This is a genomic window from Streptomyces sp. NPDC050759, assembly GCF_044456945.1.
GTDB lineage: Bacteria > Actinomycetota > Actinomycetes > Streptomycetales > Streptomycetaceae > Streptomyces.
This window is the reverse complement of the sequence record NZ_JBITGI010000001.1, coordinates 57,672-114,275: the sequence shown is the minus strand read 5'-3', so window position 1 is coordinate 114,275 and position 56,604 is coordinate 57,672. Positions and strand designations below refer to the sequence as shown.

Genomic DNA, 56,604 nt, shown 5'->3' with positions numbered 1-56,604 from the left:
CGGCTGGAAGCCGGACAAGCCGCTGTTCGCGGCGGCCCGTGAGGCCGGCCTGGAGATCTGGGGCGATGTCGAACTCGCCTGGCGGCTCAGGGGTCCCGACGCGGCTCCCTGGCTCGCGATCACCGGCACCAACGGCAAGACGACCACCACCCAGATGCTGGCGTCGATCCTGAAGGCCGCGGGGCTGCGCACCGCCGCCGTCGGCAACATCGGCGTCTCCCTGCTGGACGCGGTGCTCGGCGACGAGCAGTACGACGTCCTCGCCGTGGAGTTGTCGAGCTATCAGCTCCACTGGGCGCCCTCCCTGCGCGCCCACTCCGCCGCCGTGCTGAACCTGGCGCCGGACCACCTGGACTGGCACGGCTCCATGGAGGCGTACGCCGCCGACAAGGGCCGTATCTACGAGGGCAATCGGGTCGCCTGCGTCTACAACGTCGCCGACAAGGCCACCGAGGACCTGGTGCGCGAGGCGGACGTCGAGGAGGGCTGCCGGGCCGTCGGTTTCACCCTCGGCACTCCCGGACCGTCCCAACTCGGCGTCGTCGAGGGCATTCTGGTCGACCGCGCCTTCGTCGAGGACCGGCACAAGAACGCCCAGGAACTCGCCGAGATCTCCGACGTCAATCCGCCCGCCCCGCACAACATCGCCAACGCCCTTGCGGCGGCGGCCCTCGCACGCGCATTCGGGGTGCCCGCAAGGGCCGTACGGGACGGGCTGCGGGACTTCACCCCGGACGCCCACCGCATCGCCCACGTGGCCGACGTGGACGCGGTCGCGTACGTCGACGACTCCAAGGCCACCAACACCCACGCCGCGGAAGCCTCGTTGGCGGCCTACGAGTCGATCGTGTGGATCGCGGGCGGGCTCGCCAAGGGCGCGACCTTCGACGAGCTGGTCGCCAAGTCGGCGAAGCGACTTCGCGGTGTCGTGCTGATCGGCCAGGACCGCGCCCTGATCCGTGAAGCCCTCGCGCGACACGCCCCGGAAGTACCCGTGGTGGACCTCGACCGGACCGACACTGGGGCGATGCTCGCGGCTGTCCGGGAGGCTTCGCGCCTCGCCGTCGCTGGTGACACGGTGCTGCTGGCCCCGGCCTGCGCCTCAATGGACATGTTCGCCAACTACAACAAGCGCGGTGACGCGTTCGCGGAGGCGGTTCGCGAACTCGGCTCCTGACCGACGTAGCGGAGGCGTTGATGCCCAGTAGCCGTACCGGCAGGCCGCCCGTGCAGCGGGCGTCCCGGCGCCCCGCCGTCTCCCGGCCCCCGCGCGAGAACCCCGTACAACGGCTCTACACGCGCGCGCGCAAGGCCTGGGACCGGCCACTGACGGCCTACTACCTGATCCTCGGCGGCAGCCTGCTGATCACCGTGCTCGGTCTGGTGATGGTCTACTCGGCCTCCCAGATCACGGCTCTGCAGATGTCCTTGCCGGGATCCTTCTTCTTCCGCAAACAGTTCCTGGCCGCCGTCATCGGCACCGTGCTGCTGCTGATCGCCTCCCGGATGCCGGTCAAGCTGCACCGGGCGCTCGCCTATCCGATCCTGGCGGGCGCGGTCTTCCTGATGGCCCTGGTGCAGGTGCCGGGGATAGGGATGTCGGTCAACGGCAACCAGAACTGGATCTCGCTCGGCGGCTCCTTCCAGATCCAGCCCAGCGAGTTCGGCAAACTGGCCCTCGTGCTGTGGGCGGCCGACCTGCTCGCCCGCAAACAGGACAAGAAGCTGCTGACCCAGTGGAAGCACATGCTGGTGCCGCTCGTCCCGGTCGCCTTCCTGCTGCTCGGGCTGATCATGCTCGGCGGCGACATGGGTACGGCGATCATCCTGACGGCGATCCTGTTCGGCCTGCTGTGGCTCGCGGGGGCGCCGACCCGGCTGTTCGTCGGGGTGCTGTCGGTCGCCGCGTTCATCGGGTTCGTCCTCATCAAGACCAGCCCCAACCGCATGGCCCGGCTCGCCTGCATCGGCGCCACCGAGCCCAAGTCCGGCGCCGCCGACTGCTGGCAGGCCGTGCACGGCATCTACGCCCTCGCCTCCGGCGGAATCTTCGGTTCCGGGCTGGGTGCGAGTGTGGAGAAATGGGGCCAACTCCCCGAAGCCCACACCGACTTCATCTTCGCCGTCACCGGTGAGGAACTGGGCCTCGCGGGGACGCTGTCGGTACTCGCCCTCTTCGCGGCTCTAGGCTATGCGGGTATCCGCGTGGCCGGACGCACGGAGGACCCCTTCGTGAGGTATGCCGCGGGAGGCGTGACCACCTGGATCACCGCTCAGGCTGTGATCAACATCGGTGCGGTGCTCGGTCTGCTGCCGATCGCCGGCGTCCCGCTCCCGCTGTTCTCCTACGGAGGTTCCGCCCTGCTGCCGACCATGTTCGCCGTCGGGCTGCTGATCGCGTTCGCGCGTGACGACCCCGCCGCGCGGGCGGCGCTTTCGATGCGGCAACCCCGCTTTGGTAGAAAGCGGGCGGGAGGCGCCGTGCCGGCACGGGGGCCTCGGAGATGGAACACGATGCGACGGCGCGCCCCATCGGCGCGTTCGTCCGGAGAGCGGTGAATTTCGGTGCATGTCGTACTCGCCGGTGGGGGGACCGCCGGCCACATCGAGCCCGCGCTCGCCCTCGCGGACGCCCTGCGCAGGCAGGACCCGAGCGTGGGGATCACGGCTCTGGGCACGGAACGGGGGCTGGAGACCAAACTCGTCCCACAGCGCGGCTACGAGCTCGCGCTGATCCCGGCCGTCCCGCTGCCCCGTAGGCCCACGCCTGAACTGATCACCGTGCCGGGCCGGCTGCGCGGCACGATCAAGGCCACCGAGCAGATCCTGGAGCGCACCAAGGCCGACGCCGTCGTCGGCTTCGGCGGCTATGTGGCGCTGCCCGGCTACCTCGCCGCCAAGCGGCTCGGGGTGCCGATCGTGATCCACGAGGCCAACGCCCGCCCCGGCCTCGCCAACAAGATCGGCTCCCGGTACGCCGCCCAGGTCGCCGTGGCCACGCCGGACAGCAAGCTGCGCAACTCCCGCTACATCGGCATCCCGCTGCGCCACACCATCGCCACCCTGGACCGGGCCGCCGCCCGCCCCGAGGCCCGGCACATGTTCGGCCTCGACCCGAACCTGCCGACGCTGCTGGTCTCCGGAGGCTCGCAGGGTGCCCGGCGCCTCAACGAGGTCGTCCAGCAGGTCGCGCCCTGGCTCCAGCAGGCCGGGATCCAGATCCTGCACGCGGTCGGCCCGAAGAACGAACTGCCGCACGTACAGCAGATGCCGGGAATGCCCCCCTACATCCCGGTAAGTTACCTGGACCGGATGGACCTCGCGTACGCCGCGGCCGACATGATGCTCTGCCGCGCGGGCGCGATGACCGTCGCCGAACTCTCCGCCGTCGGGCTCCCGGCCGCCTACGTCCCGCTGCCCATCGGCAACGGAGAACAGCGGCTGAACGCCCAGCCGGTGGTCAAGGCCGGCGGCGGACTGCTGGTCGACGACGCGGAACTGACGCCGGACTGGGTCCGGGCCAACGTCCTGCCCGTGCTCGCCGACCCGCACCGGCTGTACGAGATGTCCCGCGCCGCCGCCGAGTTCGGCCGCCGGGACGCCGACGAGCTGCTCGTCGGCATGGTGTACGAGGCGATCGCCTCCCACCGACGCCAGTAGCCAGGAAAAGGGAGTGGGCGTGGCCGGATCGACGACCGCCGAGCGCGGTGAACGCCAGCAGGAGTCGTCCGGCCCGCCTCCGGCCCGGCGGTTGAGGGTGCGTCGGCTTCGTACGATCATCATTCTTGCCGTGGCACTCGTGCTCCTTTCCGCGGGCACCGTCTGGCTGTTGTACGGCTCCCAGTGGCTGCGTGTCGACAGTGTGTCGGTCTCGGGAACCAGGGTGCTGACTCCGGAGCAGGTCCGCGAGGCCGCCGACGTCCCCGTCGGATCACCGCTGATTTCCGTCGACACCGATGCGATTGAGGCGCGACTGCTCCGGAAATTGCCCCGAATTGACTCGGTTGATGTCACTCGTTCCTGGCCCGACGGAATCGGGCTGAAAGTGACCGAGCGTACTCCGGTTCTGCTTGTCCAAAAGGGCGGAAACTTCGTCGAAGTGGACGACGAAGGCGTCCGATTCGCCACGGTTTCTGAGGCCCCCAAAGGCGTCCCCGCCCTGGAATTGACGCTCTCCCCGCGGGACTCCCGTGCCGCGAGCCTGCGCCGCTTCGGCGAGGGGCGGCTCGTGCGCGAAGCGGTGCGCGTGGCGGGTGACATTCCGGCCGCCGTCGCGCACGCGACCCGTTCCGTCAAGGTGCGTTCGTACGACGACATCTGGCTGGAGTTGGGGGGCGGTCGTACCGTCGCCTGGGGAAGCAGCGAGAAAGGCGCCGCGAAGGCCCGTACGCTCGCTGCTCTCATGAAAGCCACTCCCGATGCGCGGCACTTCGATGTCAGCGTCCCCACCGCCCCCGCGTCATCAGGGAGTTGACGCACATCAGCGCAGGCCAGCACCCTGGTTGGGCACTGCTACGGCTGATCACATAGGGTGAAAAGAAAAACGGGAGGTTCGGCGTGTTCGTTGAACGTGCGCCACTTGTCGACTTAGTGTCCTGTTCAGAAGACTCCAGAGAACAGACACACTGGTAACCCTAAACTTCAGCGTTAGGGTTCGGGTCGGCGCTACGGACCGTCCCATTCGGCATCAGTCGGCGGATCGCGAGGCAGCAGTGCCCCGTTGGTTCGGCGACACGTAACTCGAGGCGAGAGGCCTTCGACGTGGCAGCACCGCAGAACTACCTCGCAGTCATCAAAGTCATCGGTGTCGGCGGCGGTGGTGTCAATGCCATCAACCGGATGATCGAGGTCGGTCTCAAGGGCGTCGAGTTCATCGCCATCAACACCGACGCGCAGGCGCTGTTGATGAGCGACGCCGACGTCAAGCTCGACGTCGGCCGCGAACTCACCCGCGGACTCGGCGCCGGAGCCAACCCGGCCGTGGGCCGCAAGGCCGCCGAGGACCACCGCGAGGAGATCGAGGAGGTCCTCAAGGGGGCCGACATGGTCTTCGTGACGGCCGGTGAAGGCGGCGGCACCGGCACCGGCGGCGCACCCGTCGTGGCCAACATCGCACGCACCCTGGGCGCCCTCACCATCGGCGTGGTCACGCGCCCGTTCACCTTCGAGGGACGGCGCCGCGCCAACCAGGCCGAGGACGGCATCGCCGAACTCCGCGAAGAGGTCGACACCCTCATCGTCATCCCCAACGACCGGCTGCTGTCCATCTCGGACCGCCAGGTCTCGGTCCTCGACGCCTTCAAGTCGGCCGACCAGGTCCTGCTCTCCGGTGTCCAGGGCATCACCGACCTCATCACCACGCCCGGTCTGATCAACCTCGACTTCGCCGACGTCAAGTCGGTCATGTCCGAGGCCGGTTCGGCGCTCATGGGCATCGGCTCGGCCCGCGGCGACGACCGCGCGGTGGCCGCCGCAGAGATGGCGATCTCCTCGCCGCTCCTGGAGGCGTCCATCGACGGCGCCCGCGGTGTGCTGCTCTCCATCTCCGGCGGCTCCGACCTCGGTCTGTTCGAGATCAACGAAGCGGCCCAGCTGGTCAGCGAGGCCGCCCACCCCGAGGCCAACATCATCTTCGGTGCGGTCATCGACGACGCCCTCGGCGACGAGGTCCGCGTCACCGTGATCGCCGCCGGCTTCGACGGGGGGCAGCCGCCGACCCGCCGGGAGACGGTCATGGGATCGTCCTCGACCCCGGCCCGCCGCGAGGAGCCCACTCCGGTACGGCAGACCGAGAGCCGCCCGTCCTTCGGCTCGCTCGGCAGCGTCACGCCGAAGGAGGACCCGGAGCCCGCGCCCGAGCCGGTCGCCGACCTCCCGGCCGCCCCGCCGGTCCCGCCGTCGCGGCACTACACCGACAGCGCGGCCGAGGAGCTGGACGTGCCGGACTTCCTGAAGTGACAGGACGGCGCGAGAGCGTGAGCGGCGCGCACTTCGCCTTCACCGACCGGTGGGGCGGGGTGAGCGCCGCTCCGTATGAGGAGCTCAACCTCGGCGGGGCGGTCGGCGACGACCCCGAGGCCGTGGGGACCAATCGCGAACTGGCCGCCAAGTCGCTCGGTCTCGATCCCGACCGGGTGGTCTGGATGAACCAGGTGCACGGAGCGGACGCCGTGGTGGTCTCCGCGCCGTGGGGCGAACGCCCGGTGCCTCGGGTCGACGCGGTCGTCACCGCCGAACGCGGTCTCGCCCTCGCCGTCCTCACCGCGGACTGCACCCCGGTGCTGCTCGCCGACCCGATCGCCGGGATCGCCGCGGCGGTTCACGCGGGCCGGCCCGGCATGGTCGCCGGAGTCGTCCCCGCCGCGCTACGCGCGATGACGGAACTCGGCGCCGATCCCGCACGGATCGTCGCCCGCACCGGACCCGCCGTCTGCGGCAAGTGCTACGAAGTGCCCGAGGAGATGCGCGCCGACGTCGCCGCCGTCGAACCCGCGGCGCACGCCGAGACGAGTTGGGGCACGCCCTCGGTCGACGTGACCGCCGGAGTGCACGCGCAACTCGACCGGCTCGGGGTGCGCGACCGGCAGCAGTCGCCGGTGTGCACGCTGGAGTCGGGCGACCACTTCTCGTATCGCCGCGATCGCACCACGGGGCGACTCGCGGGATATGTCTGGCTGGACTGATGGGGCATGACGGACCGTAAGGGCGAACTCGCCGCAAATCTGGCGAAGGTGGAGCAGCGCATCGCCGCCGCGTGTGCGGCCGCCGGGCGAGCGCGGGATGAAGTGACCCTCATCGTGGTCACCAAGACCTATCCCGCGAGCGATGTGCGGATGCTGTCTGAGCTCGGCGTGCGCCATGTCGCCGAGAACAAGGACCAGGACGCGGCGCCCAAGGCTGCCGAATGTTCGGATTTGCCGCTTACTTGGCATTTTGTGGGTCAGTTGCAGACCAACAAGGTGCGATCTGTGGTCGGTTACGCGGATCTCGTGCAGTCCGTCGATCGTTCCAAGCTGGTGACGGCTCTTTCGAAGGAGGCCGTGAAGGCCGGGCGCGAAGTGGGATGCCTCATCCAGGTCGCGCTCGACGCCGGGGCGAGCGAGCGAGGGGAGCGGGGCGGCGTGGCGCCAGGCGGAATCGCGGAGTTGGCCGATCTCGTGGCCGGGGCTCCGGGGTTGCGGCTCGACGGGCTGATGACCGTCGCTCCGCTCACCGGGGAGTACGCGGGACGCGAACAGGCGGCGTTCGAGCGGTTGATGGATTTGTCGACCGACCTGCGCAGAGTCCATCAGGCTGCGAACATGGTCTCGGCAGGGATGAGTGCGGACCTCGAACAGGCCGTGGCGGCAGGGGCGACACATGTGCGCGTCGGCACCGCGGTACTCGGAGTCCGCCCCAGGCTCGGGTAACGTCGCCAAGAAGTCGGACCACAGCAGAAAATATGGTCATTACCGCCGAAAGGCGGTCATAACGACCTCGTGGATCGCGGGCACTTGGCAGTCGTCAGCCGATCCACCACAGAGCGGAGGACTCAGAGAATGGCCGGCGCGATGCGCAAGATGGCGGTCTACCTCGGCCTCGTGGAGGACGATGGGTACGACGGCCGCGGTTTCGACCCCGACGACGACTTCGAACCGGAACTCGACCCGGAGCCCGAGCGGGACCGTCGACGGCATGAGCCGTCTCACCAGTCACATCAGGCACTTCAGCCCGAAAGGGATGAATCGGTCAGAGTCGTGCAGTCCTCGGTGCCGCGCGACTCGGTGCCCCGATCCACTTCGCTGGCCGCGGAATCGGTGCGTCCCGCGCGCATCGCGCCCGTGGCATCCATCACACAAGAACGTGCAAGCCTGGAGAAGAACGCACCGGTGATCATGCCCAAGGTCGTGTCGGAACGAGAGCCTTACCGGATCACCACGCTTCACCCCCGGACCTACAACGAGGCCCGTACCATCGGGGAACACTTCCGTGAGGGCACCCCGGTGATCATGAATCTGACTGAGATGGATGACACAGACGCCAAGCGACTTGTCGACTTTGCGGCCGGTTTGGTGTTTGGTCTTCACGGCAGCATCGAGCGGGTGACGCAGAAGGTGTTCCTGTTGTCGCCTGCTAACGTCGATGTCACGGCGGAGGACAAGGCCCGCATCGCAGAGGGCGGATTCTTCAACCAGAGCTGAGAAGCACAACCGGAACGAAGTACGGAACAGGGGAGAGGGAAAGACAGACCATGAGCGTGTTCGCGCAGGTGATCTACATCGCGCTGATGGTGTTCCTCATCGTGCTCATCTTCCGGTTGGTCATGGACTACGTCTTCCAGTTCGCCCGCTCGTGGCAACCCGGCAAGGCGATGGTGGTCGTTCTGGAGGCCACCTACACTGTCACCGATCCACCGTTGAAGCTTCTGCGGCGGTTCATCCCGCCGCTGCGTCTCGGGGGCGTGGCGCTCGACCTGTCCTTCTTCGTGCTGATGATCATCGTCTACATCCTCATCTCCATCACGGGAAACCTGGCGAGGTGACTGTGGACGATACGGTCTTGCCGACTGCCGATGACTACGTTGAGGTGAAGAGATGCCGTTGACCCCCGAGGACGTGCGGAACAAGCAGTTCACGACCGTCCGCCTCCGAGAAGGCTATGACGAGGACGAGGTCGATGCCTTCCTCGACGAGGTCGAAGCCGAACTGACGCGCCTGCTGCGCGAGAACGAGGACCTGCGCGCCAAGCTGGCCGCGGCTACGCGTGCTGCTGCCCAGAACCAGCAGAACATGCGCAAGCCCCCCGAGCAGCAGGACCAGCAGCAGGGTGGCATGCCCGGACAGGGAATGCCGCAGCAGGGCATGCGTGGGCCAGGTCCCGGCAATCCCGTGCCGGCCGGCATATCCGGTCCGCCGCAGCAGCAGATGGGTGGCCCCATGGGTGGCCCGCCCCAGCTGCCTAGCGGTGCCCCGCAGCTGCCCGCCGGTCCCGGCGGTGGCCAGGGCGGCCCGCAGGGTCAGATGGGCCAGGGGCAGATGGGCCAGGGCCCCATGGGTCAGGGACAGATGGGCCAGGGCCAGATGGGCCAGGGTCCGATGGGTCAGGGCCCCATGGGCGGTCAGCCGCCCATGCAGCAGCAGATGGGTGGCCCGATGGGCGGCCCCATGGGCGGTCCGATGGGCGGCCCCGGCCAGGGCCCCGGTGGCGACAGCGCCGCCCGTGTCCTCTCGCTGGCCCAGCAGACCGCCGACCAGGCGATCGCCGAGGCTCGTTCCGAGGCCAACAAGATCGTCGGCGAGGCCCGTTCGCGCGCCGAGGGTCTTGAGCGTGACGCCCGTGCCAAGGCGGACGCGCTGGAGCGGGACGCGCAGGAGAAGCACCGCGTCGCGATGGGCTCCCTCGAGTCCGCCCGCGCCACGCTGGAGCGCAAGGTCGAGGACCTGCGCGGCTTCGAGCGCGAGTACCGCACGCGTCTGAAGTCGTACCTCGAGTCGCAGCTGCGTCAGCTGGAGACCCAGGCCGACGACTCGCTGGCTCCGCCGCGTGCCCCGGCGACCGCGTCGCTGCCGCCGTCCCCGGCGCCTTCCATGGCTCCGGCCGGTGCGAGCGCGCCGTCGTACGGTGGCAACCAGGGCATGGGCGGCGGTCCTTCGCCGGCCGGCCCGTCCTACGGCGGCCAGCAGCAGATGTCGCCCGCGATGACCCAGCCGATGGCGCCGGTACGGCCGCAGGGTCCCGGTCCGATGGGACAGGCTCCCTCGCCGATGCGTGGCTTCCTCATCGACGAGGACGACAACTGACGGCCTCTAGTACGCCTTAGGCGTCGGCAGCGTTCAGGGCGAGGCCCCGGATTTCGATCCGGGGCCTCGCCCTTTTACGCGGGTTGATCACGGTGACGTGGATATGCGGAAGGCCCGGCCCCTCCTGGGGACCGGGCCTTCGCTCGCGCGGTTACGTCTTGCGCAGGCGGAACGTCAGGGACAGGCCCTCGTCGGTGAACGGGGTGCCGTAGGTGTCGTCCGCCTCACCCTGGGCGAAGTCCGTGGCGAGGACCTCGTCGGCGATCAGGGGCGTGTGCTCGGACAGGGCCGCGATCACGGCCGGGTCCGTGGCCGTCCAGCGGAGCGCGATGCGGTCGGCCACGTCGAGGCCGCTGTTCTTGCGGGCCTCCTGGATCAGCCGGATCGCGTCACGGGCCAGGCCCGCCTGGCGGAGTTCCTCCGTGATCTCCAGGTCCAGCGCCACCGTCGCACCGGAGTCGGACGCCACCGACCAGCCCTCCCGCGGGGTCTCCGTGATGATCACCTCATCGGGGGCGAGCGTGATCGTCTCGCCGTCGACCTCGACCGACGCCGTGCCCTCGCGCAGGGCGAGGGAGAGCGCGGCCGCGTCGGCGTTGGCGACGGCCTTGGCGACGTCCTGGACGCGCTTGCCGAAACGCTTGCCGAGGGCGCGGAAGTTGGCCTTGGCCGTGGTGTCGACCAGGCTGCCGCCGACCTCGCTGAGGGAGGCGAGCGCGCTCACGTTCAGCTCCTCGGTGATCTGCGCGTGCAGTTCAGGGTCGAGGGAGCCGAAGCCGGTCGCGGCGATGAGCGCGCGGGACAGCGGCTGACGGGTCTTCACACCCGACTCCGCGCGCGTGGCACGGCCCAGCTCGACGAGCCGGCGCACCAGGACCATCTGTTTCGACAGCTCCGGGTCGATGGCGGAGAGGTCCGCCTTTGGCCAGGAGGCCAGGTGCACGGACTCCGGGACGCCGGGGGTGACCGGCACGATGAGGTCCTGCCAGACCCGCTCGGTGATGAAGGGGGTCAGCGGGGCCATCAGCTTGGTGACCGTCTCGACGACCTCGTGCAGCGTGCGCAGCGCGGCCTTGTCGCCCTGCCAGAAGCGGCGCCGGGACCGGCGTACGTACCAGTTGGACAGGTCGTCGACGAACGCCGACAGGAGCTTGCCGGCGCGCTGGGTGTCGTACGACTCCAGGGACTGGGTCACCTGGTCGGTCAGCGCGTGCAGTTCGGACAGCAGCCAGCGGTCCAGGACCGGGCGGTCGGCCGGAGCCGGGTCCGCCTCGCTGGGCGCCCAGCCGGACGTGCGGGCGTACAGGGCCTGGAAGGCGACCGTGTTCCAGTACGTCAGGAGCGTCTTGCGGACGACCTCCTGGATCGTGCCGTGGCCCACGCGACGCGCCGCCCACGGGGAGCCGCCGGCCGCCATGAACCAGCGCACCGCGTCCGCGCCGTGCCGGTCCATCAGGGGGATCGGCTCGAGGGTGTTGCCCAGGTGCTTGGACATCTTGCGGCCGTCCTCGGCGAGGATGTGACCGAGACAGACGACGTTCTCGTACGACGACTTGTCGAAGACCAGGGTGCCGACGGCCATCAGCGTGTAGAACCAGCCTCGGGTCTGGTCGATGGCCTCGCTGATGAACTGCGCCGGGTAGCGGGACTCGAACAGCTCCTTGTTCTTGTACGGGTAGCCCCACTGCGCGAACGGCATCGAACCCGAGTCGTACCAGGCGTCGATGACCTCCGGCACGCGCGTGGCCGTCTTCTGGCACTGAGGGCACGCGAAGGTGACCTCGTCGATGAACGGGCGGTGCGGGTCAAGGCCGGAGTGGTCCGTGCCGGTCAGCTCGGTGAGCTCCGCGCGGGAGCCCACGACGGTGAGGTGGTCGTCCTCGCAGCGCCAGATCGGCAGCGGGGTGCCCCAGTAGCGGTTGCGGGACAGCGCCCAGTCGATGTTGTTGTCCAGCCAGTCGCCGTACCGGCCGTGCTTGACGGTGTCCGGGAACCAGTTGGTGTTCTCGTTCTCCTGGAGGAGGCGGTCCTTGACGGCCGTGGTGCGGATGTACCAGGACGGCTGCGCGTAGTAGAGGAGCGCGGTGTGGCAGCGCCAGCAGTGCGGGTAGCTGTGCTCGTACGGGACGTGCCGGAAGAGGAGGCCGCGCTGCTGGAGATCCTCGGTGAGCTTTTCGTCCGCCTTCTTGAAGAAGACGCCGCCGACCAGGGGGACGTCCTCCTCGAACGTGCCGTCCCGGCGGACCGGGTTCACGACGGGCAGGCCGTAGGCGCGGCAGACCTTGAGGTCGTCCTCACCGAACGCGGGGGACTGGTGGACCAGGCCCGTACCGTCCTCGGTCGTGACGTACTCGGCGTTGACCACGTAGTGGGCCGGCTCCGGGAACTCCACGAGCTCGAACGGACGTTGATAGGTCCAGCGCTCCATCTCGGTGCCCGTGAAGGTCTGGCCGGTGGTCTCCCAGCCCTCGCCGAGCGCCTTGGCGACGAGCGGTTCGGCGACGACGAGCTTCTCCTCGCCGTTGGTCGCGACGACGTAGGTGACCTCGGGATGCGCGGCCACGGCCGTGTTGGAGACCAGCGTCCAGGGGGTCGTCGTCCAGACCAGGAGCGCGGCCTCACCGGCGAGCGGACCGGAGGTGAGCGGGAAACGGACGTACACGGAAGGGTCGACGATCGTCTCGTAGCCCTGCGCCAGCTCGTGGTCCGACAGGCCCGTCTCGTCGCGGGGGCACCAGGGGGCCACGCGGTAGTCCTGGACCAGCAGGCCCTTGTTGAAGATCTCCTTCAGCGACCACCAGACGGACTCGATGTACTCCGGGTCCATGGTGCGGTAGGGGTCGTGGAGGTCGGTCCAGTAGCCCATGCGGGTCGTGAGCGCCTCGAAGGCGTCGGTGTGCCGGGTGACGGACTCGCGGCACTTGGCGTTGAACTCGGCGATGCCGTACGCCTCGATGTCCTTCTTGCCGGTGAAGCCGAGCTCCTTCTCGACCGCCAGCTCCACCGGCAGGCCGTGACAGTCCCAGCCGGCCTTGCGGGCCACGTGGTAGCCGCGCATGGTGCGGAAGCGGGGGAAGACGTCCTTGAAGACGCGCGCCTCGATGTGGTGGGCGCCGGGCATGCCGTTGGCGGTGGGCGGGCCCTCGTAGAACACCCACTCGGGGCGGCCCTCGGACTGCTCCAGGCTCTTGGCGAAGATCTTCTGTTCGCGCCAGAAGTCGAGCACCGCGTGCTCGAGCGCGGGCAGGTCGACCTGGGCGGGCACCTGGCGGTACGTCGGCGTTGTCATCAGCGAGCTTCCTCCGGCGGACTTGCTGCCTTCCGTCCGGAGGGACGAGAGCCGATGCGCCGGTTTCGGCGCGCTCCCGCGGTACCACCCTCCTTGGCCCGCCGACGCCTGGTGTGCGCCGGTGAGCCCCCTCATTGGGGTCGCGATGCCGGGTCTAACGGCCCCTGGAGGCTTTCTTCCGGCGGCTCCGGGGTGATCTTCACGTCGCGCTCGCCCCCGGGCTTCCACCGTCCCCGGGTCGCTCTGGGCTGCGTACGCCGCTACTCGTCCCCATCCACGCTTTTCGCTCCGCCCAGTGTACGGCGCCCCGGGGACAGCGGCCGACCGGTTTTCCGGAGCCGGATGCGGAGGCCGCCGTAGGGCTCGGAGTGACCCGAATGGAGCGGCACGACTGTTCGGATTCCGGGACGGACGGTCCGGCGGATTACCTGGCGGGGAGCTGGGCACAACGCATGCATGCTTCCCGCCTCGCGCGCGCGGGGCGGGCGAATCGGGCGGCGTGCCCCGTTGCCGCGGGACTCAAGTCGATTTATCGTCCCAGCACGATTCGCGAGCAAGATCACAATATGTGAAGGGGCCGCGGCATGGTGGCGAAGAAGACGGCCGTACAGCAGTCGGCGTCGGGCCGGTCCACCCATGCCCGTGCCTCCGGCGGCGAGGCCAAGGGTGCGGCTGCCAAGGCCGTGAAGGCGGTCGGAGCGGCGGCGAAGGGCGTCGCCAAGAAGGCTGCCGTCAAGAGCACGCGCGCGCGTGGCGAGACGGCCGTAGGGAAGAAGGCGGCGCCCCGGAAGGCGAGCGGCGCCAAGAAGGCCACGGCGGCTCCCGGCGGGCGGACAGCCGCGGTGGAGGTCTCGGCCGGGAGACCGGCGGCCGAGGCGCCTGTCGGCGAAGCGGCAGAGGCCACCAAGGGCGTCGGCAAGGCCTCGGTCACGAAGCAGGCCTCGGTCACGAAGAAGACTTCGGCGCCGAAGAAGACCGTGGCGCCGAAGAAGGCTGCGACCGCCAAGAAGGCGGCCACCAAAAAGGCTGCGGTTGCCGAGAAGGCCTCCGCCACGAAAAAGGCGGTCGCCAAGAAGGCAGTCACGAAGAAGGCAGCCACGAAGAAGGTGGTGACGAAGAAGACGGTCGCGAAGAAGACCGCAGTGAAGGACCCGGCCGCGACCAAGAGCGCGACCAAGGGCGCGACCGCGACGAAGGTCGCGGGGAAGGAGACGGCCGCGAAGGACAGCGTGGTCGAGGACAACGCCGCCACGGAGAAATCCGCAGCGAAGGGCCCGGCCGCGGCCAAGAGCGCGGCCAAGAGTGCGGCCAAGGGCGCGACCGCGACGAAGGTCGTGGGGAAGAAGGCGGCCGCGAAGGACAGCGTGGTCGAGGACAAGGCCGCCACGGAGGCCGGTGCCCCCCAGGGGGACGCCGGACAGGGCACCTCCGGGAAGAACACCCTCACCAAGAGGGCGGCCAGGAAGAGCACGGCCAAGAAGGCGGGCGCGGCCGAGGCCGCGAAGCAGACGGGAGCCACGACAGTGGTTGCGAAGAAGACTCCTGGAACGGCCACGGCGGCGAAGACCGCCCTACCCAACGCGCGTGTCTCCGCGGTGGAGCCCGGAGAGCTCGCGGTGCGCCCGGGTGAGGACCCGTGGACGCCCGAAGAGGTCGCCGAGGCGCGCGCGGAGCTCACGGCCGAGGCCCTGCGGCTGCGTACCGAGATCACCACCTCGGAGGAGTCCCTGGTGGGGCTCATGAGGGACTCCGGGGACGGCGCAGGCGACGACCAGGCCGACACCGGGACCAAGAACATCACGCGGGAGAGCGAGATGGCCCTGGCGGCCAACGCGCGCGAGATGCTCCTCCAGACCGAACGCGCCCTGGGGCGGCTCGACGCCGGCACCTACGGCCTGTGCGAGAACTGCGGCAACCCCATCGGCAAGGCGCGCATGCAGGCCTTCCCGCGCGCGACCCTGTGCGTGGAGTGCAAGCAGAAGCAGGAACGCCGGTACTGAGGGTCCTAGGAGGCGTGTCGTACCCTCGTCCTCAGTCAGGTATCTAGGTCGAGGGACTCACGTGACAGAGGCGGAGCGCATCATCGGTACCCCGGATACCCCGGAGGCGGCGGGGGCCGAACCGGAGCAGGACCAGACGGCGCGGCCCAGGGGCAGGCGCCGTATCGCCGTGCTGTTCACGGTGGCCGCATTCGCGTACGCCCTCGACCTGGTCAGCAAGATGATCGTGGTCGCCAAGCTGGAGCACCACGAGCCGATCGAGATCGTCGGGGACTGGCTGAGGTTCGAGGCGATCCGCAACGCGGGCGCGGCCTTCGGCTTCGGTGAGGCCTTCACCGTGATCTTCACGGTGATCGCGGCCGCCGTGATCGTGGTCATCGCCCGGCTCGCCCGCAAGCTCTACAGCCTGCCCTGGGCGATCGCGCTCGGTCTGCTGCTCGGCGGCGCGTTCGGCAACCTCACCGACCGGATCTTCCGCTCGCCGGGCGTGTTCGAGGGCGCGGTCGTCGACTTCATCGCGCCCAAGCACTTCGCCGTCTTCAACCTCGCCGACTCGGCGATCGTGTGCGGGGGCATCCTGATCGTGCTGTTGTCGTTCAAGGGACTCGACCCCGACGGCACGGTCCACAAGGACTGATCCACAGGCGCCGGTCGGGGCTGTCGGTGGTGTCCGGCATACTCGACGGGTGAGCACCGTTCCCGAGATCCGTACCCTGCCCGTGCCCGACGGCCTGGAGGGCGAGCGCGTCGACGCCGCCATCTCCCGCATGTTCGGCTTCTCCCGTACCAAGGCGGCCGAGATCGCCGCCGCGGGGAAGGTCACGGTCGACGGGTCGGTGGTCGGGAAGTCCGAGCGGGTGCACGGCGGGGCCTGGCTGGAGGTCGAGATGCCACAGGCGGCCGCGCCGGTGCAGATCGTCGCCGAGCCGGTCGAGGGCATGGAGATCGTCCATGACGACGACGACGTGGTCGTGATCGCCAAGCCGGTGGGTGTCGCCGCGCATCCCAGCCCCGGCTGGACCGGGACGACCGTGATCGGCGGGCTCGCCGCCGCCGGGTACCGCATCTCGACCTCCGGTGCCGCCGAGCGCCAGGGCATCGTGCACCGGCTCGACGTGGGTACCTCGGGGCTGATGGTCGTGGCCAAGTCGGAGCGGGCGTACACCTCGCTCAAGCGGCAGTTCAAGGAGCGCACGGTCGACAAGCGGTACCACACGCTCGTCCAGGGCCACCCGGACCCGACCAGCGGCACCATCGACGCACCCATCGGCCGCCACCCCCAGCACGACTACAAGTGGGCGGTCACGGCCGAGGGCAAGCCGTCCGTGACGCACTACGACCTCATCGAGGCGTTCCGTGCGGCCTCTCTGCTCGATGTGAAGCTGGAGACCGGGCGCACCCACCAGATCCGCGTCCACATGGCGGCCCACCGCCACCCCTGCGTCGGCGACCTGACGTACGGCGCCGACCCGACGCTCGCCAAGCGGCTGAGGCTGACCCGGCAGTGGCTGCACGCCGTGCGGCTCGGCTTCGAGCACCCCGGGGACGGCGAGTGGGTGGAGTTCGCGAGCGACTATCCGGAGGATCTGCAGCAGGCCCTGGACCTGGTCCGTGAGGAGACCTACGGGTGAGCACGCACGCGTACGTGGTGCGGGTCGCCGAGGACCCCGCCGACCGTGAGGCCTGCTTCACGGTGCGCAAGGAGGTCTTCGTCGGCGAGCAGGGCGTGCCGGAGGACCTCGAGTACGACGCCTACGACGCCGTAGCGGTGCATGTGCTGGCCGTGCGGGAGGACGGCGTGCCGCTCGGGACGGGGCGGCTGCTGTACGGCACGGCGGCGGCCGGGAAGACCGGCGGTGACCTGACCGTGGGGTCGCTGGGACGGCTCGCCGTGACACAGGCGGCGCGCGGACTCGGGGTGGGGGCGGCTCTTGTGCGGGCCGTCGAGGACGCGGCACGCGCGCGTGGGCTCGTGGCCGTGGATCTGCACGCGCAGACGCATGCGCTGGGGTTCTACGAGCGGCTCGGGTACAGGGCGTACGGGCCGGAGTTCCCGGACGCGGGGATACCGCATCGGGCCATGCGGCGGGTTCTCTGACGGTCGGATTTCCGATCTCGGGTTCGCGGGGATACCGCATCGGGCCATGCGGCGGGTTCTCTGACGGTCGGATTTCCGATCTCGGGTTCACGCCGACGGGAGAGGGCGAGCGGCGGTCGGGAAGGTCTGGGCGTGCAGCGGGCAGACTGAAGTGACCGTTGGTTTGTCGATCTGCCCGGAGTTCTGACCGTGGATCAGTTGGCCCTGTTGTTCGTGTTGCTGCTGGGGGCTCTGATCAGTGTCCCGGTGGGAGACCGGTTCGGGTTGCCGGCGCCGGTGCTGATGACGCTGCTCGGGATCGTGCTCGCGGTACTGGACTTCGTACCGAATGTCGATATTCCACCCGAGCTGATCCTGCCCATCCTGTTGCCGCCGTTGCTCTATGCGGCGGTGCGGCGGACGTCGTGGCGGCAGTTCGCGGCCAACAAACGGCCGATCTTCCTGCTCGCCGTCGCGCTCGTGTTCGTCACCACGCTGTGCGTCGCCGTCGTCGCCCAGGCGATCGTGCCGGGACTGCCGATCGCCGCAGCCCTCGCGCTCGGCGCGCTGGTCGCGCCGCCCGACCCGGTCGCCGCGACCGCCGTGGCCGGCCAACTCGGGCTGCCCCGGAGGCTGGTGTCCATCCTGGAGGGCGAGGGGCTCTTCAACGACGTGACGGCGATCGTGCTCTACCACGTGGCCGTCGCCGCGGCCGTCAGCGGCTCGTTCACGGCCGGGAAGGCCGTCTTCGAGCTGGTGCTCTCCGCGGTGGTCGCCGTCGTCGTGGGGCTCGCGCTGGGCTGGGGGGCCAACAAGCTGATGGATCTGCTGGGTGACGCCACTCTCCAGATCGGGCTGACGGTACTCGTGCCGTACGCCTCCTACGTGCTCGCCGAGGAGCTCCACGGCTCCGGGGTGCTCGCGGTGCTGACCACCGCCCTGTTCATCGCCGAGTACGCCACCGACGCCGACGACGTGATGACCCGGCTCGCCGGGCACACCTTCTGGGACATCGTCGACACGCTCGTGACCGGCGTGGCCTTCGGGCTCATCGGACTCGAACTGCACAACGCGATCAGGACCGCGTCCGGGCGCTGGGGCGAGATGCTCGGCTGGGCCGCCGCGATCGTTGCCGTGGTCGTGCTCGTACGGCTGCTGTGGCTGTTGCCGGCGACCTGGCTCACCAAACGCATGCACGCCAAGCGGGACATCGACGAGGAGATCCCGGTGGGATGGCGGGAGACCGTCGTCATGTGGTGGTCCGGGATGCGGGGCGTGGCGTCCGTGGCGCTGGCGCTGGCCATCCCGCTGGAGACCGACTCGGGGGCGCCCTTCCCCGACCGGGACGAAATCGTGTTCATCGCGTTCGGGGTGATCATGGCGACGCTCGTGCTGCAGGGGCTGACCCTGCCGTGGCTGGTGAAGCGGCTGGGGGTGCGGGCGGACAGCGAGAGGGAGATGGAATTCGAGAAGACCCTCGCGGTGCGGGCGGCGAAGGCGGCCAAGAAGCGGCTGCGGGAGATCGAGAACGTGGAGGAGCTGCCGGAGGAACTGTCGGAGCAGATGCTGCGGCGGGCGTTCGAGATCGGTGTGCGGATCTCTCCCGAGATGGGGGACGAGGAGCGGCGCGAGGCCCGGCGGCGGCTCAAGCGGGCGCGGCGCATCCACGGCGAGATGCTGAGCGCGGCGCGGCACGAGGTACTGGCGGCGCGCAGCGAGCCGGGCGCCGATCCGGAGATCGTGGACCGGGTGCTGCGGCATCTGGACGTTCGCAGTCTGCGGTGAAGGCGCGGAAAGGTGAAGGTGCGGAAACGGGGTGAGCTCGCCGACCGGGCCTTTGTAGGCTGCAGTCATGGCTCGCAACGTGGTGATCAGCGGTGGCGGTACGGGAATCGGGCGCGCGGCGGCGCAGGTGTTCGCCGCGGAAGGGGACCGGGTGCTGCTGCTCGGCCGGCGCGCCGAGGTGCTCGAGAAGGCCGGCGTGCCCGGCGCCCTGACGTACGCCGCCGATCTCGGAGACGTCGACGAGGTGCGCGGGGTCGTCGGGTTCGTGGCACGTGAACTCGGGACCGTGGACGTGCTGATCCACAGCGCCGGTGGCACCGGGCAGCTGGAGCCGCCCGTCGACAGCTCCGATCCGCTCGACGCCGTCGCGCACAACTGGACCGTGAACTTCCAGCTCAATCTGCTGACCGCGGCGCTGCTCACCGAGGGGCTGAAGGAGCGGCTCGCCTCGCCGGGTGGGCGGGTGCTGTTCGTGAGTTCCATCGCCGCGTACCGGGGGTCCGGGAGCGGGGCGTACGGGGCGGCGAAGGCCGGGTTGCATCCGTACGCCCATGATCTCGCGCGGGAGTTGGGGCCGCGGGGGATCACCGCAAACGTGGTCGCGCCGGGGTACATCGAGGACACGGAGTTCTTCGGCGGGGCGATCGATCCCGCTCGGCGCGAACGGCTCGTCAACGACACGTCGAACGGGCGGGCCGGGACGCCGGGGGACGTCGCCGCGACGCTTCATTGGCTGGCGTCCCCGGGGGCGGGGCATGTGACGTCGCAGGTCGTGCAGGTCAACGGTGGGGCTGAGCGAGGGCATTGACGGTGGGCGGGTGCGGGTCCGTCGTGGGTCGGGTGCAGCACCGGCGCCACGACGGACCGTCAGCCCCGCCCCGTCCGTGGGGTCTCGTGGGCTCGGCGGGTGACCGCGCCGTTGCCGTTGCCGTTGCTGTTGCCGTTGGACGAGGAGCCGCCGCGTGGCAGTACGACCGCGTCCGCCGTGTTGACGCGGGGGAGGGCGTACGGATGGTGTTCGGTCAGCCAGCGGAGCATCTGCTCGCGGACCGTGACCCGTACCGTCCAGATGTCGTCGGCGTCCTTGGCGGTCACCAGGGCCCGTACCTGCATGGTGTTCGGGGTGGTGTCGGTGACGTCGAGGCCGTAGGCGCGGCCGTCCCAGGCCGGGCACTCGCGCAGGATGTCCCGCAGCCGCTCGCGCATCAGCTCCACCGGAGCCGTGTGATCGACGTGCCAGAAGACGGTGCCGGTCATCTGCGGGGTGCCGCGGGACCAGTTCTCGAACGGCTTCGAGGTGAAGTACGACACCGGCATGGTGATCCGGCGCTCGTCCCAGGTCCGTACCGTCAGGAAGGTCAGCGTGATCTCCTCGACCGTGCCCCACTCGCCGTCCACCACCACGGTGTCGCCGATGCGCACCATGTCACCGAAGGCGATCTGCAGCCCGGCGAACATGTTGCTGAGCGTCGACTGGGCGGCGACACCGGCGACGATGCCGAGGATTCCGGCCGAGGCCAGCAGCGAGGCACCGGCCGCGCGCATCGCGGGGAACGTCAGCAGCATCGCGGCCACCGCCACCACCCCGACGGTCGCGGCGACCACCCGCATGATCAGCGTGACCTGGGTGCGCACCCGGCGGACCCGGGCGGCGTCGTGGTGGGCGCGCGCGTAACGGGTGTACGTCGTCTCCACTATCGCCGCGGCGATCCGGATCACCAGCCAGGCGGTCGCCCCGATCAGGACCAGCGTCAGTGTCTGCCCGATGCCGGCGCTGTGCCCCTCCAGCACCCTCGCCTCGTCGTACGCCCCTCTCAGCATCGCCGCGCACAGCACGAGCATGTAGGGGATGCGACCACGGCGCAGCAGACCCCACATCGGGGTCTCGCTGTGGCGTGCGTCGGCCTTGCGCAGCAGAAGGTCGGTGGCCCAGCCGATCACCAGGGTGAGCAGCACCGAGCCACCGACCACGATCAGTGGGCGGAGTACGTTCTCCATGACCCCGAACCTAACCGGACCCGGGCGGTCATGAACATGTGACTTCGGCCGCGAAGTGGGTACGGCCGCCCGCGCGCCCGCGAAACGGCACTGTCGGTGCAGGCTGGCACCATGGCCTCATGAACATCATGCTCTTTCACTCGACCTACGGCCTTCGGCCCGCCGTCCGTCAGGCCGCCGACCGGCTGCGGGAGGCCGGGCACGAGGTGTGGACGCCGGACCTCTTCGAGGGGCGCACGTTCGAGACGGTCGAGGAGGGCATGGCCTTCAACGCGGAGATCGGCAAGGACGAACTGCTCAAGCGGGCCGTGCTGGCCGCCGCGCCCTACTCCGAGCGCGGTCTCGTCTACTCCGGCTTCTCGCTCGGCGCCTCGATCGCGCAGACCCTCGCCCTCGGCGACGAGAAGGCCCGTGGACTGCTGCTCCTGCACGGCACGTCGGACATCGCGCCGAACGCGACCGCGGACGAGCTGCCGGTCCAGCTGCACGTGGCCGAGCCGGACCCCTTCGAGACCGACGACTGGCTGAGCGCCTGGTATCTGCAGATGGGCCGCACCGGCGCCGATGTCGAGATCTACCGATACGCCGGGGCCGGTCATCTCTACACCGACCCCGGCCTCCCGGACTACGACGAGGAGGCCGCCGAGGCCACCTGGCGGGTGGCCCTGGGCTTCCTCGAGACGCTCGAGACGCTCCAGACGTTTTAGACGGGGGTGTACGTCCGCTCGACCTTCTGTGTGCCGGTCCGCGTGCGGTACGAACGCGCCCAGGACGAGGTCGCGTTCGCCTTGGTCTTGTCGGACAGCACGTAGTAGTCCATCTGCGCCCGGTCGGCGGTGATGTCGAGGACGCCGTAGCCGTGGCGGTCGGTGTCGACCCAGTGGACGTGCCGGTTGGCGACCTGGATGACCGGCGCGGCGAGGGCGGTGACCGTGCCCTCGGGGACCTTGAGGAGGTCGTCGAGGTTGTCGGAGGTCACCGAGGTGACGACGAACTCCGTGGCGGCGGAGGCCGACAGCGGGTAGGTGCCGGCGTCCACCGGCACGTCGTTGGCCCACGCCATGTGGATGTCGCCGGTCAGGAAGACGGTGTTGCGGATGGCGTTGGAGCGCAGGTGGGCCAGCAGTTCGCGGCGGTCGTCCGTGTAGCCGTCCCACTGGTCGGTGTTGAGGGCGAGGCCCTCCTTGGGCAGGCCCAGCAGCTCGGCGAGCGGCTTCAGCAGATCGGCGGAGAGCGAGCCGATCGCGAACGGCGAGATCATCACTGAGTTACCGACCAGCCGCCAGGTCGTGTCGGAGGACTTCAGCCCCGCCTTGAGCCAGTCCAGCTGCGCGCGACCGGTGATCGTGCGGTCCGGGTCGTCCACCGAGCCGTTGCCCACGGCGACCTGCTGTGAGCGGAAGGACCGCAGGTCGAGCAGCGAGAGGTCGGCGAGCTTGCCGAACCGCAGCCGCCGGTAGGTGGTGCCCGCGATCGCCGGGCGGACCGGCATCCACTCGAAGTAGGCCTGCCTGGCGGCGGCCTGACGGGCCGACCAGGCGCCCTCCGCGCCCTCGGTGTGGTTCTCGGCACCGCCCGACCAGGCGTCGTTGGCGAACTCGTGGTCGTCCCAGATCGCGACCACCGGGGCGACCGCGTGCAGGGCCTTCAGGTCCGGGTCCGTCTTGTACTTGCCGTGCCGGATCCGGTAGTCGGCGAGGGTGAGGATCTCGTGGGCCGGCGCGTGCTGTCGTACGACGGTGTCGCGCGTGCCGTACTCGCCGGTGCCGTACTCGTAGATGTAGTCGCCCAGGTGCAGCCAGGCGTCCAGGTCGCCGCGGGCCGCGAGGTGGCGGTACGACGAGAAGTAGCCCGCCTCCCAGTTGGCGCAGGAGACCACGCCGAAGCGGAGGTTCGCGACGGCCGCGTCCGACGCCGGCGCGGTGCGGGTGCGCGCCGCCGGGGACTCGGTGCCGCCCGCCGAGAAGCGGAACCAGTAGTCGGTGGCGGGGGCGAGGCCGCGGACGTCCGCCTTGACGGTGTGGTCGGACGCGGCGGTCGCGGTGACGGACCCCTTGGCGACGACGGTCGTGAAGGCCTTGTCGCGGGCGACGACCCAGCCGACCTCGGTGTCCGGGCCGAGCCCGGAACCGGGCATGGCCTCGGCGGTCGGGGTCACCCGGGTCCACAGCAGGATGCCGTCCGGGAGCGGATCGCCGGAGGCGACGCCGTGCAGGAAGGCGGGGGCCTCGGCGGCTCGGGCCGGCAGGGCGGCGGCGAGCGGGGCGGCCAGGACAGCGGTGGCCGCCGCGGCCTTGACGACCGTACGGCGGCGCGGGGACAGGGAGTTGCTCTCGGCTGATCTCTGACTACTGGTCACGGCCGATCAGGTTACTGGCCGGTATGAACGAGAGCGGGCGAACTCGTGAAAGTTCGCCCGCTCTTTGCCTGAAGAGTGCGGGGGATCAGGCCTTCAGGGCCGCCTCGAGCGCGGTGTTGAAGTCGGCGACCGTCATCGGCGCGCTCTTGCCGTCGGAACCGGTCAGCGTCTTGCCGTCCATCTTCAGGGTCGGAGTGCCGGTCACGCCGTCCTTGTTGAACTTCTCGGACATGTCCAGGGCCCACTTGTCGTAGGTGCCGTTCTTCACGGCGTTCTGGAAGGTCTTGTTGTCCTTCAGCTCCGGGACGGTCTGCGCGATCTTGATGAGGTAGGCGTCGTCCTTGAACTTGTCGGGGCCGTCCTCGGCAGGGTGCCACTTCGTGGAGTACATCGCGGTCTTGTACTTCAGGAACGCCTCGGGGCTGACGTTCAGCGCCGCGCCGAGGGCGCTGAGGCCGTTCTTGGAGCCCTCGCCACCGAGGTTGCCGTCGAGGAAGCTGGCGCCGACGTACTGGATCTTGAACTTGCCGTCCTCGACGTCCTTGTCGACGGTCGAGCCGACGGTCTGCTCGAACTGGGCGCAGACGGGGCAGCGCGGGTCCTCGTACATGACCAAGGTCTTCTTGGCGGTGCTCTTGCCGATGACGACCGTCGTGCCGTTGGTGCCCGTGCTGTTGGCCGGCTTGACGAGCTTGTCGTTCTTGGCCTCTTCCCAGTAGCTGGGCTTGTTGTTCTGGACGACCGCGTAACCGATGCCGCCGGCTATCGCCAGGACGCCGACGACGGAACAGGCGACGATGACCTGCCGCTTGACCTTGTCGCGCTTGGCCTGGCGCTCGCGCTCCTGCCGCAGCCGCTCACGGGCGGCGGTCTTCGAGGCCTGGCTGTTCCGCTTGCTCATGGTGGTGTTCTCCATCAAGGGGACGCGCACACGTCGTGTGCGGGGGATACGTGGATCGGGACCGGTGGGGCTCAGGTGCTGTTCGGGTTCAGGCGACAGCGACCGAGCACGGCGGTCCACGCCGTCCCAGGGAGTGCACGAGGATCTCGTCGAGAGCGACGGCCGTACGGCGGCCGGGCCGCACCGGGCGGGCCGGCTCCGGCGCCGACCGCACGGTCAGCGCGGCGGCCACCAGGAGGAGCGGCCGGAAGGTCGTGGCGGCCACCGCCCGCAGCAGCTGGGCCAGGGCCCGCTCGCCGCGGCGCAGCCAGGCGGCCGCGAGAAGGCCGACACAGAGGTGCGCGCCCAGCAGCAGCCAGGCGGTCTGCGGGTCGGCGTGCGCGAGCAGGCCGCCGAGCCGGTCGGGGTCGCTCCCGGTCATCCGGGCCAGTGGCGAGCCCACGCTGGTGCCGTCGCCGCAGAACACGTCCCAGCCGACCGACCGCAGCGGGCCCGCCACCGGGCCGCCGGCGGCGCCGTAGCAGACGTGCTGGCCGGTGGTGAAGACGGTGTCGGCGGCCAGCTCCAGCGGGATCAGCACGGCGGCGATCCGCCCGAACCCGCGCTCCCGGCCGGCCAGCGCGTAGGCGAGCGCGAACACGGCGACGGCGACCGCCGCCACCGTGTTGAGCGGCAGGGGAGCCCGGGACAGCAGCACGTGCGACGCGGTGCTGAGCGTCACGACGAGTGCCGTGAACAGCGCCGCGCGGAGCGCTCGTAGCTGGGTCCCGGATATGTCCATAGCGTGGAGAGTGTGTCACGCGGGCCTGTAAGGGACCCCTAAAGGATCCCTGTGAGCGGCCCTATCGTTATGGGAAGCGCCATGAGCCCTGTCACAGACCCGGAATCCGGCCGTTGCGGAACAGGTCGACGAAGGTCTGGTGGTCGGCACGCGCGCGGGCGCCGTAGCTGTGCGCGAAGTCGACCAGGAGGCCCGCGAAGCCGTCCTCGTCGGCGGCGATCGCCGCGTCGATGGCCCGCTCCGTGGAGAAGGGCACCAGGGACTCCCCTGAGGTGTCGTCCGCCGCCGCGTGCATGGTGGCCGTGGCCCGGCCGAGGTCGGCGACGACCGCCGCGATCTCCTCCGGGTCGTCGATGTCGCCCCAGTCCAGGTCCACGGCGTACGGCGAGATCTCGGCGACCAGCTGGCCCGCGCCGCCCAGCTCGGTCCAGCCGAGCCACGGGTCGGCGTGCTGCTGCAGGGCGCGCTGGGAGATCACCGTGCGGTGGCCCTCGTGCTGGAAGTAGTCGCGGATCGCCGGATCGGTGATGTGGCGGGAGACGGCCGGGGTCTGGGCCTGCTTGATGTAGATCACGACGTCGTTCTCCAGGGCGTCGGTGTGCCCCTCGAGCAGGATGTTGTACGACGGCAGCCCGGCCGAGCCGATGCCGATGCCGCGGCGGCCGACGACGTCCTTGACGCGGTAGGAGTCCGGGCGGTCCAGGGAAGCCTCCGGGAGGGTCTCCAGATAGCCGTCGAAGGCCGCGAGCACCTTGTAGCGGGTGGCCGCGTCCAGCTCGATGGAGCCGCCGCCCGGCGCGAAGCGGCGCTCGAAGTCGCGGATCTCCGTCATCGACTCCAGGAGGCCGAAGCGGGTCAGGGAGCGGGCGTCGCGCAGCGCGTCCAGGAGGGGGCCCTGGGCGGTGTCCAGGGTGAAGGGCGGCACCTCGTCGCTCTTGGCGCCGGTGGCCAGGGCGTGGATCCGCTCGCGGTACGCGCCCGCGTACACCTCCACCAGCTCGGTGATCTGCTGGTCGCCGAGGGCCTTGGCGTACCCGATCAGCGCGACGGAGGCGGCGAAGCGCTTGAGGTCCCAGGTGAAGGGGCCGACGTAGGCCTCGTCGAAGTCGTTGACGTTGAAGATCAGCCGGCCGTTGGCGTCCAGGTAGGTGCCGAAGTTCTCCGCGTGCAGATCGCCGTGGATCCACACGCGCGAGGTGCGCTCGTCCAGATACGGGCCGCCCCGCTTCTCCGCGTCAAGATCGTGGTAGAAGAGGCACGCCGTGCCCCGGTAGAACGCGAACGCGGAGGCCGCCATCTTCCGGAACTTCACGCGGAACGCTGCCGGGTCGGCGGCCAGGAGCTCGCCGAAGGCGGTGTCGAAGACAGCGAGAATCTCCTCGCCGCGGTGCTCGTCGTTGAGCTGCGGAACCGACATCGCGGGGTGCCTCCTGGTGCATGTGTACGACAGCGTTTCTGTCGTCTCTCCAACGGGCGGGCCCGGGTGAAAGTGCCCGCGACCCTCCTTGTGAAGGTACGCGGGGCGACCCCCGGAGTGTCAGTGCCGAGGCATAGACTTCGACGCTGTCCCCCGAACTGTCCGTCCGCCTGTCGTCGAGTGTTTTCCATGGAGGCCACGCCGTGTCAAAGCCGCCGTTTACGCACCTGCACGTCCACACCCAGTACTCCCTGCTGGACGGTGCCGCGCGGCTCAAGGACATGTTCAATGCGTGCAACGAGATGGGCATGACCCATATCGCCATGTCCGACCACGGCAACCTGCACGGGGCGTACGACTTCTTCCACTCCGCGAAGAAGGCCGGGGTCACCCCGATCATCGGGATCGAGGCATATGTCGCACCCGAGTCCCGACGCAACAAGCGGAAGATCCAGTGGGGCCAGCCCCACCAGAAGCGGGACGACGTCTCGGGTTCGGGTGGTTACACCCACAAGACGATCTGGGCGGCGAACAGGACCGGCCTGCACAACCTCTTCAAGCTCTCCTCGGACGCGTACGCCGAGGGCTGGCTGCAGAAGTGGCCCCGCATGGACAAGGAGACCATCTCCCAGTGGTCCGAGGGGCTCATCGCCTCCACCGGCTGCCCCTCCGGCGAGCTCCAGACCCGGCTGCGCCTGGGCCAGTTCGACGAGGCGCTGAAGTCCGCCGCCGAGTACCAGGACATCTTCGGCAAGGACCGCTACTTCCTGGAACTGATGGACCACGGCATCGAGATCGAGCACCGGGTCCGCGACGGCCTCCTGGAGATCGGCAAGAAGCTCGGCATCCCCCCGCTGGTCACCAACGACTCGCACTACACGTACGCGCACGAGGCGACCGCCCACGACGCGCTGCTGTGCATCCAGACCGGCAAGAACCTCTCCGACCCGGACCGCTTCAAGTTCGACGGCACCGGCTACTACCTGAAGTCCACGGACGAGATGTACGCCGTCGACTCCTCGGACGCCTGGCAGGAAGGCTGCCGCAACACCCTCCTGGTGGCCGAACAGGTCGACACCGAGGGCATGTTCGAGGCCAAGAACCTCATGCCGAAGTTCGACATCCCCGAGGGCTACACCGAGGTCACCTGGTTCAAGGAGGAGGTCCGCCGCGGCATGGAGCGCCGCTTCCCGGGCGGCATCCCCGAGGACCGCCAGCGGCAGGCCGAGTACGAGATGGACGTCATCATCCAGATGGGGTTCCCGGGCTACTTCCTCGTGGTCGCCGACTTCATCATGTGGGCCAAGAACAACGGCATCGCGGTCGGCCCCGGCCGAGGCTCCGCGGCCGGCTCGATCGTCGCCTACGCCATGGGCATCACCGACCTCGACCCGATCCCGCACGGTCTGATCTTCGAGCGGTTCCTCAACCCCGAGCGCGTCTCCATGCCCGATGTCGACATCGACTTCGACGAGCGCAGGCGCGTCGAGGTGATCCGGTACGTGACCGAGAAGTACGGCGCCGACAAGGTCGCCATGATCGGCACGTACGGCAAGATCAAGGCGAAGAACGCCATCAAGGACTCCGCGCGCGTGCTGGGCTACCCGTACGCGATGGGCGACCGGCTCACCAAGGCGATGCCCGCCGACGTCCTCGGCAAGGGCATCGACCTGAACGGCATCACCGACCCCTCGCACCCGCGTTACAGCGAAGCGGGCGAGATCCGGGCGATGTACGAGAACGAACCGGACGTGAAGAAGGTCATCGACACCGCCAAGGGCGTCGAGGGCCTGGTCCGGCAGATGGGTGTGCACGCGGCCGGCGTGATCATGTCCAGCGAGCCCATCGTCGACCACGCCCCGATCTGGGTGCGCCACACCGACGGCGTGACCATCACGCAGTGGGACTACCCGCAGTGCGAGTCGCTCGGCCTGCTGAAGATGGACTTCCTCGGCCTGCGCAACCTCACGATCATGGACGACGCCATCAAGATGGTGAAGGCCAACAAGGGCATCGACCTGGAGATGCTCGCCCTGCCGCTGGACGACCCCAAGACCTTCGAACTGCTCTGCCGCGGTGACACCCTCGGTGTCTTCCAGTTCGACGGCGGCCCCATGCGCTCACTGCTCCGCCAGATGCAGCCCGACAACTTCGAGGACATCTCCGCCGTCTCGGCCCTCTACCGGCCGGGCCCGATGGGCATGAACTCCCACATCAACTACGCCGAGCGCAAGAACGGCCGCCAGGAGATCACGCCGATCCACAAGGAGCTGGAGGAGCCGCTCCAGGAGGTCCTCGCGGTCACCTACGGCCTGATCGTCTACCAGGAGCAGGTGCAGAAGGCCGCCCAGATCATCGCCGGTTACTCGCTCGGCGAGGCCGACATCCTGCGCCGCGTGATGGGCAAGAAGAAGCCCGACGAACTGGCGAAGAACTTCACCATCTTCCAGGCCGGCGCCAAGAAGAACGGCTACAGCGACGAGGCGATCCAGGCCCTGTGGGACGTCCTGGTCCCCTTCGCCGGCTACGCGTTCAACAAGGCGCACTCCGCCGCGTACGGACTGGTCTCCTACTGGACCGCGTACCTCAAGGCCAACTACCCGGCCGAGTACATGGCCGCGCTGCTCACCTCGGTGAAGGACGACAAGGACAAGTCGGCGGTCTACCTCAACGAGTGCCGTCGCATGCGCATCAAGGTCCTCCCGCCGAACGTCAACGAGTCGGAGCACAACTTCGCCGCCCAGGGCGACGACGTCATCCTCTTCGGGCTCGAAGCCGTGCGCAACGTCGGTACCAACGTGGTCGAGTCGATCATCCGCAGCCGCAAGGCCAAGGGGAAGTACGCCTCCTTCCCCGACTACCTCGACAAGGTCGAGGCGGTCGCCTGCAACAAGCGCACCACGGAGTCGCTGATCAAGGCGGGCGCGTTCGACACGATGGGGCACACCCGCAAGGGCCTCACCGCGCACTTCGACTCGATGATCGACAACGTGGTCGCGGTCAAGCGCAAGGAGGCCGAGGGGCAGTTCGACCTCTTCGGCGGGATGGGGGAGGAGGACACCAGCGAGCCCGGCTTCGGACTGGACGTGGAGTTCACCACCGAGGAGTGGGACAAGACCTACCTGCTCGCCCAGGAGCGGGAGATGCTCGGTCTGTACGTCTCCGACCACCCGCTCTTCGGGCTCGAGCACGTGCTGTCCGACAAGGCCGACGCGGGCATCGCCCAGCTCACCGGCGGTGAGCACGCCGACGGCGCGGTGGTCACCATCGGCGGCATCATCTCGGGTCTCCAGCGCAAGATGACCAAGCAGGGCAACGCCTGGGCGATCGCCACCGTCGAGGACCTCGCCGGCTCCATCGAGTGCATGTTCTTCCCGGCGACCTACCAACTGGTGTCGACGCAACTCGTCGAGGACGCCGTGGTGTTCGTCAAGGGCCGCCTCGACAAGCGCGAGGACGTGCCCCGGCTGGTCGCGATGGAGCTCCAGGTCCCCGACCTCTCCAACGCGGGCACCAACGCGCCCGTGATCCTCACCATCCCGGCGCTGAAGGTGACCCCGCCGATGGTCAGCAGGCTCGGCGAGATCCTCAGCCACCACAAGGGGGAGAGCGAGGTCCGCATCCGGCTCCAGGGCCCCAGCAAGACCACGGTCCTGCGGCTGGACCGGCACCGCGTGAAGCCGGACCCGGCGCTCTTCGGAGACCTGAAGGTGCTGCTCGGACCGTCCTGCCTGGCGGGCTGACCCACCGGGGCTCGGACCATGCAGAGGGGCGCACTCCTGACGGGGTGCGCCCCTCTGTGTACCTGGGTCTCAACAACCCTTTATGCAGCCGTCAGTTGTGGCCGAAGCTTTTCTGCCGCCCCTTGCGGGCCACGTCGCTGGGGGTCACCTGCGGGGCATGCTGCTCGGTCTGCGGCTCCATCGAGGAGTGCTGGGGCTCCTGCCCGGCACGCTCGGTCTGCGACGGCTTACGGTTCTGCTTCTTGTTCTTGGCCATGGTGATCTGCCTCCTGAGGGGGATCTAGGGGCCAGGGCCGGGACCAGATTCACATACGCTGACAGGAGGCGCATTTCGGATAATTACCGTGTGTGACAGGGAATGTCGCCGGGCGATGCCCCGAAACGCCACGCCGAAGATCGAGTTCGGGCCGTTAACCCTCGCGTGGTCGGGCAGACTCGAAGGAAGCCCGAAGCAAACCTCCCGGAAAGAGGGTGGATCGCGTGGACCGCTGCATCGTCCTGGTGGACGCCGGGTATCTGCTGGGGGCCGCCGCCAGTCTCCTTGCCGGGGAGCCCTCCCGTTCCCGTATCACCGTCGACCACGCCGCCCTGGTCCAGGGTCTGCGCGACCGGGCCGAGTCCGACACGGAACGGCCCCTGCTGCGCATCTACTGGTTCGACGGCGCCCCCGACCGCGTCCCGCAGCCCGAGCACCGCAGACTGCGCGTGATGCCCCGGGTCACCGTCCGGCTCGGCGCCCTGACCCGCAGCGACGGACGCTGGGCCCAGAAGGGCGTGGACGCCGCGATGCACGCCGAGCTCACCGAGCTGGCCCGCAACCGCGCCTGCTCCGACATCGTGCTCGTCACCGGCGACGGGGACCTGCTGCCGGGCATGATGGCCGCCAAGGAGCACGGGGTCGCCGTACACCTGTGGGCCGTGCAGGCCGCCGACGGGGACTACAACCAGTCGGAGGACCTGGTCGCCGAGGCGGACGAGCGGCGGGTGCTGGACCGTGCGTGGATCACCAAGGCCGTCCGCGCCAAGGAAGTCGGCGGGATCTGCGCACCGCCGCCGGTGCCGCGGCCCGAGATCGCCGCGATCCTCTCGGCGCCGCTGCCCGAGTCCGCGCCCGAGCGGACCGGGGAGGAGCGCGAGCACGCCACGGCCGCCCCTTCGGAGAACGGCACGCAGGAGCGGGTGGCGGCGCCGAAGGGGGTGCCGACGCCCAAGGATCTCGCCGCGCTGCGGGCGCCGGGAAGTACCCAGGCCGCACAGCACCCCGCGAGCGCGACCCTGCGGTGGTCCTCCGACAAAGGGTGGGTCGACCGGCCCGGTGGTGCCGCCGAGCCGCCCGAGGTCGCCTCCATGCCGACGCTCGCGCAGCTGACCACGGCGGAGCAGCGATGGGCCGACCGGGAGGAGGACATCACCACGGTGGGCGGTGATCCGTTCGAGGTCGGGCAGGTCTTCGCGCGGCGGTGGATGGAGCGGCTGGGGGACCAGACGCATCTGCAGCGGCTGTCCGGGATGTACCCGCGGGTGCCCCACCGGATCGACGGGGAGCTGCTCAGATACGCGGCGCGGTTCGGGCTGCTCGCGCACAAGGACGACCAGATCGACGAGCACGACCGTTATGCGATCCGGGCCGGGTTCTGGCGGGAGATCGACGTACGGACGGCGGCGGAGCACGCGCCCGCCGGGGAGTGAGACGGCGTATACACCGCCCCAAAGGGGAACAGGGCGCCCCGACCCCGTAGTCTCGTTCCTTGTGAGTACGCGCGCGGCACAGGCACTTCGGCACGGTGGTGATGTCGTGTGTGCGGTGCGCGGGCTGACCAAGACCTATCCCGCGGTGCGCGGGCGGCGCGGGGCACCGGGGACACCCGAGGTGCGGGCCACCGACGACGTGGGGCTGGACATCCGGCGGGGTGAGATCTTCGGGCTGCTCGGGCCGAACGGCGCCGGGAAGACCACGCTCGTACGGCAGCTGACCGGGCTGATGCGGCCCGACCGCGGCAGCGTCGAGATCCTCGGGCACGACATCGTGCGCCACCCGGACCGGGCCTCGCGGATCCTCGCCTACCTCGGCCAGGAGTCCACCGCCCTCGACGAACTGACCGTCTCGCTCGCCGCCGAGACCACCGGGCGGCTGCGCGGCCTGGAGGCCAGGAAGGCGCGGGCCGAGCGGGACGCCGTACTCGAGGAGCTGGGGCTCACCCCGATCGCCGGGCGGCCGCTGCGGCGACTGTCCGGCGGGCAGCGGCGGCTCGCGTGCTTCGCGTCGGCGCTCGTGGGAGAGCGGCCGCTGCTCGTGCTCGACGAGCCGACCACCGCGATGGACCCCGTGGCGCGGCGCGCGGTGTGGTCCGCCGTGGACCGGCGGCGGGCCGAGCGCGGCACGACCGTGCTGCTCGTCACCCACAACGTCATCGAGGCGGAGACGGTCCTGGACCGGGTCGCCGTCCTCGACCAGGGCCGGGTGATCGCCTGCGACACGCCCACCGGCCTCAAGGAACAGGTCGCGGGCGAGGTCCGCGTCGACCTCGTGTGGCGCGAGGCGGCCCCGCTGCACGTGCCCGAGGTCGCCGCGCTCCAGGACCGTGCCGTGGCCTCCGGGCGCCGCTGGACGCTGCGGCTCGCCCCCGACGAGGCCCGCGCGGTCGTGGCCACCGTCACCGGCGGGGCCGCGTTCGCCGCGCTGGACGACTTCACGCTCGCCACACCCAGCCTGGAGGACGTGTACCTCGCGCTGGGCGGGGCCGCGCGGCAGGGGCTGGTGAAGGCGTGAGCACGTTGAGTACGCGGAGGGCGGTATCCGTACGTCACGGGGCGACCGCCGGAGCGAAGAGGAGCAGAGCCACGTGAGTGTCGTACCCGCCGAGGTTCTGCCGGGCGGCGCGATGGCCGTCGAGGAGACGGGCCGGGCCGCGGCCGCCGAACTCGGGCCGCGCGCGCGGCTGTGGCCGTCGCTCGCGGCCGTCTACCGGGCGCAGCTGTCCCGCGCGCGGGTCGCACGCATCCCGCTGCTGTTCGTGGCGACCTTCCAGTCGATCGGCATCATGGTCCTGATGCGCGGGGTCGTGGACGGCGGGGGCGAGGCCCGGTCCGTGGTCGCCGGGGCGTCCGTGCTGGTCGTCGCCTTTGTCGCGCTCAACCTGCTCGCGCAGTACTTCGGGCAGCTGCGGGCGAGCGGCGGGCTCGATCACTACGCCACCCTGCCGGTGCCGCCGGCCGCCGTGGTGCTCGGCGCCGCGGGGGCGTACGCCTCCTTCACCGTGCCCGGAACCGTGGTGACCGCCGTGTTCGGGTGCGTGCTGTTCGGGCTTCCGCTGGCCCATCTGTGGGTGCTCGTGGCGGTGATTCCGCTGGCCGGTGCGGCCCTGGCGGGGCTGGGCGCCGCGCTCGGACTGCTCGCGCCCCGGCCGGAACTGGCCACCTTGCTGGGACAGCTCGGCATGTCCGCCGCGCTGCTGCTCGGGGTGCTGCCCGCGGAACGGATGCCCGAGGCGGTGCGGTTCACGCGGGACCTGTTGCCTTCGACCTACGGCGTCGAGGCGTTCGCACGTACCTTCGGGCCGCATCCCGACTGGGCCTTCGTGCTCGGTGACCTCGCCGTGTGCGGGTGCGTGGGCGTGGTCTCCCTGGCCGTCGCCACCTGGGCCTATCGCCGGGCGGCCGTCCGGTGACGCGCCGCACAGGCGGGCCTGGCACGATGTCAGGGTGACCGCACCGTTGACTCCTCCTCCGCCGCCCCACGAACCGTCCTCGCACAATCCGTGGCAGGCCCCCGCTGCCCGGTACCCGGCTCCCGCCGAAGCCCGGTACGGACAGGACGGGCCCGGCATGAAGACCGAGCTGCTGGAGGCCGTGGTCGTCACGGTCGCCGTGGCGGTCGTCGGAGCGCTGCTCGGGGTGCTGTGGTGGTGGCTGGCCCCGCATGTGCCGCTGGTCGGGGACGTGGACGAACAGGGCAGCTGGGTCGTCTATCTCAAGGACAGCGAGGGGGAGCAGGCAGTGGGGGTGGACGGAACGTTCACCCTGCTGGCGCTGGCCTTCGGCTTCGTGAGCGCGCTCGCGGTGTTCCTCTGGCGGCGGCGGGGCGGGGTGCCGTTGGTGGTGGGGCTGGCCGTCGGAGGGCTGCTGGGGTCCTTTCTCGCGTGGCGGGTGGGGATGTGGCTCGGCCCGACCTCGGATGTGCTCGCCCATGCGAAGGCCGTGGGCAAGGGCGTCACGTTCTCCGCACCGCTGAAGCTGGGGGCGAAGGGGGCGCTGCTGGCCTGGTCGCTGGCCGGCCTTGTCGTGCATCTGGGACTGACGGCGTTGTTCGGACCCCGGGATCCTGAGCCCATATATGGGGAGCCGGTCCCCAAGGACGGGTACGGAGCGCCTGCGCAGTAGGGGAAATCCCCTTCGACCCCTTCGACCCCGTCGCGGCCCTACGCCGGCCGCCTGCCGTGGTTCGAGCGGCCCTTCTTCATGCGCCATTTGCGTTTCCGCGTTTTCTTCGACATGCCCCTTCTGCTTAACCGAGGAAAGGGGGTCCGTCGAGGGGTCACGCGCGGGCGATGGGCGCCAGGACGGCTTTCGTGAGGTGGGCCAGGTCGGTCGGCGCCAGTTCCACCTCGAGGCCCCGGCGGCCGGCCGAGACGCAGATCGTGTCGTGGGTGGAGGCAGAGGCGTCGAGGACCGTGGGAAGCCTCTTGCGCTGGCCCAGGGGAGAGATGCCGCCGCGGACGTAGCCCGTGGTGCGTTCGGCGAGGGCCGGGTCCGCCATCGCCGCCCGTTTGCCGCCCGCCGCCGTCGCCAGGGCCTTCAGGTCCAGTGAGCCCGCCACCGGGACCACCGCCACCGTGAGGGCCCCGTCCACGTCCGCCACCAGCGTCTTGAAGACGCGGTCGGGGGAGACGCCCATCGCCTCGGCCGCCTCCTCGCCGTAGGAGGGGTGGGAGGGGTCGTGGTCGTAGGCGTGCACGGTGAAGGGCACGCCCGCCGCGGTCAGGGCCACCGTCGCGGGGGTGCCTCCCGGCTGCTGTTGCTTCTTCTGCTTCTTCGGCATCTGGCGGTTCCCGGCCTCAGTTCAGACTCGTCGGGCCGAGCGTCAGTTCCGACGCCGGCAACGACGGAAGATTACGGATGATCGCCGTCTCGGCGCGCAGGAGTTTCAGTTCGTCCCGGAGACGGGACGCGGTGTCGGGGGCCTGGAGCAGGCGCTGCTTCGTGGGGGTGTCCAGCATCATCGCCGCCGCCACCAGGTACGACACCACGGACGGTTCGTCCGGGAGGTCCGTGCCGGACGACAGGGTGCGTTCCCTGGCTCCCGCCAGGCGCTTCTGGTACTGGAGGAACGACCGGAGGACGCCTTCCGCCAAGGGACCGGACTCCTCGCCCGCCTCCTCCGGCAGCTCCTCCAGTTCGGCCGTCAGATACGGGCCCGACGCGTCGACGGACAGCAGGCGGACCCGGGTCGTGCCCGTCGCCAGGACCTCGAACGTGCCGTCCGCCCGCTCCCGTACCGTCGCCGCGTCCGCCACGCAGCCCACCGCGTGGAACGCCTTGACCGGGTCGTCGCCGAAGCCGGCCGCGGGGCCGCGCTCTGGCACGGCCGTCTGGTCCGGCAGGCCGGGTGCGACGGGCGCCACCTCGTGGCCGTCGCGGATCGCCACGACGGCGAAGCGGCGCGGTTCCTCCTCGGGCGTCTTCATCAGTTCGCGCATCATGGCGCGATAGCGCTCCTCGAAGACGTTGAGAGGAAGCACGAGCCCCGGGAACAGTACCGAGTTCAGGGGGAAGAGCGGGAGCCGCACGGTGGTCACGGCGCCAAAGCCTAATGGCCTCCGGAGCGGACACGTCCCCCGTGCTCACTCCGTGGATGGATCAGGGCGTGCCGCCGGACCTCCTCGCGGACCTCCAGGAAGCGGCCCAGCGGGTCCTCGGACTCCCGGCCCCACGGGAACGAGGTCGCGTACGGGCCGATCATGCGCAGCTGCTCCAGCGCGTCCGTCCAGCGGCCGAGGCACACCAGGACGTACACCAGCTTGTTGCGGACCTCGGCCGGCCAGAGGTCGGCCGCCGCGAACGTGGCGGACAGCTCGATCGCCCCGTCCGCCGCCGCGTCCAGCCGCTCGCGCGGCACCACGGTGCCACCGCCCTCGGTCAGACAGGCGAGGGCCGCCCGCGCGGGCAGCGCCTGGATGAGAGAGCCGGGCGGGGCGTCCTGCGCGGCCCGGTCGGCGAAGTCGAAACACTCGCGGTACGAGCCGCGCCAGGAGGTCGCCAGATAGCGCAGAGCGGCGACATGGCAGCCGTAGTGGAGCGGGGCGCGCCGGAGGGCCGCCTCCCACAACTCCCCGAAGTAGGTGTGTCCCGCCTGCGAGCCGCGCGCGTGGTCCAGCGCGATACGCCACGGCACCGGGTCACGGTCGTCGCCGCGCGCCGCGGCCGTGATCAGCGGGCTCACCTCGCGCAGCAGCTCCGCCCGGGCCGGTGAGTCCCAGACGCGGTCCACCGCGAGCTGGGCGGCAAGGAGCAGCTGGTCCGGGTCGTACGGGGCCTCGGCACGCCAGGCGTCGTACCACTCGGGGCGCGAGCGGGCGAAGGCGGAGAGCCGCCGGACGTACCGGTCGCGCAGCTCCCAGGCGGCGCTCACGCGGGTCGCGGCGAGCAGCTCGGCCGCGCGCCCGTATCCGCCCTGCCCGGCCTCGACCAGCGCGGGACCGAGCCGGTCGTCGGGCGCGTCGAGCAGCACCTCGTCGTCGGCGGGCAGTCCGCCGGTGAGGTGGTATGGGGGGATCCGTGACGCGCGAATGAAGGGGGGCAGCAGAGCCATGGTGTCGACCATTGAAAGTCCGCGGCTCAGGGTTGCGCCAGTGCGCACGTGCAACTCGTGGAAAGTTGTACGACGGACGGTCAAGGCGCGGTAAAGACGTGACCGTCGTTCACCTTCCCCACCACGGACCTCCCTAATTCCGCCGCAACAGCCTCGTGGCCCCCGCCGCCACGGTGGTCGCCAGGATCCAGCCGAGGAGGACCATCGCGGCCGCCAGCCATTGCCAGCCGCCCCGCAGCTGCCAGAAACCGACCTGTCCCAGGTCGATCACCGGGAGCAGGAGGTCGAGGGCGAAGAGGGCGGGATTCCAGACCGGATGGTCGCCGCCCTTGAGCGGCGGATGGCTCGCGTGTGCGAACGCCACGGAACCCGCCGCCCACAGCACAGCCATCCATACGGCGGCCCGGCCCGGCCGGTACCCGTAGGCGACCGTCCAGTCCTGCACGTACCCCCACAGCTTGGCGGCCAGCGGCAGGCTCTCGCGACGCCGGCGTTGCTTGGCGAGCAGCACCTCGCGCGCGTCCTCGTCCTCGCCGCCGGCCCGCAGCACGGCCGCGAGCCGCTCGTACGGCTCCGGGTTGTACTCCGCGGTTGCGGCCGCCACCCACTCCAGCCGCTCGGCCAGCGGGAACGGGCCGTGCGGTACGAGGTTCTCGTAGACGAAGCCGCCCATGTGGAGGTTGCCCGGCCCCGGCCAGGCGCTCGCCCGGTCCACGAGGTTGCCGACCCGCGCTCCCGAGAGGACCACCTTGCCGCGCTGCGGTCTCTCACCCAGGAAGCGCAGCTCCGGGGCCTGGACCCGGCGCAGCGACAGCTCCTGCTCCTCCGTGAAGGTGAAACGGGCCCGCTCCAGGTCGACCGCGTCCCCGAACCGCCCGTCGTCAAGGCGTACGCCGCCCAGGCACTCGAAGCGCTGGATCCGCGTCCCGCGCGCGGGGGTCGCCCCGCTCAGCATGGAGGCGCCGACGCCCGCCGGGGTCAGGTACAGCGTGCGCTCGACGGTCAGCTGGGGGGCGTTCAGCGCGAGCCGGGTGTACGGGTTGTTCAGCCGGGCGCCCCGCAGGCTCAGCGAGACGCCGACGGTGGCGCTGCGCAGGCTCAGCTCGCCGTGCGACTCCAGGAGTTCGGCCTGCAGGTCCTGGCCCACGGTCATGCCGTCGGCAGCGATCGAACGGCCGCTGCGGTCGCGGTAGACGATCGCCTGGTTCATCAGCAGATCCGTGCCGATGTGCGCGTCGGTCAGCCGTACGCCGTTGTGGAAACGGCAGCGCGGCAGATGCAGATCGCCCTCCGTGTGCACCCTGGCGGCCTCCAGGCGCGGCACCGAGCAGTCCACGAACCGCGCGGTGGTGAAGCGGGCCTCCGGCAGCAGGATCTCCCGCTCGAAGCGGCAGCCCTTCATCTCCAGGTACGGCACGACCGTGCCGCCCGCGAGGTCCAGGGTGCCGCTGATCTGCACGCCGGTGAGCTTCAGGGACGAGACCCGGCCGGCGAGCGCGGGCGGACCGTCCAGGAGCAGCCAGCACACGATACGCGCGCGTACCGTCCGCTCAGGACCCCAGGGGTGCCCGCCGTGCGGATCGTCGACGACGGTGTCGCCGCTGCTCAGGTCGTACACGGTGCCGTTGCGGAAGGCCTGCCACATCCCGGCCTCGGCGGCGGTCAGATCGTCCGGCAGGTCTCCGTCCCGGATCCCGGCCCCCTCGGTCACGGTTCTTCCAGCCCCTCGGTCACTTGTGGATTCGTACAGCCGTTCATGCCCGCTGAGTAACCCCCTGAACGCTAGACGTGAAGGCGATCTTCCAGGTTGCGTATCAGCCATTGGAATGCGTGAACGGGCCCTGACGAGGGTCTGAGAGAATTAGGAACGTGATCTCCCGAATCGATCTGCGCGGCGACGCCCTCCCCGAGGGCCCCGCCCTGCGCGACCTGCTGCCCCGAGCCGACTTCGACGTCTCGGCCGCCCTGGAGAAGGTGCGTCCGATCTGCGAGGCCGTGCATCATCGGGGCGACGCGGCGCTGATCGACTTCGCGGAGAAGTTCGACGGGGTGAGGCTCGACCAGGTGCGGGTGCCCGCGAAGGCCCTTGCGCGCGCGTTGCAGGAGCTCGACCCCGCCGTGCGCGCGGCCCTGGAGGAGTCCATCCGCCGCGCCCGTCTCGTCCACCGCGAGCAGCGCCGTACGAACCGCACCACCCAGGTCGTGCCCGGCGGTTCCGTCACCGAGAAGTGGGTGCCGGTCGACCGGGTCGGGCTGTACGCGCCCGGTGGCCGGTCGGTCTACCCGTCCTCCGTGATCATGAACGTGGTGCCCGCGCAGGAGGCCGGCGTGGAGTCCATCGCGCTCGCCTCCCCGGCGCAGTCGGAGTTCGACGGACTGCCGCACCCGACGATCCTCGCCGCCTGCGCGCTGCTCGGGATCGACGAGGTGTACGCGGCGGGCGGCGCCACCGCCGTCGCGATGTTCGCGTACGGCACCGAGTCCTGCCCGCCCGCCAACATGGTCACCGGCCCCGGCAACATCTGGGTCGCCGCGGCCAAGCGCTACTTCACGGGCAAGATCGGCATCGACGCCGAGGCCGGACCGACCGAGATCGCGGTGCTGGCGGACTCCTCCGCCGATCCGGTGCACGTGGCCTCGGACCTCATCAGCCAGGCCGAGCACGACCCGCTGGCCGCCGCCGTCCTGGTCACCGACTCCGTCGAGCTCGCGGACGCGGTCGAGAAGGAGCTGGAGCCGCAGGTCGCGGCCACCAGGCACATCGAGGACCGGATCGTGCCCGCCCTGAAGGGCAGGCAGTCCGCGATCGTCCTCGTCGACGGCATCGACGAGGGACTCAGGGTCGTCGACGCGTACGGCGCCGAGCACCTGGAGATCCAGACGGCCGACGCCGCCGCGGTCGCCGACCGGGTGCGCAACGCGGGCGCGATCTTCATCGGCCCCTGGGCCCCCGTGTCGCTCGGCGACTACGCCGCCGGGTCCAACCACGTCCTGCCCACCGGCGGCTGCGCCTGCCACTCCTCGGGCCTGTCCGTCCAGTCCTTCCTGCGCGGCATCCACATCGTCGACTACACGAAGGACGCGCTCGCGGACGTGGCGCACCACGTGGTGACGCTGGCGGAGGCGGAGGACCTGCCGGCCCACGGGGCGGCGATCAAGGCACGGTTCGACTGGAAGGTTCCCGAGAGCAAGTGACCGGCATCGACGATCTTCCCGTACGGGACGAGCTGCGCGGCAAGTCCCCCTACGGCGCGCCCCAGTTGGACGTCCCCGTACGGCTGAACACCAACGAGAACCCCTACCCGCTGCCCGAGCCGCTGGTCGAGCGGATCACCGAGCGAGTGCGCGAGGCGGCCCGGAGTCTCAACCGGTACCCGGACCGGGACGCCGTCGAGCTGCGCACGCAACTCGCCAAGTACCTGTCGGACACGGCCGGTCACGAGGTCGGCCTGGCCAACGTGTGGGCCGCGAACGGCTCCAACGAGGTCATCCAGCAGCTGCTGCAGACCTTCGGCGGACCGGGCCGTACGGCGATCGGCTTCGAGCCGTCGTACTCGATGCACGGCCTCATCGCGCGCGGCACCGGCACCGGTTGGATCTCCGGTCCGCGCAACGAGGACTTCACCATCGACCTGGCGGCGGCGGAGCAGGCGATCGCCGAGAACCGGCCGGACGTCGTCTTCGTCACCACCCCCAACAACCCCACCGGCACCGCGGTTCCGGCCGAGACGGTCCTCGCGCTGTTCGAGGCCGCGCAGGCCGCCAAGCCCTCGCTGGTCGTGGTGGACGAGGCGTACATCGAGTTCAGCCACGGCGCCTCACTGCTGCCGCTGATCGAAGGCCGGCCGAATCTCGTCGTCTCCCGGACAATGTCGAAGGCCTTCGGCGCGGCCGGCCTGCGCCTCGGCTACCTCGCCGCGCACCCGGCCGTCGTCGACGCCGTCCAGCTCGTACGGCTGCCGTACCACCTGTCGGCCGTCACCCAGGCGACCGCGCTGGCCGCCCTGGAGCACACCGACACGCTGCTGAAGTACGTCGAGCAGCTGAAGTCGGAGCGGGACCGGCTGGTCTCCGAACTGCTGGCGATCGGCTACGAGGTGACCGCCTCGGACGCCAACTTCGTACAGTTCGGGCGGTTCGACGACGCCCATGTGGTGTGGCAGCAGATCCTCGACCGGGGCGTCCTGGTCCGCGACAACGGCGTACCGGGCTGGCTGCGGGTCACCGCCGGAACCCCCGAAGAGAACGACGCGTTCCTCGACGCGGTCCGTGAGTTGAAGAAGGAGAGCGCATGAGCCGCGTAGGACGTGTGGAACGAGTGACCAAGGAGACCTCGGTCCTGGTCGAGATCGATCTCGACGGGTCCGGGAAGGTCGACGTGTCGACGGGCGTCGGCTTCTACGACCACATGCTCGACCAGCTCGGCCGGCACGGTCTGTTCGACCTCACCGTGAAGACCGAGGGCGACCTGCACATCGACTCCCACCACACCATCGAGGACTCCGCCCTCGCGCTGGGTGCCGCCTTCAAGCAGGCGCTCGGCGACAAGGTGGGCATCTACCGCTTCGGCAACTGCACGGTCCCGCTGGACGAGTCCCTCGCCCAGGTCACCGTCGACCTCTCCGGCCGCCCCTACCTGGTGCACACCGAGCCCGAGAACATGGCGCCGATGATCGGCGCGTACGACACCACGATGACCCGGCACATCCTGGAGTCCTTCGTCGCCCAGGCCCAGATCGCGCTGCACGTGCACGTGCCCTACGGGCGCAACGCCCACCACATCGTGGAGTGCCAGTTCAAGGCGCTGGCCCGGGCCCTCAGGTACGCGAGCGAGCGCGACCCGCGCGCGGCCGGCATCCTCCCCTCCACGAAGGGCGCGCTGTAAGCCATGACCGGACTCTCGACCCTCCTGATCGTCGTCGGCCTCTTCCTGGCCGGCGGCATCTACTCCTTCGTCAAGCAGCAGATGCCGAAGAGCCTCATCGTGCTGCTCTCCATCGGCGCCGCGATGTGTCTGGTCTCCGGCGTCCTGAGGCTGGAGGTGTGGAATTGAGCGCATCCAAGCGAGTGGTCGTCTTCGACTACGGCTTCGGCAACGTGAGGTCCGCCGAGCGCGCCCTCGCGCGCGCGGGAGCCGACGTCGAGATAACGCGTGACTACGACAGGGCCATGAACGCCGACGGTCTGCTGGTGCCGGGCGTCGGTGCCTTCGCCGCGTGCATGAAGGGCCTGCACGAGGCCCGCGGCGACTGGATCATCGACCGTCGGCTGTCCGGCGGGCGCCCGGTCATGGGCATCTGCGTCGGCATGCAGATCCTCTTCGCGCGCGGCATCGAGCACGGGGTGCAGACCGAGGGCCTCGACGAGTGGCCCGGCTCGGTCGAGCCGCTGAAGGCCGACATCGTGCCCCACATGGGCTGGAACACCGTCGAGGCGGCGGCCGGCTCCCAGCTGTTCGCAGGCCTGGACGCCGACGCCCGCTTCTACTTCGTGCACTCCTACGCCGTCCACGACTGGTCCCTGGAGACGCACAACGCGGCGATGACGGCTCCCAAGGTCACCTGGTCGACGCACGGCAAGCCCTTCGTGGCCGCCGTGGAGAACGGCGCGCTGTGGGCCACGCAGTTCCACCCCGAGAAGTCCGGCGACGCCGGTGCCCAGCTCCTCACCAACTGGATCGGAACACTGTGAGCAAGCTCGAACTCCTTCCCGCCGTCGACGTCCGGGACGGCCAGGCCGTCCGGCTCGTCCACGGCGAGTCCGGCACGGAGACCTCGTACGGCTCCCCGCTGGAGGCCGCGCTGTCCTGGCAGCGGTCGGGCGCCGAGTGGCTGCACCTGGTCGACCTGGACGCGGCGTTCGGCACCGGCGACAACCGTGAGCTGGTCCGGCAGGTCACCGAGGCGATGGACATCAAGGTGGAGCTGTCCGGTGGCATCCGGGACGACGCCTCGCTGGCGGCCGCCCTCGCCACCGGCTGCACCCGGGTGAATCTCGGCACGGCCGCCCTGGAGAGCCCGGAGTGGGTCGCCAAGGTCATCGCCGAGCACGGCGACAGGATCGCGGTGGGTCTGGACGTTCGCGGTACGACCCTGAAGGGCCGCGGCTGGACCCGCGACGGCGGCGACCTCTACGAGACGCTGGAGCGGCTCGACTCCGAGGGCTGCGCCCGGTATGTCGTCACCGACATCGCCAAGGACGGCACGCTCCAGGGCCCGAATCTGGAGCTGCTGCGCAATGTGTGCGCGGCGACCGACCGCCCGGTGGTGGCCTCCGGTGGCGTGTCCTCGCTGGACGACCTGCGGGCCATCGCCGAACTGGTGCCCCTCGGTGTCGAGGGCTCCATCGTCGGGAAGGCCCTGTACGCGAAGGCGTTCACCCTGGAAGAGGCCTTGGAGGCGGTGGCCAAGTGAGCGACGTACGACGTGTCACGACCGGTGGGCCCTGGGAGGAGAGCTTCGGGTACTCCCGCGCGGTGGAACTGCCGAACGGCCTGGTGCTGGTCTCCGGCTGCACCTCGGTGGTGGACGGCGAGATCGTCGCGGGCGACCCGTACGAACAGACGGTCAACGCCTTCGACGTCGCCTTCGCGGCGCTGGGTCAGCTGGGGCTCGGCCGCGACGACGTCGTGCGGACGCGCATGTACATCACCCACGCCCGGGACGTGGAGGAGGTCGGACGGGCTCACAAGGAGCTGTTCGACGCCGTCCGGCCCGCCGCGTCCATGATCATCGTCTCCGGCTTCGTGGACCCGAGTCTGGTCGTCGAGGTCGAGGTGGAGGCGTTCCGAGGAGTGTCCTCATGACGTTGGCCGTACGAGTCATCCCCTGCCTGGACGTGGACAACGGCCGGGTCGTCAAGGGCGTCAACTTCCAGAACCTGCGGGACGCGGGCGACCCCGTCGAGATGGCCAAGGTGTACGACGCCGAGGGCGCCGACGAGCTGACGTTCCTGGACATCACCGCCTCGTCGGGCAACCGTGAGACGACGTACGACGTGGTGCGCCGCACCGCCGAGCAGGTGTTCATCCCCCTCACGGTCGGCGGCGGTGTCCGCACGGCAGAGGATGTGGACAAGCTGCTGCGGGCGGGGGCGGACAAGGTCGGGGTGAACACCGCGGCCATCGAGCGCCCCGAGCTGATCAAGGAGATCGCCGAGCGGTTCGGCCGGCAGGTGCTGGTGCTGTCGGTGGACGCGCGACGCACCGCTGAGGGGACCTTCGAGGTCACCACCCACGGCGGTCGTCGCGGTACCGGCATCGACGCCGTGGAGTGGGCGCACCGGGCGGCCGAGCTGGGCGCCGGCGAGATCCTGCTCAACTCGATGGACGCGGACGGCACCAAGGACGGCTACGACCTGGAGATGATCGAGGCCGTCCGCAAGCACGTGACGGTGCCGCTGATCGCCTCCGGCGGCGCGGGCAAACTCGACCACTTCCCGCCGGCGATCGGGGCGGGCGCGGACGCGGTGCTGGCGGCCTCGGTGTTCCACTTCGGTGAGCTGCGGATCGGCGAGGTGAAGGAGAGGCTACGGGGGGCGGGGCACCCGGTGCGCTGACGCCTCTGCGGCTGAGCCCCGGTCGGCGACACGGCCGGGGCTTTCCCCTGGGCGGACCCGCCTGTCCGGGCGGCCGCCGCCATCGGGGCCCGGGGCACGGGACCGGTCTTCGTGGTCAGCGCGGCGGTGTGCTGGCTCGGCCGGGTGGTCGCGCCGTGCGCCCGGAACCTGGGCCGCGCCGCGCTCCCGACGCGACCTCAGATCCCGAGCTCCTTCGCCTCGTGCAGCTTGGCGATCGCCTCCTTGTCGCCGTCCAGCTCCACCTTGGCCGCGCTCTGCCGGCCGTACAGGAACAGCAGCAGCTCCGACGGCTCACCGGTCACCGTGACGACCGGTGTGCCGCGGTGGGCGACCGCCGTCTGGCCGTCCGGGCGGCGCAGCACCAGGCCGGTGGGGACGCCGCGGCCCATCAGCCGCGCGGTGCGCTCCAGACGGGACCACAGGGCGTCCTGGAAGACGGAGTCCAGCTCGCGCGGCGTCCAGTCGGGGCGGGCCCGGCGGACGTCCTCGGTGTGGACGTAGAACTCGACCGTGTTCGACAGCTCCTCGACCTGCTTGAGCTGGAACGGCGAGAAGCGCGGCGGGCCGGTGCGGATCAGCTGGATCAGCTCTTCGTAGGGCTTCTCGGAGAACTCGGCCATCACCCGGTCCAGGCGCGACGCGAGCTGCTTGATCAGCAGGCCGCCGGCGGCGTCGGGACGGCGCTCGCGCACCACCACGTGCGCCGCGAGATCGCGGGTGAGCCAGCCCTCGCAGAGAGTGGGGGCGTCCGGACCCTCGGCCTCCAACAGGTCGGCGAGGAGAAGTCGTTCACGCTTGGCGAAAGTCGACATGCAGTCAGCCTACGGCCGCCTGGCGGGTCCGCACAGTGGACACCACACCGGGCTTGTCAGTGGCGCGCGGCACAATGGCCCCATGACCAGCACGCCCCAGCCCAGCACCCTTGCCCCGGAGATCGCCGCGCGTCTCAAGCGCAGCGCCGACGGGCTCGTCCCCGCCATCGCCCAGCAGTACGACACCGGTGAGGTGCTCATGCTCGGCTGGATGGACGACGAGGCGCTGCACCGCACGCTGACCACCGGCCGCTGCACCTACTGGTCGCGCAGCCGCCGGGAGTACTGGGTCAAGGGCGACACCTCCGGCCACTTCCAGTGGGTCAAGTCCGTCGCCCTGGACTGCGACGCCGACACCGTGCTGGTCAAGGTCGACCAGGTCGGCGCCGCCTGCCACACCGGCGCGCGCACCTGCTTCGACGCGGACGTGCTCCTCAAGGACGGCGCTGATTCCGCTGCCGCCGCCTCGGATCAGTAAGGTCAGCCGCCATGGACCTCGAGACCTTCCGCAAGCTGGCCACCGACCGCCGTGTCATCCCCGTCACGCGCAAGCTCCTGGCCGACGGCGACACCCCGGTCGCCCTCTACCGCAAGCTCGCCGCCGAGCGCCCCGGCACCTTCCTGCTGGAATCCGCGGAGAACGGCCGCTCGTGGTCCCGTTACTCCTTCGTGGGCGTGCGCTCGGCCGCGACCCTGACGGCACGCGACGGCCAGGCCCACTGGCTCGGCACCCCGCCGGTCGGCGTCCCCGTCGACGGCGACCCGCTCGCCGCCCTGCGCGCCACCATCGAGGCCCTGCACACCCCGCACCAGGAGGGCCTGCCGCCCTTCACCGGCGGCATGGTCGGCTACCTCGGCTACGACATCGTCCGCCGCCTGGAGAAGATCGGCCCCGGCGAGCGCGACGACCTGAAACTCCCCGAGCTGACCATGCTCCTGACCAGCGACCTCGCCGTCATGGACCACTGGGAGGGCTCGGTCCTGCTGATCGCCAACGCGATCAACCACAACGACCTCGACACCGGCGTGGACGAGGCCTACGCGGACGCGGTGGCCCGCCTGGACGCCATGGAGGCGGACCTGTCCCGCGCGGTGGCCCAGCCCCCGGCGGTCCTGCCGCCCTCCGAGCTGCCCGAGTACACCGCGCTCTGGGGCGGCCCCGACTTCCAGGAGGCAGTCGAGGACATCAAGGAGCGCATCCGGGCCGGGGAGGCCTTCCAGGTCGTCCCCTCCCAGCGTTTCGAGACGCCGTGCACGGCAAGCGCGTTGGACGTCTACCGCGTCCTGAGGGCCACCAACCCGTCCCCGTACATGTACCTGTTCCGCTTCGACGGCTTCGACGTCGTGGGCTCGTCCCCCGAGGCCCTGGTCAAGGTCGAGGACGGGCACGCCATGGTCCACCCCATCGCCGGCACCCGGTGGCGCGGGGCGACCCCGCAGGAGGACCAGGCACTCGCCGACGAGCTGCTCGCCGACCCGAAGGAGCGCGCCGAGCACCTGATGCTGGTGGACCTCGGCCGCAACGACCTGGGGCGCGTCTGCGAGCCGGGCTCCGTGGAGGTCGTCGACTTCATGTCCGTCGAGCGGTACTCCCACGTGATGCACATCGTCTCGACGGTCACCGGCAAGGTCGCGCCCGGCCGCACCGCCTTCGACGTCCTCACCGCCTGCTTCCCCGCGGGCACCCTCTCCGGCGCCCCCAAGCCCCGCGCGATGCAGATCATCGACGAACTGGAGCCGTCCCGGCGCGGGTTGTACGGCGGCTGCGTCGGCTACCTCGACTTCGCGGGCGACTCCGACACCGCGATCGCGATCCGTACGGCCCTCCTCCGCGACGGCACGGCCTACGTCCAGGCCGGCGCCGGCATCGTCGCCGACTCCGACCCGGTCGCCGAGGACACGGAGTGCCGCAACAAGGCGGCGGCGGTCCTGCGGGCGGTCCACACGGCGAACCGGCTCGGCAAGTAGGGGCCTTCGGCGCCGAATGGGGCGCTTCTCACGGAACCCCGGGTCACCGTTCGCCCGGGGTTCGGGTGATAGTGGGGTACGTGACTGCTGTACCGCACCCCCGTTCCGAAGCCGACGGACCCGCCAGGGCCGGACGTCTGAGTCTCGCCGTCGCTCTGCTGTGCGGCGCGCTCGGCGCCGCCGTGGCGCTGCTGGCCACCCGTCAGCGGTGGTCCGAGGGCACCGCGACCGTGGCAGGCGGCGCCTTTCCCCTGACCGCCAAGGGCAGTGACGTCACCGGCGTCCCGGCCGCCCTGGCCATAGTGGGCCTCGCCGCCCTCGTCGCCGTCTTCGCCGTCCGCAAGGCCGGGCGCCTCCTGGTCGCCGCGCTGCTCGCGCTCTCCGGCGCGGGCATCGTCGCCGCGGCGCTGGTCGGGGCGAGCGATTCGTCCGCGCTGGACGAGCAGGCGGCCCAGGCCTCCGGCGACACCTCGGCGACGGTCGCCTCCCTTTCGCACACCGCCTGGCCGTACGTCGCCGTGGTCGGGGGTGCGCTGATCCTGCTCGCCGGGTTGCTCGCGCTGCGCTACGGGCGGTCGTGGCCCGCGATGTCCGGGCGGTACGAGCGGGACGGGGCGCCTCGGGTACGTCGTAAGCCCGCGGTCGTGGATCCCGACCGGCCCGAGGACATCTGGAAGGCCCTCGACCGGGGAGAGGATCCGACGGGGGCATAGCGGTCGCCCGCAAAGCGCGACCCCGGATCACCTTGTGCCCCCGCGTGCGGGACAATGACTTCGAGCGTCCGGCTCAGACACGTACTTCAGCACCTAGGAGCAAGCAATGGCGGGCAGCAGCCACGGTCACACCCCGGCCGCCTGGACCGGTGTCACTATCGCCTTCATCGGTTTCTGCGTCGCGGGCGCCTTCATGGTGATGGCCCAGCCGGCGGGCTTCTGGGCCGGTATGGCGATCGTGGTCGTCGGTGGTGTCGTCGGCTGGATCATGAGCGCGATGGGGATGGGCATGCCCAAGGACGCCCACAAGCCGCTCGCCACCTCGCAGCAGCGTGAGACGGCCGAGGCCAAGAGCTGACACGCACGGAGCCTCGTTGAGGGGCGGCCCGGCGGAAGCGCCGGGGCCGCCCCTCACGCGTGCGTGCGGCCCGCACAGGGCACAATGCGAAGCGTGAACGCCGACACCCAGCGCGTACCCCGACTCACCGGGCTCGCCGTCCCGGGCGGAATCCTCGCGGCCGTCGCCGGGGCCTTCGCGTACGTGGGAACCGTGGACCCCAACCAGCCCGGCCACTACCCCGTCTGCCCGCTGTACCAGATCACCGGCCTGTACTGCCCCGGCTGCGGCGGTCTGCGCAGCGCGCACGCGTTCATCCACGGCGACTTCCTGGCCGCCCTCCAGGACAACGCGATGGCCGTGGTGGGCTATCTGGGCTTCGCCGTGCTGTGGACCGTCTGGGTGGTCCGCGCGGCGCGCGGCCGACCACTGCGGCTCGCGCTCGGGCCGGTGCACCTGTGGACACTGGGGACATTGCTGCTGGTCTTCACGGTTGTCCGGAACCTGCCGTTCGGTGGCTGGCTTCATCCTTGATCAACTGGCGAAGGTCCAGGTAGTGGGACCGGCGTCAACCTGATGCGAGGCCTACGCCCTCCTGCGGATACCATCGCAGTGACCACTTGTTTTCATCAGTCGCCGGAACTGCCGACCGTCTGGAAGGGGGCCGCTCGCGTGAGTGTGCTCGACGAGATCATCGACGGAGTCCGTGCCGACCTCGCGGAACGGCAGGCGCGCGTCAGCCTCGACGAGCTCAAGGAGCGCGCGGCGAAGGCTCCCGCGGCCAAGGACGGCGTGGCCGCCCTGCGCGGCGACGGCGTCAAGGTCATCTGCGAGGTCAAGCGCTCCAGCCCCTCCAAGGGCGCGCTGGCCGCGATCGCCGACCCGGCCGGCCTGGCCGCGGACTACGAGGCGGGCGGCGCGGCCGTCATCTCCGTCCTGACCGAACAGCGCCGCTTCGGCGGCTCGCTGGCCGACCTGGAGGCCGTCCGCGCGCGCGTGGACATCCCGGTCCTGCGCAAGGACTTCATCGTCACGTCGTACCAGCTCTGGGAGGCCCGGGCCTACGGCGCCGACCTCGTGCTGCTCATCGTCGCGGCCCTGGAGCAGCCCGCCCTGGAGTCCCTCATCGAGCGCGCCGAGTCCATCGGGCTCACCCCGCTCGTCGAGGTCCACGACGAGGACGAGGTCGAGCGCGCGGTGGACGCCGGCGCGAAGATCATCGGCGTCAACGCGCGTAACCTCAAGACCCTCGAGGTCGATCGCGGCACCTTCGAGCGCGTCGCCCCCGAGATCCCCGCCCACCTCGTCAAGATCGCCGAGTCCGGCGTCCGCGGCCCCCACGACCTGATCGCCTACGCCAACGCCGGCGCCGACGCGGTCCTGGTCGGCGAGTCCCTGGTGACGGGCAAGGATCCGAAGACAGCGGTGTCGGACCTGGTGGCGGCAGGCGAACACCCGGCACTGCGACACGGCCGCGGCTGATCATTCGCTAAGCTTCCCGCGATGACTCTCACGACGACAACCACGGACAGGTACGCCCGCCTCGCGCGCGGCTGCCGCCCCCGTGGTTGCCGCGCGCCCGCACGCAGGGTGCACGGTCGTCGGGTCCGGTATGTGATCGGTGACGAACCCGGCCAGGTGAACGGCCGTCGATGGCAGCGCGCCCTATAGGGGCGCGGGGCAGTTCTGAATATGCGGCTCCGCCGCGTGCGCGCGACAAGCCACAGACGACCTTTCGTCGTCGGACAAACCCCGCCCCCACGGCGAATAGTGTCTTTTCAACGCACTCACCGTGAGGTATTGCCATGCCCAGCGAGTTCTTCATCCCCGACCCCGAGGGTCAGATCCCCAGCCCCGAAGGCTACTTCGGAGCGTTCGGCGGCAAGTTCATCCCGGAGGCCCTCGTCGCCGCCGTGGACGAGGTAGCCGTCGAGTACGACAAGGCCAAGCACGACCCCGAGTTCGCCCGTGAGCTCGACGACCTGCTGGTCCACTACACCGGCCGCCCGAGTTCGCTCACCGAGGTCCCCCGTTTCGCCGCGGAGGCGGGAGGCGCCCGGATCTTCCTGAAGCGGGAAGACCTCAACCACACCGGCTCCCACAAGATCAACAACGTTCTCGGCCAGGCCCTCCTCACCAGGCGCATGGGCAAGACCCGAGTGATCGCGGAGACGGGCGCAGGTCAGCACGGCGTCGCCACGGCCACCGCCTGCGCGCTGTTCGGTCTCGAGTGCACGATCTACATGGGCGAGATCGACACCCGGCGCCAGGCCCTGAACGTGGCCCGGATGCGCATGCTCGGCGCCGAGGTCATCGCCGTGAAGTCCGGTAGCCGCACGCTCAAGGACGCGATCAACGAGGCCTTCCGCGACTGGGTCGCCAACGTCGACCACACGCACTACCTGTTCGGCACGGTCGCCGGACCGCACCCCTTCCCGGCCATGGTCCGCGACTTCCACCGCGTGATCGGCGTCGAGGCCCGCCGCCAGCTCCTGGAGCGCGCCGGCCGTCTCCCCGACGCGGCCATCGCCTGCGTCGGCGGCGGTTCGAACGCCATCGGCCTGTTCCACGCCTTCATCCCGGACACCGGCGTACGCCTCATCGGCTGCGAGCCCGCCGGGCACGGTGTGGAGACCGGCGAACACGCGGCGACCCTCACCGCGGGCGAGCCCGGCATCCTGCACGGCTCCCGTTCCTACGTCCTCCAGGACGAGGAGGGCCAGATCACCGAGCCGTACTCCATCTCGGCCGGTCTGGACTACCCGGGCATCGGCCCCGAGCACTCCTACCTCAAGGACAGCGGCCGCGGCGAGTACCGCGCGGTCACCGACGACGCGGCGATGCAGGCCCTGCGGCTGCTCTCGCGCACCGAGGGCATCATCCCGGCCATCGAGAGCGCCCACGCGCTGGCCGGTGCCCTGGAGGTCGGCAAGGAGCTCGGCAAGGACGGACTGATCGTCGTCAACCTGTCCGGCCGCGGCGACAAGGACATGGACACCGCCGCGCGCTACTTCGACCTGTACGACACCGACGCCCAGGTCGCCGCCGACCAGGACGCCGACACCGCCGAGATCGAGGGGGACGCCAAGTGAGCGGGAACATTCAGCTGCTGTCCGACACCCTCGCCGGTGCCAGGGCCGAGGGGCGCGCCGCGCTCATCGCCTACCTGCCGGCCGGCTTCCCGACCGTGGACGGCGGGATCGAGGCGATCAAGGCCGCGTTCGACGGCGGTGCCGATGTCGTCGAGGTGGGGCTGCCGCACAGCGACCCCGTCCTCGACGGCCCCGTCATCCAGACCGCCGACGACATCGCCCTGCGCGGCGGCGTCAAGATCGCGGACGTCATGCGGACGGTCAAGGAGACCTACGAGGCCACCGGGAAGCCGGTGCTCGTGATGACGTACTGGAACCCCATCGACCGCTACGGCGTGGAGCGCTTCACGGCCGAGCTCGCCGAGGCGGGCGGCGCGGGCTGCATCCTGCCCGACCTGCCGGTGCAGGAGTCGGCGCTGTGGAGGGAGCACGCCGAGAAGCACGCGCTCGCCACGGTCTTCGTGGTCGCGCCCAGCAGCAAGGACGCGCGGCTCGCCGAGATCACCGCGGCCGGCAGCGGATTCGTCTACGCCGCCTCGCTGATGGGTGTCACGGGCACCCGTGAGTCGGTCGGGGCGCAGGCCCAGGACCTGGTCGAGCGGACCCGGGTCGCCGGTGCCGGTGCCGACCTGCCGGTCTGTGTCGGGCTGGGCGTCTCCAACGCCGCGCAGGCCGCCGAGGTGGCCGGCTTCGCCGACGGCGTGATCGTCGGCTCGGCCTTCGTGAAGCGGATGCTCGACGCGCCGGACGACAAGGCCGGGGTGGAGGGCGTCCGCGCACTCGCGGGCGAGCTGGCGAGGGGCGTGCGCCGACAGGCGTGACCCGGCCGCGGCCCGTCATGGCGCAGTGAGATTTTCGGTCACTCGAAGGGGTGGTCCTGGGGCCGGGGAGGCGCGGTGCGCCTCCCCGGTTCGTTCTGCGGGTGTGAGCGAGAAGAACCGTGAGGGAAAGCGCACCGCCCGGGAGCGGCTGGCGGAGGAGCGCGCGAAGCAGAAGACCGCGGACAAACGGCGCCGGGTGCTGATCGTGGGCGCGAGCGTGGTGTGCGTCCTGGGTCTCGCGGCGGTGATCGGCGTCATCGCGGCGAATTCCGGCAAGGACAAGGCCTCGGGCCCGGTCGTGGCGCCCTCGGGGGCCAACGGCCAGGACAGCCTCGCCGTGCCGGTCGGCAAGGAGGGCGCCAGGTCGACCCTCGTCGTCTGGGAGGACTTCCGCTGCCCGGCCTGCAAGGCCTTCGAGGCGGCGTACCGCCCGACGATCCACGAGCTCACCGGGTCTGGCAAGCTCAAGGTCGAGTACCACCTGGCGACGATCATCGACGGCAACATGGGCGGCACCGGCTCCCGCAACGCGGCCAATGCCGCGGCCTGCGCCCAGGACGCCGGGAAGTTCCCGGCGTACCACGACGTGCTCTACGAGAACCAGCCCGAGGAGACCAGCGACGACTACGCGGAGAACGGGAAACTCCTCGAACTGGCGAAGAAGGTCGACGGCCTCGACACCCCCGCCTTCCGAACCTGTGTCGAGAAGGGCACCCACAACACCTGGGTGGACAAGTCCGCGGCCGCCTTCCGCAACGGCGGGTTCTCCGGCACGCCGACCGTGCTGCTCGACGGCAAGAACATCTACCAGGACCGGACGATGACGCCGGCGAAGCTGAAGCAGCAGGTGGAGGCCGCCAACAAGGGGTAATGGCGGGTAAGTCGGCGGGCGGGTTCTCTCACCCGCCTGTTATGGACCCGTTGCCGGGCCGCCTGCCGTGGGCCCGGCCCGGCAGGGTAGCGTCGACCCTGCCATGGAACTTGCCTACATTCCCAGCCCGTCGCGCGGGGTGATTCACCTCGGTCCCATCCCGCTGCGTGGCTATGCGTTCTGCATCATCATCGGTGTCTTCGTTGCCGTCTGGCTCGGCAACAAGCGCTGGATCGCCCGCGGCGGGCGGGTCGGCACGGTGGCCGACATCGCGGTCTGGGCCGTGCCGTTCGGACTGCTCGGCGGCCGCCTCTACCACGTGATCACGGATTACGAGCTGTACTTCAGCGAGGGCCGTGACTGGGTGGACGCCTTCAAGATCTGGGAGGGCGGCCTCGGCATCTGGGGTGCGATCGCGCTCGGCGCGGTCGGCGCGTGGATCGGCTGCCGGCGCCGGGGCATCCCGCTGCCCGCCTGGGCCGACGCCCTCGCCCCCGGTATCGCCCTCGCACAGGCGATCGGCCGCTGGGGCAACTGGTTCAACCAGGAGCTGTACGGCAAGCCGACCGACCTGCCGTGGGCCCTGCACATCACGTCCTCCACGGACGGCCGGGTGCCGGGCTACTACCACCCGACGTTCCTGTACGAGTCGCTGTGGTGCATCGGCGTCGCGCTCCTCGTCATCTGGGCCGACCGCCGCTTCACGCTGGGACACGGACGGGCCTTCGCGCTGTACGTCGCCGCGTACTGCACGGGGCGCGGCTGGATCGAGTACATGCGCATCGACGACGCCCACCACATCCTCGGGGTCCGGCTCAACGTCTGGACCGCGATCGTCGTGTTCGTGCTCGCGGTGACGTACTTCGTGCTGTCGGCGAAGAAGCGGCCCGGCCGCGAGGAAGTGGTCGAGCCGGGTGCCGACGCCGCCGACGGTGAGCCCGAAGAGGCTGAGAAGGCCGACGGTGTCGAGAAGGCCGAGACCGACTCCGCCAAGCCCGAGGCCGAGGCCGATTCCCGTGAGGTGACCGACGAGGCCGAGTCGGCGAAGAAGACCTGACGGTCGGTTGTACGTCGACGAGGGCGCCCCGAGTGGTCGGGGCGCCCTCGTCGTGTGTCAGCGTCGGTGGGCGAGGGAGAGCGTGCGGTGGGCCTGGGTCACCACCGCCGCGTCGATGAAGGTGCCGTTCGGGAGGGCCTGGGCCCCCCGGTCGGCCTCCGCCGCCTTGAGGACCGTCTCCGCCTGCTCGATCTCCTCCGCTGTGGGGAGATAGACGCGCTCGATCACCGGGAGCTGGCGGGGGTGGACGGCTGCCCGGCCCAGGAAGCCCAGGGCGCGGCCGTGGGCGCAGGACGCTTCGAGTCCCTCCAGGTCCCGGGTGTCGGGGTGGACCGACTGGGGTGGGGGCGGCAGGGACGCCGCTCTGGCCGCCACGATCACGCGTGAGCGGGACCAGTCCAGGCCCCCGTCGTGTCGTACGCCGAGGTCGGCTCGCAGGTCTGCCTCACCGAGGGCGATGCCGCGCAGGCCCGGGTGGGCGGTGGCGATGGCATAGGCGCGCTCGATGCCCAGGGCCGACTCCAGGAGGGCGTACAGCGGTGGGGCGCCGCCTTCGGCCCAGCCTGTCGTCCGTGCGACGTGGGTGATCTGGTCGGGGGCGGTGACCTTGGGCAGGCGCAGGCCGGAGATGCCCGGGAGGGCGGCGATCGCTGCCAGGTCCGCTGCCGCCAGGGGGTCGTCCGGGGCGTTCACCCGGACGTGCACCGGGATGGGTTGCGGCTCGGTGAGACGTTCGGCCGTCGCCTCGCGGGCGTACCGCTTGCGGTCGGGGGCCACCGCGTCCTCCAGGTCGACGACCACGACGTCGGCGCCGGAGACGAGAGCCTTGGTGACGGTCTCCGGGCGGTCGCCGGGGACGTAGAGCCAGGTGAGCGGGTACGGCCTCACAGCGCGCCCTCCGTGCGCAGGGCCGTCAACTCCGCCTCGGTCAGGCCCAGTTCCGTCAGGACCTCGTCCGTGTCCGCGCCGTGCGGGCGGCCCGCCCAGCGGATCGTGCCCGGGGTCGAGGAGAGCCGGAAGAGGACGTTCTGCATGCGCAGGGGGCCGAGCTCGGGGTCGTCGACCGTGGTGACGGTGTCCAGGGCCTGGTACTGCGGATCGGCCATCACATCCCGGATGTCCTGGATCGGGGCGACCGCGGCCTCCGCCTTCTCGAAGGCCGCGAGGACGTCGGCGCGGGTGCGTTCGGCGATCCAGGAGCCGACCGCACGGTCGAGGACGTCGGCGTGGGCGGCCCGCTGGGCGCCGGTCGCGAACCAGGGCTCGTCGATCAGCTCCGGGCGGCCCACCAGGTGCATCACACGCTCCGCGATCGACTGGGCCGAGGTGGAGACGGCGACCCAGGTGCCGTCCGCCGTGCGGTAGGTGTTGCGCGGGGCGTTGTTGGCGGAGCGGTTGCCGGTGCGTTCCTGGACCAGGCCGAGCTGGTCGTACCAGGTCGGCTGCGGGCCCAGGACCGTCAGGATCGGCTCGATGATCGCCATGTCGACTACCTGGCCCTCGCCGGTGCGGTCGCGGGCCGCGAGCGCCGTCATCACCGCGTACGCCGTGGCCAGGCCCGCGATGGAGTCGGCCAGTCCGAAGGGCGGCAGGACCGGGGGCGCGTCCGGTTCGCCGGTGATCGCCGCGAAGCCGCTCATCGCCTCGGCGAGGGTGCCGAAGCCGGGGCGGTGGGCGTACGGCCCGAACTGGCCGAAGCCGGTGACCCGGGTGAGGACCAGGCGGGGGTTGACGGCGGAGAGCTCAGGCCAGCCGAGGTCCCATTTCTCCAGGGTGCCTGGGCGGAAGTTCTCGATGACCACGTCCGCCGTTGCGGCCAGGCGGAGGAAGGTGGCGCGGCCGCCCCGCTTCGAGAGGTCGATCGTGATCGTGCGCTTGTTGCGGCCCAGGACCTTCCACCACAGGCCGATGCCGTCCTTCGAGGGCCCGTGGCCACGGGAGGGGTCCGGCTTCGTCGGGTGCTCGACCTTGACGACCTCCGCGCCGAAGTCGCCGAGCATCGTGGCCGCGATCGGGCCCGCGAACAGGGTGGCCAGGTCGAGGACGCGGAGGCCGGTGAGGGGTGCGTGCGTCATGACGTGTACCCGGCCTCGATCTCGGATCGGTAGGGCATGGACGCCGAGGCGCCTTCCCGCTGGACGGAGAGCGCGGCCGCCGTGGCCGCCCAGGCCATCGCCTCGCGGATCGGCCGCTCCTCGCCGAGGGCGACGGCGAGGGCACCCACGTAGGTGTCGCCGGCGCCCGTGGAGTCCACCGCGGTGACGTGCGGGGCGGGGACGGCGAGGGGTTCGGCGTCCCGGGTCAGATACACGCTGCCCGCCGCGCCCAGGGTGATCACCACGCGCGGGACCCGGTCGAGGAGGGCGGCGCCCGCGGCGAACGGGTCGCTGCGGCCGGTGAGGGTGGCCGCCTCGTGCT

Annotated in this window: 56 protein-coding genes (2 of these 56 running past the window's edge); 41 read left to right on the top strand and 15 right to left on the bottom strand. The window is 70.4% G+C overall.

Annotated features, from left to right (window positions below; genetic code table 11):
• The 10 genes from murD to ACIBJB_RS00460 form a co-directional block, all read left to right on the top strand.
• Positions 1-1,177 carry the 3' portion of a UDP-N-acetylmuramoyl-L-alanine--D-glutamate ligase gene (murD, locus tag ACIBJB_RS00505; RefSeq protein WP_398925013.1) on the top strand. The gene continues 257 nt to the left of window position 1, outside the view, so only the last 1,177 of its 1,434 coding nucleotides appear in the window; its start codon lies off the left edge, out of view; it ends in the stop codon at positions 1,175-1,177.
• A 20-nt stretch (positions 1,178-1,197) separates the two neighbouring features.
• Positions 1,198-2,559, top strand: a complete 1,362-nt coding sequence (ftsW, locus tag ACIBJB_RS00500; protein WP_398925011.1) for a putative lipid II flippase FtsW — start codon at positions 1,198-1,200, stop codon at positions 2,557-2,559.
• A gap of 6 nt (positions 2,560-2,565) precedes the next feature.
• Positions 2,566-3,660 carry an undecaprenyldiphospho-muramoylpentapeptide beta-N-acetylglucosaminyltransferase gene (gene murG, locus ACIBJB_RS00495; RefSeq protein WP_398925009.1) on the top strand — a complete coding sequence of 365 codons (1,095 nt, stop codon included), beginning with the start codon at positions 2,566-2,568 and terminating at the stop codon, positions 3,658-3,660.
• Positions 3,661-3,679: 19 nt separating this feature from the next.
• On the top strand, positions 3,680-4,474 hold the full coding sequence (locus ACIBJB_RS00490; RefSeq protein ID WP_398925007.1) for a cell division protein FtsQ/DivIB: 795 nt from the start codon (positions 3,680-3,682) through the stop codon (positions 4,472-4,474).
• Between the two features lie 287 nt (positions 4,475-4,761).
• A complete protein-coding gene (gene ftsZ / locus ACIBJB_RS00485) occupies positions 4,762-5,958 on the top strand; it encodes a cell division protein FtsZ (RefSeq protein ID WP_398925005.1) in 1,197 nt (398 codons plus the stop codon).
• The gene (gene pgeF / locus ACIBJB_RS00480; RefSeq protein WP_398925002.1) at positions 5,955-6,683 is read left to right on the top strand and encodes a peptidoglycan editing factor PgeF; all 729 of its coding nucleotides are present in this window, start codon (positions 5,955-5,957) and stop codon (positions 6,681-6,683) included. The genes ftsZ and pgeF overlap by 4 nt, the downstream gene beginning before the upstream one ends.
• A 6-nt stretch (positions 6,684-6,689) precedes the next feature.
• Complete coding sequence (locus ACIBJB_RS00475; protein ID WP_398925000.1) at positions 6,690-7,409, top strand: YggS family pyridoxal phosphate-dependent enzyme; 720 nt, start codon at positions 6,690-6,692, stop codon at positions 7,407-7,409.
• A gap of 129 nt (positions 7,410-7,538) precedes the next feature.
• The gene (locus ACIBJB_RS00470; RefSeq protein WP_266525569.1) at positions 7,539-8,180 is read left to right on the top strand and encodes a cell division protein SepF; all 642 of its coding nucleotides are present in this window, start codon (positions 7,539-7,541) and stop codon (positions 8,178-8,180) included.
• A 50-nt stretch (positions 8,181-8,230) separates the two neighbouring features.
• Complete coding sequence (locus tag ACIBJB_RS00465) at positions 8,231-8,521, top strand: YggT family protein (RefSeq protein ID WP_057618503.1); 291 nt, start codon at positions 8,231-8,233, stop codon at positions 8,519-8,521.
• A 52-nt stretch (positions 8,522-8,573) separates the two neighbouring features.
• On the top strand, positions 8,574-9,779 hold the full coding sequence (locus tag ACIBJB_RS00460) for a DivIVA domain-containing protein (RefSeq protein WP_398924998.1): 1,206 nt from the start codon (positions 8,574-8,576) through the stop codon (positions 9,777-9,779).
• A 151-nt stretch (positions 9,780-9,930) separates the two neighbouring features.
• Here ACIBJB_RS00460 and ileS read toward each other — a convergent pair whose 3' ends face one another.
• Entirely contained in the window at positions 9,931-13,068 is a 3,138-nt protein-coding gene (gene ileS, locus ACIBJB_RS00455) for an isoleucine--tRNA ligase (RefSeq protein ID WP_398924996.1), read from the bottom strand.
• A gap of 584 nt (positions 13,069-13,652) precedes the next feature.
• Between ileS and ACIBJB_RS00450 the strand changes: the two genes are divergently transcribed.
• From ACIBJB_RS00450 to ACIBJB_RS00425, 6 genes are all read left to right on the top strand, one after another.
• Complete coding sequence (locus ACIBJB_RS00450) at positions 13,653-15,068, top strand: TraR/DksA family transcriptional regulator (protein WP_398924994.1); 1,416 nt, start codon at positions 13,653-13,655, stop codon at positions 15,066-15,068.
• A 61-nt stretch (positions 15,069-15,129) separates the two neighbouring features.
• Entirely contained in the window at positions 15,130-15,705 is a 576-nt protein-coding gene (gene lspA, locus ACIBJB_RS00445; protein ID WP_266525561.1) for a signal peptidase II, read from the top strand.
• A 49-nt stretch (positions 15,706-15,754) separates the two neighbouring features.
• Entirely contained in the window at positions 15,755-16,699 is a 945-nt protein-coding gene (locus ACIBJB_RS00440) for an RluA family pseudouridine synthase (protein ID WP_266525559.1), read from the top strand.
• Positions 16,696-17,166, top strand: coding sequence for a GNAT family N-acetyltransferase (locus ACIBJB_RS00435; RefSeq protein ID WP_398924992.1), 471 nt, complete (start codon positions 16,696-16,698; stop codon positions 17,164-17,166). Before ACIBJB_RS00440 ends, ACIBJB_RS00435 begins: the two co-directional genes overlap by 4 nt.
• Positions 17,167-17,355: 189 nt before the next feature.
• A complete protein-coding gene (locus ACIBJB_RS00430; protein ID WP_398924990.1) occupies positions 17,356-18,930 on the top strand; it encodes a Na+/H+ antiporter in 1,575 nt (524 codons plus the stop codon).
• Between the two features lie 67 nt (positions 18,931-18,997).
• On the top strand, positions 18,998-19,738 hold the full coding sequence (locus tag ACIBJB_RS00425) for an SDR family NAD(P)-dependent oxidoreductase (protein WP_398924988.1): 741 nt from the start codon (positions 18,998-19,000) through the stop codon (positions 19,736-19,738).
• A gap of 59 nt (positions 19,739-19,797) precedes the next feature.
• Here ACIBJB_RS00425 and ACIBJB_RS00420 read toward each other — a convergent pair whose 3' ends face one another.
• The gene (locus ACIBJB_RS00420; RefSeq protein WP_398924986.1) at positions 19,798-20,928 is read right to left on the bottom strand and encodes a mechanosensitive ion channel family protein; all 1,131 of its coding nucleotides are present in this window, start codon (positions 20,926-20,928) and stop codon (positions 19,798-19,800) included.
• A 119-nt stretch (positions 20,929-21,047) separates the two neighbouring features.
• Between ACIBJB_RS00420 and ACIBJB_RS00415 the strand changes: the two genes are divergently transcribed.
• Positions 21,048-21,635 (top strand): dienelactone hydrolase family protein, encoded by a 588-nt coding sequence (locus ACIBJB_RS00415; protein WP_398924984.1) that lies wholly within the window; start codon positions 21,048-21,050, stop codon positions 21,633-21,635.
• Here the strand turns inward: ACIBJB_RS00415 and ACIBJB_RS00410 are convergent.
• The 4 genes from ACIBJB_RS00410 to ACIBJB_RS00395 all read right to left on the bottom strand — a co-directional run bounded on the left by ACIBJB_RS00410 (position 21,632) and on the right by ACIBJB_RS00395 (position 26,386).
• Positions 21,632-23,287 (bottom strand): alkaline phosphatase D family protein, encoded by a 1,656-nt coding sequence (locus ACIBJB_RS00410; protein ID WP_398924982.1) that lies wholly within the window; start codon positions 23,285-23,287, stop codon positions 21,632-21,634. The two genes, ACIBJB_RS00415 and ACIBJB_RS00410, sit on opposite strands and share 4 nt — an antisense overlap.
• Before the next feature lie 85 nt (positions 23,288-23,372).
• Positions 23,373-24,188, bottom strand: coding sequence for a thioredoxin domain-containing protein (locus ACIBJB_RS00405; protein ID WP_398924980.1), 816 nt, complete (start codon positions 24,186-24,188; stop codon positions 23,373-23,375).
• A gap of 88 nt (positions 24,189-24,276) precedes the next feature.
• Positions 24,277-24,969 (bottom strand): hypothetical protein, encoded by a 693-nt coding sequence (locus ACIBJB_RS00400; protein ID WP_398924979.1) that lies wholly within the window; start codon positions 24,967-24,969, stop codon positions 24,277-24,279.
• Between the two features lie 91 nt (positions 24,970-25,060).
• Positions 25,061-26,386, bottom strand: coding sequence for a DUF2252 domain-containing protein (locus ACIBJB_RS00395; protein ID WP_398924977.1), 1,326 nt, complete (start codon positions 26,384-26,386; stop codon positions 25,061-25,063).
• A gap of 203 nt (positions 26,387-26,589) precedes the next feature.
• Between ACIBJB_RS00395 and dnaE the strand changes: the two genes are divergently transcribed.
• The gene (gene dnaE, locus ACIBJB_RS00390; RefSeq protein WP_398924975.1) at positions 26,590-30,129 is read left to right on the top strand and encodes a DNA polymerase III subunit alpha; all 3,540 of its coding nucleotides are present in this window, start codon (positions 26,590-26,592) and stop codon (positions 30,127-30,129) included.
• Between the two features lie 91 nt (positions 30,130-30,220).
• Here dnaE and ACIBJB_RS00385 read toward each other — a convergent pair whose 3' ends face one another.
• Positions 30,221-30,385, bottom strand: coding sequence for a hypothetical protein (locus tag ACIBJB_RS00385; RefSeq protein ID WP_398924973.1), 165 nt, complete (start codon positions 30,383-30,385; stop codon positions 30,221-30,223).
• Positions 30,386-30,609: 224 nt separating this feature from the next.
• On the opposite strand from ACIBJB_RS00385, the gene ACIBJB_RS00380 reads away from it, so the two are divergent.
• The 4 genes from ACIBJB_RS00380 (at position 30,610) to ACIBJB_RS00365 (ending at position 34,509) form a co-directional block, all read left to right on the top strand.
• Complete coding sequence (locus ACIBJB_RS00380; protein WP_398924971.1) at positions 30,610-31,818, top strand: NYN domain-containing protein; 1,209 nt, start codon at positions 30,610-30,612, stop codon at positions 31,816-31,818.
• Between the two features lie 106 nt (positions 31,819-31,924).
• Positions 31,925-32,899: an ABC transporter ATP-binding protein gene (locus tag ACIBJB_RS00375; protein WP_398926779.1), complete on the top strand. Its 975-nt coding sequence runs from the start codon at positions 31,925-31,927 to the stop codon at positions 32,897-32,899.
• 73 nt (positions 32,900-32,972) lie between these two features.
• Positions 32,973-33,797 (top strand): ABC transporter permease, encoded by an 825-nt coding sequence (locus ACIBJB_RS00370; RefSeq protein WP_398924969.1) that lies wholly within the window; start codon positions 32,973-32,975, stop codon positions 33,795-33,797.
• A 34-nt stretch (positions 33,798-33,831) separates the two neighbouring features.
• Positions 33,832-34,509, top strand: coding sequence for an AAA family ATPase (locus ACIBJB_RS00365; protein WP_398924967.1), 678 nt, complete (start codon positions 33,832-33,834; stop codon positions 34,507-34,509).
• Positions 34,510-34,663: 154 nt separating this feature from the next.
• On the opposite strand, the gene ybaK is transcribed toward ACIBJB_RS00365, so the two are convergent.
• The 4 genes from ybaK to ACIBJB_RS00345 all read right to left on the bottom strand — a co-directional run bounded on the left by ybaK (position 34,664) and on the right by ACIBJB_RS00345 (position 38,648).
• On the bottom strand, positions 34,664-35,167 hold the full coding sequence (gene ybaK / locus ACIBJB_RS00360; protein WP_398924965.1) for a Cys-tRNA(Pro) deacylase: 504 nt from the start codon (positions 35,165-35,167) through the stop codon (positions 34,664-34,666).
• Positions 35,168-35,183: 16 nt separating this feature from the next.
• Positions 35,184-35,924 carry an LON peptidase substrate-binding domain-containing protein gene (locus ACIBJB_RS00355; RefSeq protein ID WP_398924963.1) on the bottom strand — a complete coding sequence of 247 codons (741 nt, stop codon included), beginning with the start codon at positions 35,922-35,924 and terminating at the stop codon, positions 35,184-35,186.
• An 11-nt stretch (positions 35,925-35,935) separates the two neighbouring features.
• A complete protein-coding gene (locus tag ACIBJB_RS00350) occupies positions 35,936-36,949 on the bottom strand; it encodes a hypothetical protein (protein WP_398924961.1) in 1,014 nt (337 codons plus the stop codon).
• A gap of 121 nt (positions 36,950-37,070) precedes the next feature.
• Entirely contained in the window at positions 37,071-38,648 is a 1,578-nt protein-coding gene (locus ACIBJB_RS00345; protein WP_398924959.1) for an oxidoreductase, read from the bottom strand.
• 158 nt (positions 38,649-38,806) lie between these two features.
• On the opposite strand from ACIBJB_RS00345, the gene hisD reads away from it, so the two are divergent.
• The 8 genes from hisD to hisF are packed head-to-tail and all read left to right on the top strand — an operon-like array spanning position 38,807 to position 44,494.
• A complete protein-coding gene (gene hisD / locus ACIBJB_RS00340; RefSeq protein WP_398924957.1) occupies positions 38,807-40,132 on the top strand; it encodes a histidinol dehydrogenase in 1,326 nt (441 codons plus the stop codon).
• Positions 40,129-41,232 carry a histidinol-phosphate transaminase gene (locus ACIBJB_RS00335; RefSeq protein ID WP_398924955.1) on the top strand — a complete coding sequence of 368 codons (1,104 nt, stop codon included), beginning with the start codon at positions 40,129-40,131 and terminating at the stop codon, positions 41,230-41,232. The genes hisD and ACIBJB_RS00335 overlap by 4 nt, the downstream gene beginning before the upstream one ends.
• Positions 41,229-41,822: an imidazoleglycerol-phosphate dehydratase HisB gene (hisB, locus tag ACIBJB_RS00330; RefSeq protein WP_356345762.1), complete on the top strand. Its 594-nt coding sequence runs from the start codon at positions 41,229-41,231 to the stop codon at positions 41,820-41,822. Before ACIBJB_RS00335 ends, hisB begins: the two co-directional genes overlap by 4 nt.
• Positions 41,823-41,825: 3 nt before the next feature.
• The gene (locus ACIBJB_RS00325) at positions 41,826-41,990 is read left to right on the top strand and encodes a hypothetical protein (protein WP_389112589.1); all 165 of its coding nucleotides are present in this window, start codon (positions 41,826-41,828) and stop codon (positions 41,988-41,990) included.
• Positions 41,987-42,628, top strand: coding sequence for an imidazole glycerol phosphate synthase subunit HisH (gene hisH / locus ACIBJB_RS00320; protein WP_398924952.1), 642 nt, complete (start codon positions 41,987-41,989; stop codon positions 42,626-42,628). Before ACIBJB_RS00325 ends, hisH begins: the two co-directional genes overlap by 4 nt.
• Complete coding sequence (priA, locus tag ACIBJB_RS00315; protein WP_069763167.1) at positions 42,625-43,350, top strand: bifunctional 1-(5-phosphoribosyl)-5-((5-phosphoribosylamino)methylideneamino)imidazole-4-carboxamide isomerase/phosphoribosylanthranilate isomerase PriA; 726 nt, start codon at positions 42,625-42,627, stop codon at positions 43,348-43,350. The genes hisH and priA overlap by 4 nt, the downstream gene beginning before the upstream one ends.
• Positions 43,347-43,742 carry a RidA family protein gene (locus ACIBJB_RS00310; RefSeq protein ID WP_398924951.1) on the top strand — a complete coding sequence of 132 codons (396 nt, stop codon included), beginning with the start codon at positions 43,347-43,349 and terminating at the stop codon, positions 43,740-43,742. Before priA ends, ACIBJB_RS00310 begins: the two co-directional genes overlap by 4 nt.
• Positions 43,739-44,494 carry an imidazole glycerol phosphate synthase subunit HisF gene (gene hisF / locus ACIBJB_RS00305; protein ID WP_398924949.1) on the top strand — a complete coding sequence of 252 codons (756 nt, stop codon included), beginning with the start codon at positions 43,739-43,741 and terminating at the stop codon, positions 44,492-44,494. Before ACIBJB_RS00310 ends, hisF begins: the two co-directional genes overlap by 4 nt.
• A gap of 197 nt (positions 44,495-44,691) precedes the next feature.
• On the opposite strand, the gene ACIBJB_RS00300 is transcribed toward hisF, so the two are convergent.
• The gene (locus tag ACIBJB_RS00300; RefSeq protein WP_398924947.1) at positions 44,692-45,327 is read right to left on the bottom strand and encodes a TIGR03085 family metal-binding protein; all 636 of its coding nucleotides are present in this window, start codon (positions 45,325-45,327) and stop codon (positions 44,692-44,694) included.
• Between the two features lie 82 nt (positions 45,328-45,409).
• Between ACIBJB_RS00300 and hisI the strand changes: the two genes are divergently transcribed.
• From hisI to lgt, 11 genes are all read left to right on the top strand, one after another.
• On the top strand, positions 45,410-45,805 hold the full coding sequence (gene hisI, locus ACIBJB_RS00295) for a phosphoribosyl-AMP cyclohydrolase (RefSeq protein ID WP_398924945.1): 396 nt from the start codon (positions 45,410-45,412) through the stop codon (positions 45,803-45,805).
• An 11-nt stretch (positions 45,806-45,816) separates the two neighbouring features.
• Positions 45,817-47,295: an anthranilate synthase component I gene (locus tag ACIBJB_RS00290; RefSeq protein ID WP_398924943.1), complete on the top strand. Its 1,479-nt coding sequence runs from the start codon at positions 45,817-45,819 to the stop codon at positions 47,293-47,295.
• Between the two features lie 71 nt (positions 47,296-47,366).
• Positions 47,367-48,008, top strand: a complete 642-nt coding sequence (locus tag ACIBJB_RS00285; protein ID WP_398924941.1) for a TIGR02234 family membrane protein — start codon at positions 47,367-47,369, stop codon at positions 48,006-48,008.
• A 106-nt stretch (positions 48,009-48,114) separates the two neighbouring features.
• Positions 48,115-48,366 carry an HGxxPAAW family protein gene (locus tag ACIBJB_RS00280; protein ID WP_398924939.1) on the top strand — a complete coding sequence of 84 codons (252 nt, stop codon included), beginning with the start codon at positions 48,115-48,117 and terminating at the stop codon, positions 48,364-48,366.
• 84 nt (positions 48,367-48,450) lie between these two features.
• Complete coding sequence (locus tag ACIBJB_RS00275; protein ID WP_398924937.1) at positions 48,451-48,879, top strand: DUF2752 domain-containing protein; 429 nt, start codon at positions 48,451-48,453, stop codon at positions 48,877-48,879.
• Positions 48,880-49,017: 138 nt separating this feature from the next.
• Positions 49,018-49,827: an indole-3-glycerol phosphate synthase TrpC gene (trpC, locus tag ACIBJB_RS00270; protein ID WP_057618470.1), complete on the top strand. Its 810-nt coding sequence runs from the start codon at positions 49,018-49,020 to the stop codon at positions 49,825-49,827.
• 21 nt (positions 49,828-49,848) lie between these two features.
• Positions 49,849-50,016 carry a tryptophan biosynthesis modulator TrpM gene (gene trpM / locus ACIBJB_RS00265; protein ID WP_164932276.1) on the top strand — a complete coding sequence of 56 codons (168 nt, stop codon included), beginning with the start codon at positions 49,849-49,851 and terminating at the stop codon, positions 50,014-50,016.
• 134 nt (positions 50,017-50,150) lie between these two features.
• Positions 50,151-51,437: a tryptophan synthase subunit beta gene (gene trpB, locus ACIBJB_RS00260; protein WP_398924935.1), complete on the top strand. Its 1,287-nt coding sequence runs from the start codon at positions 50,151-50,153 to the stop codon at positions 51,435-51,437.
• Positions 51,434-52,258: a tryptophan synthase subunit alpha gene (trpA, locus tag ACIBJB_RS00255; RefSeq protein ID WP_398924933.1), complete on the top strand. Its 825-nt coding sequence runs from the start codon at positions 51,434-51,436 to the stop codon at positions 52,256-52,258. The genes trpB and trpA overlap by 4 nt, the downstream gene beginning before the upstream one ends.
• A 103-nt stretch (positions 52,259-52,361) precedes the next feature.
• The gene (locus ACIBJB_RS00250; RefSeq protein ID WP_398924931.1) at positions 52,362-53,129 is read left to right on the top strand and encodes a DsbA family protein; all 768 of its coding nucleotides are present in this window, start codon (positions 52,362-52,364) and stop codon (positions 53,127-53,129) included.
• A gap of 103 nt (positions 53,130-53,232) precedes the next feature.
• The gene (gene lgt / locus ACIBJB_RS00245) at positions 53,233-54,186 is read left to right on the top strand and encodes a prolipoprotein diacylglyceryl transferase (protein WP_398924929.1); all 954 of its coding nucleotides are present in this window, start codon (positions 53,233-53,235) and stop codon (positions 54,184-54,186) included.
• Between the two features lie 57 nt (positions 54,187-54,243).
• Here the strand turns inward: lgt and ACIBJB_RS00240 are convergent, their stop codons facing one another.
• The 3 genes in view from ACIBJB_RS00240 to rbsK are tightly spaced (each overlapping or abutting the next) and all read right to left on the bottom strand, a layout consistent with a single transcriptional unit that may run on beyond the window.
• Positions 54,244-55,074, bottom strand: a complete 831-nt coding sequence (locus ACIBJB_RS00240) for an HpcH/HpaI aldolase/citrate lyase family protein (RefSeq protein WP_398924927.1) — start codon at positions 55,072-55,074, stop codon at positions 54,244-54,246.
• Complete coding sequence (locus ACIBJB_RS00235) at positions 55,071-56,261, bottom strand: CaiB/BaiF CoA transferase family protein (RefSeq protein ID WP_398924925.1); 1,191 nt, start codon at positions 56,259-56,261, stop codon at positions 55,071-55,073. The genes ACIBJB_RS00240 and ACIBJB_RS00235 overlap by 4 nt, the downstream gene beginning before the upstream one ends.
• A protein-coding gene (rbsK, locus tag ACIBJB_RS00230) for a ribokinase (RefSeq protein ID WP_398924922.1) crosses the window boundary here: on the bottom strand, positions 56,258-56,604 show its end. The gene runs 547 nt beyond the window's last position; the window shows 347 of its 894 coding nt (coding positions 548-894); its start codon lies off the right edge, out of view — the gene reads right to left on this strand; its stop codon occupies positions 56,258-56,260. Before rbsK ends, ACIBJB_RS00235 begins: the two co-directional genes overlap by 4 nt.

Bases quoted from the DNA above. Each gene is read 5' to 3' on its own strand.
- ACIBJB_RS00385 (WP_398924973.1), bottom strand. From the start codon at position 30,385: ATGGCCAAGAACAAGAAGCAGAACCGTAAGCCGTCGCAGACCGAGCGT.
- ACIBJB_RS00350 (WP_398924961.1), bottom strand. From the start codon at position 36,949: ATGGTCGACACCATGGCTCTGCTGCCCCCCTTCATTCGCGCGTCACGG.
- ACIBJB_RS00400 (WP_398924979.1), bottom strand. From the start codon at position 24,969: ATGGACATATCCGGGACCCAGCTACGAGCGCTCCGCGCGGCGCTGTTC.
- ACIBJB_RS00280 (WP_398924939.1), top strand. From the start codon at position 48,115: ATGGCGGGCAGCAGCCACGGTCACACCCCGGCCGCCTGGACCGGTGTC.
- ACIBJB_RS00450 (WP_398924994.1), top strand. From the start codon at position 13,653: ATGGTGGCGAAGAAGACGGCCGTACAGCAGTCGGCGTCGGGCCGGTCC.
- ACIBJB_RS00475 (WP_398925000.1), top strand. From the start codon at position 6,690: ATGACGGACCGTAAGGGCGAACTCGCCGCAAATCTGGCGAAGGTGGAG.
- lgt (WP_398924929.1), top strand. From the start codon at position 53,233: ATGGAACTTGCCTACATTCCCAGCCCGTCGCGCGGGGTGATTCACCTC.
- ACIBJB_RS00425 (WP_398924988.1), top strand. From the start codon at position 18,998: ATGGCTCGCAACGTGGTGATCAGCGGTGGCGGTACGGGAATCGGGCGC.
- trpM (WP_164932276.1), top strand. From the start codon at position 49,849: ATGACTCTCACGACGACAACCACGGACAGGTACGCCCGCCTCGCGCGC.
- ACIBJB_RS00290 (WP_398924943.1), top strand. From the start codon at position 45,817: ATGGACCTCGAGACCTTCCGCAAGCTGGCCACCGACCGCCGTGTCATC.
- hisF (WP_398924949.1), top strand. From the start codon at position 43,739: ATGACGTTGGCCGTACGAGTCATCCCCTGCCTGGACGTGGACAACGGC.
- ACIBJB_RS00460 (WP_398924998.1), top strand. From the start codon at position 8,574: ATGCCGTTGACCCCCGAGGACGTGCGGAACAAGCAGTTCACGACCGTC.
- trpB (WP_398924935.1), top strand. From the start codon at position 50,151: ATGCCCAGCGAGTTCTTCATCCCCGACCCCGAGGGTCAGATCCCCAGC.
- ACIBJB_RS00325 (WP_389112589.1), top strand. From the start codon at position 41,826: ATGACCGGACTCTCGACCCTCCTGATCGTCGTCGGCCTCTTCCTGGCC.
- ileS (WP_398924996.1), bottom strand. From the start codon at position 13,068: ATGACAACGCCGACGTACCGCCAGGTGCCCGCCCAGGTCGACCTGCCC.
- ybaK (WP_398924965.1), bottom strand. From the start codon at position 35,167: ATGCCGAAGAAGCAGAAGAAGCAACAGCAGCCGGGAGGCACCCCCGCG.
- hisB (WP_356345762.1), top strand. From the start codon at position 41,229: ATGAGCCGCGTAGGACGTGTGGAACGAGTGACCAAGGAGACCTCGGTC.
- ACIBJB_RS00420 (WP_398924986.1), bottom strand. From the start codon at position 20,928: ATGGAGAACGTACTCCGCCCACTGATCGTGGTCGGTGGCTCGGTGCTG.
- ACIBJB_RS00300 (WP_398924947.1), bottom strand. From the start codon at position 45,327: ATGTCGACTTTCGCCAAGCGTGAACGACTTCTCCTCGCCGACCTGTTG.
- hisI (WP_398924945.1), top strand. From the start codon at position 45,410: ATGACCAGCACGCCCCAGCCCAGCACCCTTGCCCCGGAGATCGCCGCG.
- ACIBJB_RS00465 (WP_057618503.1), top strand. From the start codon at position 8,231: ATGAGCGTGTTCGCGCAGGTGATCTACATCGCGCTGATGGTGTTCCTC.
- ACIBJB_RS00470 (WP_266525569.1), top strand. From the start codon at position 7,539: ATGGCCGGCGCGATGCGCAAGATGGCGGTCTACCTCGGCCTCGTGGAG.
- ACIBJB_RS00405 (WP_398924980.1), bottom strand. From the start codon at position 24,188: ATGAGCAAGCGGAACAGCCAGGCCTCGAAGACCGCCGCCCGTGAGCGG.
- ACIBJB_RS00275 (WP_398924937.1), top strand. From the start codon at position 48,451: ATGCGAAGCGTGAACGCCGACACCCAGCGCGTACCCCGACTCACCGGG.
- ACIBJB_RS00395 (WP_398924977.1), bottom strand. From the start codon at position 26,386: ATGTCGGTTCCGCAGCTCAACGACGAGCACCGCGGCGAGGAGATTCTC.
- ACIBJB_RS00415 (WP_398924984.1), top strand. From the start codon at position 21,048: ATGAACATCATGCTCTTTCACTCGACCTACGGCCTTCGGCCCGCCGTC.
- ftsW (WP_398925011.1), top strand. From the start codon at position 1,198: ATGCCCAGTAGCCGTACCGGCAGGCCGCCCGTGCAGCGGGCGTCCCGG.
- ACIBJB_RS00235 (WP_398924925.1), bottom strand. From the start codon at position 56,261: ATGACGCACGCACCCCTCACCGGCCTCCGCGTCCTCGACCTGGCCACC.